Below are 47,839 nucleotides of genomic sequence, written 5' to 3'. Positions count from 1 at the left end.
CCATGATTCGAGAATTAAGAGCCTACTTAAAAGACTATAGCGATTAAGACAAGTCAGGACTTTCCTTTTTTAAAAGTTATAAATTTCGAATGATTTTCTTCGTGCATTTGGCATGAAAAAGCAGAAACCCTCTTGTAAAATGGAAGAAATTTTGATATGATAATAAATGTCGTGTAATCGGCAAATACTCATTTCAGATGAATTGTGAAGCCGTTGCCTATGGGTGGTTTTGCGAGTTGAAATCTGGGAGAGGAAAAAACAATAAAGGAGACATTACTCATGGCAGTAATTTCAATGAAACAACTTCTTGAGGCTGGTGTACACTTTGGTCACCAAACTCGTCGCTGGAACCCTAAGATGGCGAAGTATATCTTCACAGAACGTAACGGTATCCACGTTATCGACTTGCAACAAACTGTAAAATTTGCAGATCAAGCATACGACTTTATGCGTGACGCAGCTGCTAACGATGCAGTTATCTTGTTTGTTGGTACGAAAAAACAAGCTGCTGATGCTGTAAAAGAAGAAGCAGAACGTGCTGGTCAATACTATATCAACCACCGTTGGTTGGGTGGAACACTTACAAACTGGGAAACGATTCAAAAACGTGTTGCTCGTTTGAAAGAAATCAAACGTATGGAAGAAGACGGAATTTTTGATGTTCTTCCTAAAAAAGAAGTCGCTCTTCTTAACAAACAACGCGCTCGTCTTGAAAAATTCTTGGGTGGTATCGAAGAAATGCCACGTATTCCAGATGTGATGTATGTTGTGGATCCACATAAAGAACAAATCGCTGTTAAAGAAGCTAAGAAATTAGGTATTCCAGTTGTAGCGATGGTGGATACAAATACAGATCCAGATGACATTGATGTCATCATTCCAGCTAACGACGATGCTATTCGTGCTGTTAAGTTAATTACTGCGAAAATGGCTGATGCAATTATCGAAGGCCGTCAAGGTGAAGATAACGTTGAATCAGTAGAAGCAGAATTAGCTGCAACTGATTCACAAGCAGATTCTATCGAAGAAATCGTTGAAGTTGTCGAAGGCTCAAACGAATAATCAAGTAACGAACTTATGGGGCGGGGCCTAGCCCTCCCCTTTTTATTAAATAAAACCGTAATATCTTAATTGGAGGATCAAAATGGCAGAAATTACAGCTAAGCTTGTAAAAGAATTGCGTGAAAAATCTGGTGCTGGTGTCATGGACGCTAAAAAAGCACTTGTAGAAGTAGATGGCGATATCGAAAAAGCAATTGAATTGCTTCGTGAAAAAGGTATGGCAAAAGCTGCTAAAAAAGCAGACCGTGTTGCTGCTGAAGGATTGACTGGTGTCTATGTAAACGGCAATGTTGCCGCTATCGTTGAAGTGAACTCAGAAACAGACTTTGTAGCAAAAAATGCTCAATTCGTTGAATTGGTAAACGAAACAGCTAAAGTAATCGCAGAAGGCAAACCAGCTAACAACGAAGAAGCTCTTGCTTTGACAATGCCTTCAGGTGAAACACTTGAAGCTGCTTATGTTAGTGCAACTGCTACAATCGGAGAAAAAATCTCATTCCGTCGTTTTGCAGTTGTTGAAAAAGCAGATGATCAAGTATTTGGAGCTTACCAACACAATGGTGGACGTATCGGTGTTATCACAGTTCTTTCAGGCAGTGACGAAGATCTTGCAAAACACGTGGCAATGCACGTTGCCGCTATGAAACCTTCTGTTCTTTCATACAAAGAATTGAGTGAAGAATTTATCCATGATGAATTGGCTCAAATGAACCACAAAATTGATCAAGACAACGAAAGTCGTGCAATGGTTGGTAAACCAGCGCTTCCACACTACAAATTTGGTTCTAAACTTCAATTGACGGATGAAGTGATTGCACAAGCTGAAGAAGACATCAAAGCTGGTCTTGCAGCTGAAGGTAAACCAGAAAAAATCTGGGACAAAATTATTCCTGGTAAAATGGATCGCTTCATGCTGGACAATACAAAAGTTGACCAAGCTTACACATTACTTGCGCAAGTCTATATCATGGACGACAGCAAGACTGTTGAAGCATTTCTTGAAAGCCAAGGTGTGACAATTGCAAGCTTCACTCGTTTTGAAGTAGGTGACGGCATTGAAAAAGCTGCCAATGATTTTGAATCAGAAGTAGCTGCAACTATGGCTGCTGCACTTGGTCAAAACTAAGGCAATCAATAGTTAGTGTTTAAATCATAAATAAAAAGGTTAGAGAGCTGATATAACTCTCTAGCCTTTTCTAATAGTGTCTGCGATTATTTTACAATTTTTTTCGTGAATCCCTTGTGAGAAATCACAGAGTCTACAAATATTAAAACGATTAAAGAAATTAGTAGATAGGTAATTTCGGAGTAGGTAAAAGCGATTCGATATGTTTGTGTAAAGAGAATAGCACAGACACTTACAGCAATGATGGCTAAATCAATTGTCCATTTTGTTTTAGGTTTTATTGAAGACGGTTCAAATAAAAATGGAGCAAATAAGCAGATGACTAACGGGACGACTTGGACATCCACATAATCAGCAGAAATAACTGTAAAAAAGAATAAAGTTGAAACCAACCAAACCAGTACATGACGTGTATATTTGAACCAATCCATTTTCATTCATTTGGCCTCCTTTTATTATTATCGTCAAATTTTCATCTATATTATAACGCTTTAAAATTAAAAGGCAAGCGCTTACACTCTAATTATTCCTATTCTATAAGCTTTTTCACTTGCTTGAATAATCAGACTTTTCAGTTTTTCATTTAGGTCTTTTTCTTTCAAAAATAAGAGATTTTCGGTATAATATTAGTCAAAGATAGTCAATGTCAGTTGCTCATTTATGGAGCAAAAGAAAGAACTGGAAGAAAGGGTTGTCATGAGCCATAAGAATACGTCAGACAGTATTGAGGAATACATCAAAGCAATTTTAGCTCAAGCTGGGATTGCAGAGTTGAAGCGCAGTGAAATTGCGGATGTTTTTCAGGTTGTTCCAAGTCAGATAAATTATGTCATCAAGACACGTTTTACGGAAAGTCGTGGCTATGTTGTTGAAAGCAAGCGTGGTGGAGGCGGCTACATTCGGATTGGTCGGATTGAATTCTCTAATCATCATGAGCTGCTTTGTGATTTACTGCATAGCGTTGGCGAGCAAATCAGTCAACAGGTCTTTACAGATATCATTCAGTTATTGTTTGATGAAAAAATCATGACAGAACGAGAAGGGAATCTTCTTTTAGCGACGACAACAGACAGGGTATTGGGAGTAAATGCTGCACAGATTCGTGCGCAGATGTTAAAGAAAATTTTACAACAAGTTGATAGAAAAGGGAAAAACTAATATATGAAATATTCAAAAGCTTTGACAGAAAGTATTGAGTCGGCACAACTGTTAGCGAGTCATTTTGAAACGGATTATTTGGAGTCTTGGCATTTGTTGATTGCCATGGCGAATAATCCTTATAGTGTTGCGGGTTCAGTTTTAAATGATTATCCGCTTGAAATTGATGATTTTGAGAAAGCAGCCTTTCATATCACAGGAAAGATTTATCAACAAGAGGGAAGCTTTACCATTTGGCCGTTTTCTCATCGTATGAAAGTGTTGTTTTTGACAGCTGAGCGAATTGCAGAGGTTGTGCATGCTAAGAATCTTGGGACAGAGCATGTGTTGTTAGCTATGCTGTTTGACCGAGGAAGTTTGGCGGCACGTCTCCTTGAATTTACAGGCTTTAGCTATGAGGATAAAGAAGGCGTTTTGCGTATGACCGATCTTCGGAAAAACTTAGAGCATAAGGCTAGCTGGGGTAAAGAAGATATAAAGGCTATTCGCCACTTAAATAAAAATACTGCTGCAGCGAAACAAACGATGGTCAATATGATGGGGATGCCTCCTTCTACCAGTGGTGGACTAGAAGATTATACCCGTGATTTAACCGAAATGGCTCGTGCTGGTCTTTTAGAACCGGTCATTGGGCGGGATAAAGAGATTTCTCGCATGCTTCAGATTTTAAGTCGCAAGACGAAAAATAATCCAGTGTTGGTAGGAGATGCAGGAGTTGGGAAGACAGCATTAGCCCTTGGTTTGGCGCAACGTGTGGCAGCTGGTCAAGTTCCAAATGAGCTTGCAAAGATGAGAGTTCTGGAGCTGGATTTGATGAATGTGGTAGCTGGGACTCGTTTTCGCGGTGATTTTGAAGAGCGGATGAACAATATTATCAATGATATTGAAGCAGACGGGCATGTGATTCTCTTTATTGATGAGCTTCATACTATTATGGGTTCTGGCAGTGGGATTGATTCGACATTAGATGCAGCGAACATTCTCAAGCCAGCTTTGGCTAGAGGAACACTTAGAACGGTCGGCGCAACGACACAAGAAGAGTACCAGAAATATATTGAAAAAGATGCGGCTCTTTCACGGCGATTTGCCAAGGTTACTATTGAAGAGCCTACGGTAGCTGATAGTATTGCGATTTTACAGGGGCTCAAGAAAAGCTATGAAGAACACCACAAAGTGGTGATTACAGATTCAGCGATTGGGACAGCTGTTAAGTATGCTCATCGTTATCTAACAAGTAAACATCTACCTGACTCGGCGATCGATTTGCTAGATGAAGCTGCCGCAACGGTACAAAATAAAGGTCCGCAAAATCATGTAAAAACAGAATTGAGTGCAGCAGACGAGGCTTTAATGGCAGGCGATTGGAAAAAGGTTGGCACTTTGTTGGAAAAAGAAAGTCAGCCAATTGTCTACAAACTAAAGGTTAAAGACGAGGATATTTTGGTAACACTCAGCGGTTTATCGGGAATTCCTGTGCAAAAGTTGACGCAAACAGATGCGAAGAAATACCTCCATTTAGAAAAGGAACTGCACAAACGGGTCATTGGGCAAAATGAAGCAATTTCTGCTATCAGTCGAGCGATTCGGCGCAATCAATCCGGCATTCGCACCAGCAAACGTCCAATTGGCTCCTTTATGTTCTTGGGTCCAACTGGGGTTGGAAAAACTGAGCTGGCTAAGGCTTTAGCGGAAGTTCTTTTTGATGACGAAACAGCATTGATTCGTTTTGATATGAGTGAATATATGGAGAAATTTGCTGCCAGTCGACTTAATGGAGCGCCTCCAGGTTATGTCGGTTATGAAGAAGGGGGCGAATTAACTGAAAAAGTTCGCAATCGTCCGTACTCTGTACTCCTCTTTGATGAGGTAGAAAAAGCACATCCTGATATTTTCAATGTGCTTCTACAAGTCTTAGATGACGGGGTGCTGACCGACAGTAAGGGACGCAAGGTGGATTTTTCCAATACCATTATCATTATGACTAGCAATCTTGGTGCGACAAGTTTGCGGGATGATAAGACGGTCGGTTTTGGAGCGCGTGATGCCCGCTTTGATCATGAAAGCATGGAAAAACGGATGATGGAAGAACTCAAGAAAAGTTATCGTCCGGAATTTATCAATCGGATTGATGAAAAGGTTGTTTTCCATAGCCTGACTAGCGAAGACATGCAAGAAGTGGTAAAAATTATGGTGAAGCCACTCATTGTCAGTCTCGCTGAAAAAGGAATTGAACTGAAATTCCAACCTAGTGCTTTGAAACTTCTGGCTCAAGAGGGTTATGACCCTGAAATGGGAGCTCGTCCACTGCGCAGAACTCTACAAACTCAGGTAGAAGATCATTTATCCGAATTACTTTTAGCTGGTGAGTTACAGATGGGACAAAGTTTGAAAGTCGGTGTCAAAACTGGACAGCTGAAGTTTGAAGTGCTCTGAGTTTTTCCTTGAAACATTTAGGGATAGATAAGGACTTAAAAGATGAACATTCGTGAAATGACAGAAACGGATTATGATCAGGTTTATCAATTGTGGTTATCATGTGCAGGCATGGGATTGAATGATTTAGATGATTCAAAAGAGGGAATTGCTCGTTTTTTGCAGAGAAATCCTCAAACTTGTCTGGTGGCAGTAGAAAATCAAACGATTATCGGAGCGATTTTAGTTGGTTCGGACGGACGAAGAGCCTATAATCTATCATACAGCTGTTCATCCGAACTATCGCAGGAGAGGGATTGCTCGGCAGTTGGTTGAGACAGTTTTAACTGTCTTAGATGATTTGAAAATTCATAAGGTCGCCTTGGTTGTCTTTAAAAGAAATAAAGAGGGGAATCAGTTTTGGGAGAAATTAGGTTTCTCTGTTCGAGAAGATCTTATTTACCGCAATCAAGCGAGGACTGAAATGACTCGGATAGATACCTGGTAGAAATTACTCTTTAAATAAAAAGCACCAACCATTTGGGAATAATTTTCCAGATGATTGGTGTCTTTTAATGTTTAGACTTGTAGCAATTCTTCAATTTCCGCAAGGCTGTTGGCTTGGGAAATGGCACCGCGGAGTTTGGCCGCGCCAGCCGTTCCGCGGAGGTAATGAGGTGCTAAGCCACGAAATTCTCTAATGGCGATATGTTCGCCCTTGAGGTCAATTAGACGTTTCAAATGATCGTAAGCGACTTGCATTTTATCCTCAAAGCTGAGATCAGGCAGGATTTCTCCTGTTTCAAAATAGTGGTTAATCTGATGAAAAAGATACGGATTGCCCATAGCAGCGCGCCCAATCATGACAGCATCTGCCCCCACTTCTTCTATACGCTGTTGAGCATCTTGGACAGTACGAATATCGCCATTGGCAATAAAAGGAATCTTGGTTAAGGCTTGCGCAACATTGTGGAGGGTTTCAAGATCAGCGTGACCGGTATACATTTGTTCGCGTGTGCGTCCGTGCATAGCAAGAGCTGACACACCAGCAGCTTCAGCTGCCAGTGCATTTTCCACAGCTAGTGAGGCGTCCGACCAACCAGTGCGCATTTTTACAGTCAACGGAATATCTAGAACAGAACGAACTTTATTGATAATAGAATAGATTTTTTCTGGATCTTTGAGCCATTTTGCCCCAGCTTCGTTTTTAACAATTTTATTGACGGGACAGCCCATATTGATGTCCACAATATCTGTTTGGGTATTTTCTTGGATAAATTCGGCTGCGCGCGCCAAACTATCTTCGTCACTGCCAAACAACTGAATGGAAACGGGATGTTCTTCTTCGTCAATATGCAGCATGTGGAGTGTTTTTTCGTTGTTGTATTGAATGCCCTTGTCTGAAACCATTTCCATGACGACAAGACCTGCACCCAGCTCTTTTGCAATTGTCCGAAAAGCCGAATTGGTCACTCCTGCCATAGGAGCGAGAACAGTCCGGTTGGGAATTTTTACATCACCAATCAAAAAAGCGGTATTAAGATTTGTCACGAATGAGTTCCTCCAAGTCTTTCTCGTCAAAATGATACGTGCTTTGGCAGAATTGGCAAGTGATTTCAGCACCGTGGTCTTCATCTCGCATTTCTTCAAGATCTGACTTAGGTAGGCTTGAGAGGGCATTTAAAAACCGCTCTTTGCTGCAATCACATTGGAAGCGGAGCTTTTCTTCTGACAAGCGTTTGTAGGGATCGTTGCCATAGATAGCTGAAAGCAAGGCTTCAATATGGTTTTCAGATTCCAAAAGTGTTGAAATAGCAGGCATTTCTTGGATTCGTTTTTCAAAGCGGGTGATTTCTTCTTCTTTGGCACCTGGAAGGACTTGCAAGAGGAAGCCACCAGCAACCTTGACCTTGTCATTGGCATCTAGTAGAACATTCAACCCGACAGCTGACGGAGTTTGCTGGCTTTCTGTTAGATAGAATGCCAAATCTTCGCCAATTTCACCGGACACAAGCGGAGTCATAGAATGATAAGGATTTCCAGTTCCATAGTCTGTAATGACGAGGAATTCGCCATTTCCAACGAATGGTCCGACCAGCACTTCGCCAGTCGCGGTTTTTTTAATGTCTACGCCGGGATTTTGCACATAACCTTTGACAGTACCTTTTGTATCTGCAACGGTGATAATAGCACCGAGAGAGCTTGTCCCTAGCACTTTGACGGTGATTTTTGTATCTCCTTTTTCGTTTGCGGCAAGGATTTGACTGGCAATGAGCGTGCGACCTAGTGCTACAGTTGAGCTGGCCTGAGTGTGATGTTTTTCTTGAGCTGTCCGAACGGTTTCAGTACTGTCCAGTACATAAGCTCGGAAAGCTCCGTTTTCTGAAATAGTTTTAATAATCTTGTCCATACCTTTTATTGTAACATAAAAAAAGAAAAGGGAGCGGGACAAAAATCGGTATTTCGTAAGAAATTGATTTTGTTGTCCCACCCCGCATAGTTGACGAGGTTGTTGTCATTCTTTGCATAGCAAGGAATGACAACAACCAAGCATCTATTTCGTTTCGGTGAAAAAATAGTATATTATAAGAATTTAGGAAACTTTTGTCCTAAACTCTTGTTCCAGTCCATTAGTTTTCGTTTGTAGTCCGTTCATCCACTTCTTTTTGAGTTTCTTTTCCCTGATCTAGCAAAGCTTGGATAATCTTTTGGTCGCGTAGTTTAACAGAGTCGTTAATGGTTTCAGCGGATTGGATAACGGTCGCTTCAAGGAGAGCGCGTTTTTCCCGTCCTTTGTCAATGGCTTCGATAATACCTTGGTTTTGAGCGACTAAGCTTTCAGCCAACTTAGTGACAGATTCGACTGCAATTGTTGGATTTTGCGAGATTCTCTCCATTTGTGGAATGACTTCTTTGCTGGTTTCAGCCAGCATTTGAAGCGCTGCATTGTTGGCATTAGAAATGGCGTCCGCTACCTGACCAGATTTCATTGATTGTTGCAAAATGCCTAGTTGAGCAATAGAGAGCTTCATGGTCGGAATGGTATTGCGACGGAGCATTCCGAGCTTTTGGCGCATATCAGAAGACACCTTCACGAGATTACGCATTTGCGGGGTAGTGGCCCAAGCAACATACAGACGGCTGATGTATTCAGTGTGTTGCTGTTCCAATGTATTGACAACTTCAGTCAAGCGGGCCAATTCTTGTGATTTGGTTTGGTAATCTAGAGTGGCGGTATCTAATTGTGCCACTTTATTTTGAAGAGTCAAGGCACGCGCACTAGCTTCTCTTTGACTGGCTTCAATAAAGGATATGACACCGACTAGATTTTCAATGGATTTGGTATTGTCTTCGATCAACATCTCAGCAGAAACGATATTGCGTGCGAGTACATCTTCTTGCTTGACGACAGTAGCAGCCATTCCGTCCATTTTTTGCTCGATATTTTGTGAATCAAAATAGAACTCTTGCAAGGTATTCTTACTTTGTTTAAAGAGTTTTTCTAAGAAATTTGGCTTTTTATCTAGTTCTGCAATTTGAGCATCCTTGTACTTAGCAACAAAACCATTTAACTCTTTATTAGTGTTTTTTAGCAATTCATCGACTTGTGGGATTTGAAGTTTCTTTTGCTCGGCTAAAATACGGTTGACAGTGTTATTAACATCTTCGACCGCGGCTTGTCCAAAATCTAAAAGAGCATTTTGGTCGGAAATAAAGTTATCTACCAACTGAGGGGCTTTTGCTATGATAGCATTTTGTTGTTCAGGAGTTAATTTTTCCAAAAAAGTTAACTGCCCATTTGCTTGGGTTTTGGTTGATTCAATAATCTCGGTGGTTTTATCCGTTTTCGTAATGGCATTGTTAGCGATTTTGTCAATGTCGAAGTTAAATTCTTGGCTCATAAGGTCTCCTTTTGATGTTATAGTTCTGTGTTCGTCTCTTTTTTAGTTAAAATCCGCAAGCTGATATCAAAGTCTCGTAGGTCAGCTTCGTTGAGCTGACGGAGTGTTTCATCCAAGTCTAAATCAAACTGTTCAATAGCCACTTTGGCACTGGAGAGCCGTTCCTTGGCATTGTAAAAATCTTTCGGGGAAGTCTTGATTTTTAGGTAGCCCTCCAAAATATCCTCATAATGCTCCATTTGAGACTGATGGATCGCAGTTAATTCTTCCTTGTTGTTGCTTTCTGACTGAGAAATTTTCTTGAGAATAGCTTCATGGTCGGTTTGGATATTGTGAATGGTTTCGAGCAATTCTGGTGCTAATTCTTCAAGGCTTGACTTTGTACTCTCAGCATCTTGCGTGCGGAGGTTGTAAAGTTGAGCATGAATGTCTGCTGTTACGTCTTGCACTTTCCGTTGAATCCGCTGGTAAATCTCAGGTGAGATATGTTTTCTCAAGGTATCAGTCCGACCTTGGATATAGCTTAATTGAGGCAAGAGCTGTTCAGCCAACTGTTGGTATTTTTCATAAGCCCTTTCTTCCAGATAAGCATCTAATTGTTTGATTCGACTATCTGCGGTACCGATTTCCTCTTTCAAATCTTCAATTTGCTGACTGGCGTTAGGTCTTGTGATTTTTTTCGGCTGATGGGTTGCATAGTAGTAAATTCCGTAGCCTATCCCGACAGCAAAGAGGATCGGGATGAGGTACTGCATAATAATACCAACTGCGATAAAAATAAGCAGTATACCAATCCATCTTCTAGAACGTACATTTCTATAATCTCTTCTGGACATAAATTATCTAATCCCGTTTCTTCTGAAATTTCTAAGTCTATTTTAGCATAAAAAAGTATCAAAGACGGAACTGAACGATATTTTTAATAAAAAGTTTGGCTGAAAATAATCATGGACTGATAAGATTTTTCAAAAATTTCTTGACTTAGAGTGCACTCCAAGGTATATAATAAAAGTGTAAATGTTTTATCTTTTTGATGAATGTGGAGCATCATCTTTTTAATAGAGAAAGGAACAATAAGATGAAAGCAGCAGTTTTTGTGAAGCTGGGGAGAATGGAAGTATAGGAAGTTGCTCGTCCAGGTGCTGTTGTCGGACGAGTCGGTGTACCTCATACAGGGGACATCAATATCGGTGACTACTGGATGGTCAATTTGGCAATGGCTAGCGGACCGGCTTCTTGTACAACTTATGACAAAGAAATCTTGCTAAAAGCAGTTCTAGACGGTCAAATCAATCCTGGTAAAGTTTTCACTCAATCTTACAAATTGGAAGACATTGACCAAGCCTAACATGGCTGATAGAAAAACGATTAAAGCGATGATTGTGATGAATTAAGAGTTCCGAAAGAGGTTGGTAGAATCCGGCCTCTTTTATGATTGTGAATGTTAGTCCAATAGTTCTCAAATACCTTCATTTTTGATAAAATAAAAGAAAAGCAGTTAAAAAGGGAGAAAGTCATGTCTTTAACCAGTCAGATTATTACAGCTGAATTTCCAGATTTAGAAAAAGTAGAGCAATTGAATATAGAAGCCTTTCCTGAGGAGGAGCGTGCACCGCTATCAGAGCTGCTACGCTATGGAGATGGAGAATTTTCTCATTTCTTTGCCTTTTATGATGAGAATGAATTTGTCGGTTTTGCCTTTTCAGTCTACAATGACAAAGCCTTTTATGTTAGCTTTTTTGCGATCATGCCTCATTTACGCAGCCACGGTTATGGTGGCAAAATTATTGATAAGTTGGTGGATTTTTATCAAAGAACCATGGTTTTAGAGGTAGAACGCCTTGACGAGCCTTGTGATAATCTGGAACAGCGAAAAGCTCGTATGGATTTCTACCAGCGAAACGGCTTTCGCTCTTCGCATGCCTACTTAGAATACGACGGTTTAAGCTTTGAAATTCTTTATAAAGGACCGTTTTTTGATGAAGAAGCCTACCGTGATATTTTCAAAAAAATCCAAGAAGACGGTTATTTTGAATTTGAAATCAAGCATGGTCATGGAAGAGACTGGGAGTAGCTGAGAAATTCTAGCAGATATTTCTATTTTTCATTGAAAGTTATACATAAAAAAACGAGCTGTTTATTTTGCTCGTTTTTTTATGTAATGAAGTTTAATGGATTTCTGGGAAGAGTTTAGCCAATATTTTAGGTGTAATGCTTTGACCGGGACCTTCTGCACAATAAGTGTGCATATACATAGAAGGATTGAAATTGAGCTCAATGCAGGTACAGTTAGGATTGTTTTTGCTGGCTGGAAGTGTGCTATTCGGGATAATTAAATCCACGCCACAGACCCAAGCTCCCATAGCAGCTGCCATTTCTGCTGCTAGTTCCTTATAGGAGGTGTGCATGGTTTCAGTCACATCTACTGAGTCTCCACCAGTAGAAATATTAGAATTACGGCGAAGAAAAACTTGAATTCCTTGCGGTAGGACATCATCTGCTTTATAACCTTGCTGGGCTAGCATGAGCAGCTCAATCTCACCAAGCTCAATCATTTCCAGTGGAGAGCGATGGTCGCGCCCTCGTAGGGGATTGGTATTTTTAAAAGCTACCAGTTCTCGAATGGTGTGCCGACCGTCTCCTACAACATTGGCTGCTAAGCGCAGAAGCACCGCCTCACATTTTCCGCCTAGGACAAAGAAACGGTATTCGGTTCCTGCGATAAATTCCTCAACAAGGACAGAGCTGTCCTCTGAAAAGGCAATCTCCAATGCTTTTTGGTAACTGTCTCGATTGGTAGGTGCTTGAAAAATAGAAATTCCTAACCCGAAGTTGGTGGATTTGGGTTTGATAACAATCGGCTTATCTTTGATAAAGGGATAGTAAGCTATTCCTTCTTCCAGAGTGGAAAATTCAGCTCCAGCAGGAACGGGAAAACCAGCAGCAGATAACATTTTCTTAGTCACTGTTTTATTTGCCATCGCAAGAGGCACGATATAGTTGTCCTTTGAGGTCATATTGCCATTTTTGACATACTCGATATGATCTTTATGTTGAAGCTTTAAAAACTGGTCACTTTCGTCTAAGATTTCTACTTGCACTCCTTTTTGAATAGCGTCAAAGAGGAGCATTTGAGTGGAGAGTTCCATGTTCTCGTAGCCTTTCAGAGCGTATGGAGCAGTCCAGGCGTAGTTGTGATATGCTTTGGCTTTCTCCAAACCAAAGGCTTCTAAGGAATGATTGTGAATATAAGGCAATAGTTGGGCGGAAAGGGTTAGGCTGGGATTAGCAACTGCATTTTTCACATGATGAAGCAGGTCTTGATAATAGGAGCTTAATCCGAACTGGTGGATGACAGCTTGCATAGCTCTAAGGAGCAGATCGCTATCAGCTTCAACGGGCAGAAGAGTCAGAGGGTGGCTAAGAGCTATTTTTTCATTTAGAGCATGAGCTTGCTCTAGGATTTCATCAGGGTCTGCTACATCATCTAGCCAGAGCAAGGCAAGCAAAAAGAGATGAACCGTGTCCATGGTCTCCTGACTGATTCCTAGCACCTCAAAAGGATTGAGGTCAAAACAACGGAATTCCAAATAGGTAATTCCTTTTTCCAAGTAACGCCGATTTTCTTTTTGCCCACGGAAACGAACAGGCATGTAGCATTCTTTCTCGGCAATTAAATCGCCTTGTGCCACGTATTTCTCTATATCGCTTACATAAGACTCTAGTGAAGCATAGGAAATGTGAATCTTTTTATCGTTTACATATCCCAAATCACTGTTGCGGATAGAGCGTACAGGCTGAGAAATCTTTCTCGTCAAAAACCCTTCTTCAACAATTGGTGCTGCCCCGTATAAATAGGTCAGAAACCAGCGGAACCGTAAAAAGTTTCGAGCCAATTTAAGATAGAGGTCATTTTTAAAAAGCCGAATATTTTGGTAATCACTGACCTTGAAAAGAGCTTGAATCAAGTCTGTTCCTAATTCCACATTGTAGTGAATGCCTGAGATGGCTTGTAGCGTTTTTCCATATTTTTCTGCTAAACTTTCTCGATAATGACGCTCAAAATCGTTTTCTAAATGAGCAATTTGAATTTCTGCTGGTGACAATTTTGGGGGCATAGAGAGTGGCCAGATTGCTTCATTTTTTTGGATGGTGCGTCCAGCTACATCAGTAATGGCAGCGAGAAAACGCCTTGCTTCTTTTGTAGAAGTTGCAATCGGGGTGATGAGTTCTAATTGCTGCTCACTAAAATCGGTCTGAATCATCGGGTGAAAATTACGGCTTCCAAATGCTTGAGGATGAGGAGTTTGCGCTAATTTTCCGTCTTGATTGACGCGCAAGCCCTCCCTTTCCAACCCGAAAGTAGCTTGTAAAATAGGTGCATCTGCTGCTATTTTTTCTAACAAATGATTGATGTTCATGGTAAATCCCTGTTTGTTTTCTAATACTTTTAGTCTAGTATAAAAATGCTTAGAAGACAAATTTCTACTACGTTTTCCGAACCTTTTTTAAAAGAAAATGATCATATTTTTAGATAAGACACAGGTTTCACAAAGGCGGGATATTCAAACTTCGTCATTTACAAATAACAATGGCGGTTTTATCTTGAAAAAAGAAGAAATTTTTCTTATAATAAAGTATAAGATATAATTGCAGGTGAGACTCCTGCCATGTAGACAAGAAAGGACGAGCACTTAGCTCAGACAAGATTATGACATCAGTTGTTGTTGTAGGGACCCAGTGGGGAGATGAAGGAAAAGGAAAGATTACAGATTTCCTTTCAGCCAATGCCGAAGTCATTGCCCGTTATCAAGGCGGAGATAATGCGGGTCATACTATTGTAATTGGCGGTAAGAAGTACAAGCTGCACCTGATTCCATCAGGGATTTTCTTCCCAGAAAAAATCTCTGTGATTGGAAATGGAATGGTGGTCAATCCAAAATCTTTGGTACATGAATTGGCTTATTTGCACGAAGAAGGGGTTACGACGGATAATCTTCGGATTTCAGATCGTGCTCATGTTATCCTACCTTATCATATCGAGTTGGATCGCTTACAGGAAGAAGCCAAAGGCGATCACAAAATCGGAACGACTATTAAGGGGATTGGTCCAGCTTATATGGACAAAGCAGCTCGTGTGGGAATCCGCATTGCGGATTTGTTGGATAAAGATATTTTCAGAGAACGTTTGGAGCGCAACTTAGCTGAAAAAAATCGTCTCTTTGAAAAACTCTACGACAGCACAGCTATCCAATTTGATGATATTTTTGAAGAATACTACGCTTATGGTCAGCAGATTAAACAATACGTGACAGATACGTCGGTTATCTTGAACGACGCTCTTGATCAAGGTAAACGTGTCCTTTTTGAAGGGGCACAGGGAGTTATGCTAGATATTGACCAAGGCACCTATCCATTTGTTACCTCTTCCAATCCTGTCGCAGGTGGCGTAACGATTGGTTCCGGTGTGGGTCCAAGCAAGATTGACAAGGTTGTCGGAGTTTGTAAAGCCTACACCAGTCGTGTTGGTGACGGACCATTCCCGACAGAACTATTTGATGAAGTAGGCAACCACATTCGTGAAGTTGGCCATGAATATGGAACGACAACAGGACGTCCTCGCCGTGTTGGTTGGTTTGATTCGGTTGTTATGCGCCACAGCCGACGTGTATCTGGTATTACTAACCTTTCTCTCAATTCGATTGATGTTTTGACGGGACTTGATACGGTTAAAATCTGTGTCGCTTACGACCTAGATGGTGAGCGCATTGATCATTATCCGGCTAGTCTGGAGCAGCTCAAACGGTGCAAGCCAATCTATGAAGAATTACCAGGTTGGTCAGAAGACATTACAGGTGTTCGCAGTTTAGAAGAGTTGCCAGAAAATGCCCGCAACTACGTCCGCCGTGTGAGTGAACTTGTCGGTGTCCGCATTTCCACTTTTTCTGTTGGTCCAGGTCGTGAACAGACGAATATCCTGGAAAGTGTTTGGTCAAGTTTGTAATAGAAGCAGACAAAGCGGGTTTCGGCTCGCTTTTTATTGACGCAATAAAAAAGTTTAAAGAATGATTCTCTTTTAAGTTAATTTTAAGCTAGCTGGGTTATACTAAAATCATCAGATGAAGACCTCCTAACTTTATTTGATAGAAATCCTAAACTTTTTCATAATAATCTCCTGAAAGTCACTGTAAAGTGGCTTTTTTTATATTTTCGGGTTTATAACATGATATAATAAATGGAGAACAAAGGAGATAAATGATGAACTTTACAGATTTGTCTAATAAAGAACAGGAAAAAATAATGATAAGTGAAATTATCAGGAATTTAAAAAAGCTAGGTGGCTATGCAACCAAACGAGAGTTGCTAGATGCTATTAAAAAGGGAGAAAATACGATAGATGATAATTTTTTTGAGGAAGAAAAAGTGTCTCAAAAAAGTGGAAAAATTTATAAACCTAGTGATTACACTTTTAATTTTTCTGCCAAAAGTTTGCTTATCACGGGCTATCTTTCTAAACCAAAGCAATCGACTTTTGAATTGACAGAATTAGGTAGAAAATTGAAACTGGATGAGCATTTTGCTAGCGATATTCAACAGAAAGCCATTCAATTTTGGAAAAATGAGAAGAAGTCAAAACAATTCTTCAAGTTATCCTTTGAAAAGGAACTTAAACATTCACTAGATGACTCAAAAGAAAATTGGAGAGTTGAGTTGACAAGGACTTTAAAATCTATGTCACCACAAAAATTTGAAACTTTTGCTCGTGGTCTAGTCAAGGAGATGGGTGTCAAACTAGATGAAAAAATTGGGGTTAGTTATACTAATGATGGTGGTTTAGATGGTTTTGGCTATATTACTAGTACAGATGACTTCAGAACCAATCGCGTAGCTATCCAAGCAAAGCGTTGGGAAAACAATGTTCCTTCTCCGGAGATTGATAAATTCCGCGGTGCAATGGATAAATACAATGCAGAATATGGTATTTTTATTACAACTTCTGATTTTTCAAGAAGTGCCATTGAAGCAGCTCGTCAAGGAACTAGAGTCATTACTTTAATTAATGGAGAAGATATTGCGGATCTAGTTGCCAAATATAAACTTCATGTCAGAGAAGTCACGACTTATGAATTAGGAGATTTTTATCATACAGAGGATTAGATGGTTAAAAGATGAACTATACAGTTGAAGAAAAAGAATTTTTTATGCGGGAGGCTTTGAAAGAAGCAAAAATTGCACTGGCTAACGATGAAATTCCAATAGGTTGTGTTATTGTCAAGGACGGAGAAATTATCGGTCGTGGGCATAATGCGCGTGAGGAGCTGCAGCGAGCTGTCATGCATGCTGAGGTGATGGCGATTGAAAAGGCAAACGCTCATGAAAAAAGCTGGCGCTTGTTAGACACGACTCTTTTTGTCACCATTGAGCCTTGTGTCATGTGTAGCGGTGCCATTGGTCTGGCTCGCATTCCGCAGGTTATCTACGGAGCAAAAAATCAAAAGTTTGGTGCTGCCGGTAGCCTCTACGATATTCTAACAGATGAACGGCTCAATCACCGAGTTGAGCTTGAAAGTGGGATTTTGAAAGCAGAATGTGCTCAGATGATGCAAGACTTTTTTAGGAAGAGGAGACAAAAATGAAGCATTTTGTTAAGAAGGCTATGGTTTTATCCAGATAGTAGCAGAGTTAATGTTATTATTGGTAGATTAGCAATTTTTCGCTCTGAATATCTATTCTTTTTTGAGAAAAAAGAAAATCGTGATTGGCATAAAAACAAATTTATGGTATAATACTTATCGGAGCAACAATTCTGCGTGAAGCGGGTCAGGGGAGGAATCCAGCAGCCCTAAGCGAGTGTGGATTGTGTGCTCTTTTTGTATATGAAGAAGTATGAACGATTGCTATTAACAGTATTTACAATTTTTATTTTCTAAAACATACCATTTTTCATCTTACTTATGCACAATCTCTTTTGATCGTAGAAGTTGTTTTGTTAGTTGGCGCCATTTTAGGAAGTTTAACACCTCACGATTATTTTTCAAAAAAATCATTCTCATTTCTGCTCATAATGAATAGTTCTTCATTTGGATTAGTTGGCATTAGCAACTTAGTAGGCTTGCCATCCATCATTGGGATTCTTATTTTAGCTTTTTCTGCTTACATAATGGGGAAATCCACGCCTAAACTAGATGCTATGTTAATGGCAAATCTACCGTCTGATGTCTTGGCTCAAAGCAATAACTTTCTCGGATTATTATTTACCTTTTCTCTGCCATTGGGAACGGTCCTCTTTTCAGTTCTCTCTGCCTACAATATCTACTTGTGCTGGTTTATTTTTGTTGTCTTTTCACTGTTGGCACTTTTGCTGTCTCTGCAAAATAATCGACTCAAAAAAGGAAACATTAGTTAAACTCTCGAACCTAAGATTAGGCTACTATTTATTTTCCTCTATTTTTTATTTTAGAAGTATTCTGTGGGTGATTATTTTTTGATTTACGCAAACGATTGCTTTAAAGGTTGGTATGAGATTGCGATTTTTGAAAGTTAATTATAAAAAAACAATTTGGAAACGTTTTATTCAAGAAAATTGCTTGATAAAAAAGTAGTAAAGCGGTATCATAGTAGAGAAGAAAAATTGGAGGACTATAATGACACATATTCAGTTTAATTACTCAAACGTGCTTGGAAAATTTGTTGCACCGCATGAAGTAGATTACATGCAAACACAAGTTTCTGCGGTAGATGAACTGTTGCGCAAAGGAACTGGTGCAGGAAGTGACTTCCGTGGCTGGCTTGACCTTCCAGAAAACTATGACAAAGAAGAATTCGCTCGCATTTTGAAAGCGGCAGAACAAATCAAATCAGACAGCGATGTTTTGGTCGTGATTGGGATTGGTGGGTCATACCTTGGAGCAAAAGCAGCGATTGATTTCTTGAGCAATCATTTTGCAAACTTGCAAACCAAAGAAGAACGCAAAGCTCCACAAATCCTTTATGCTGGAAATTCTATTTCATCTACTTACCTTGCAGACTTGGTAGAATACGTTTCAGATAAAGATTTCTCAGTTAATGTGATTTCTAAATCAGGGACAACGACAGAACCTGCTATTGCTTTCCGCGTCTTCAAAGAACTTTTGATTAAAAAATATGGTGAAGCTGAAGCTAACAAACGTATCTATGCGACAACTGACCGCCAAAAAGGTGCAGTTAAGGTGGAAGCAGATGCCAATGGTTGGGAAACATTTGTGGTGCCAGATGACATTGGCGGACGTTTCTCTGTATTGACAGCAGTAGGACTTTTACCAATTGCAGCATCAGGCGCAGACATCAAAGCCCTTATGGAAGGTGCTAATGCTGCTCGTAAGGACTACACTTCAGACAAGATTGCAGAAAACGAAGCTTATCAGTACGCAGCTCTTCGTAACATCCTTTATCGCAAAGGCTATGCGACTGAAATTTTGGTTAACTACGAACCATCTCTGCAATACTTCTCAGAATGGTGGAAACAATTAGCTGGTGAGTCAGAAGGAAAAGACCAAAAAGGTATTTATCCAACATCTGCTAATTTCTCAACAGACCTTCACTCTCTTGGACAATTTATCCAAGAAGGTGCGCGTATTATGTTTGAAACAGTTGTCCGTGTGGACAAACCACGCAAAAACGTAACGATTCCTGAATTGGCAGAAGACTTAGACGGACTTGGCTATCTTCAAGGAAAAGATGTTGACTTTGTTAACAAGAAAGCGACAGACGGTGTACTTCTGGCTCATACTGACGGTGACGTGCCAAATATGTATGTAACACTTCCTGAGCAAGATGCCTTTACTCTTGGCTATACTATTTACTTCTTTGAGTTGGCTATTGCTATTTCTGGCTACTTGAATGCTATTAACCCATTTGACCAACCAGGTGTAGAAGCTTACAAGAAAAATATGTTTGCTCTTCTTGGAAAACCAGGATTTGAAGAATTGAGCAAAGAATTGAACGCTCGTTTGTAATGTGTAAATAATGAAACGGCTTCTGAAAGGAAGTCGTTTTTTATATGCTTGAAACAAAGTTTAAGTGAAATTTTCACAAAAACAGAAGAAAAAGATAGAAAGAAAGCGCTTTATTGTGTATAATAAAAGCAGAACATACAATGGAGGCGTTTTATGTCACAAGAAACCTATATCATGGCGATTGACCAAGGGACAACCAGCTCACGGGCGATTATTTTCAATAAAAAGGGTGAGAAGGTTGCCACGAGTCAAAAAGAGTTTACTCAGATTTTTCCACAGGCGGGCTGGGTTGAGCACAATGCAAATGAGATTTGGAATTCTGTGCAGTCGGTCATTGCAAATGCTTTTATTGAAAGTGGCATCAAGCCCACAGAGATTGAAGCAATCGGCATTACCAATCAACGGGAGACAACGGTTGTGTGGGATAAAGAAACGGGCTTGCCCATTTACAATGCCATTGTCTGGCAGTCTCGGCAAACAGCTCCTTTAGCAGAAAAGCTCAAGCAAGATGGATATGTAGATTTCTTTCATCAAAAAACAGGTTTGATCATAGATGCTTATTTCTCTGCGACCAAGGTACGCTGGATTTTAGATCAGGTAGAGGGAGCGCAGGAACGTGCAGAGCGAGGAGAATTGCTCTTTGGTACGATTGATACCTGGTTAGTCTGGAAATTAACGGATGGTGCAGCTCATGTGACTGATTATTCAAATGCAGCGCGGACCATGCTATACAATATCAAAGAGCTCCAATGGGATGATGAGATTTTGTCCTTACTCAACATTCCTAAAGCGATGTTGCCAGAAGTTCGCTCGAATTCAGAAATTTACGGTAAAACAGCACCTTATCATTTTTATGGTGGAGAGGTACCAATTGCAGGAATGGCGGGCGATCAGCAGGCAGCTCTCTTTGGGCAATTAGCATTTGAGCCGGGAATGGTGAAGAATACTTATGGGACAGGCTCTTTCATCATTATGAATACTGGTCAGGAGTGCAATTTATCCAAAAATAATCTTTTGACGACCATTGGTTATGGGATAAATGGCAAAGTAACTTATGCTTTGGAAGGTTCGATTTTTATTGCGGGTAGTGCCATTCAGTGGCTTCGTGACGGTCTTCGTATGATTGCTAGCTCACCTGAGTCTGAGAGATATGCAAAAAAATCTACCAATGAAAATGAAGTATACCTTGTTCCAGCTTTTACAGGGCTTGGAGCGCCTTATTGGGATCCAGAAGCAAGAGGCTCCATTTTTGGCTTGACGCGTGGAACAAGTAAAGAAGACTTCATCAAGGCAACTCTGCAATCCATTGCTTATCAAGTGCGTGATATCATTGACACCATGCAAATGGACACAGGTACAGCTATCCAAGTTCTGAAGGTAGATGGTGGTGCTGCCATGAATGATTTCCTCATGCAGTTCCAAGCAGATATTCTGGGAATTGAGTTAGCGCGTGCGGCAAATTTGGAAACAACAGCTCTTGGGGCAGCTTTTCTGGCAGGTCTTGCGGTTGGTTATTGGAAAGACATGGAGGAGTTGAAAACATTAAATGCGGTCGGGGAAACATTCCAGCCAACTATGTCAGGGCTAGAGCGCCAAAAATTGTACAAAGGCTGGAAAGCAGCGGTTGCAGCCACACAATTTTTTGCAAAAGAATCTAAAAAATAGTTAAAAACCCAGCATTGTTCAGATTGATGAATGCATGTAATCATTTCGTAGCAAATGGAAAAGGGCGATTAGGGGCCAATCTTAGTCGCTCTTTTTTGGCTTTACGATTCCTTTAACAGACTAAGAGTGAATTACATGCGTTTTGTATCAGTTGGATAGAGTAAAATGGTGAATATGCCTGATCTTATTGGTTTTTTTGAAAATTATGGTATAATAGATATAATTTTGGTAGATGGAGTTGAGTTTTGAAGAAAAGCTATCGCGTCAAGAGCGAGAAAGATTTTAATGCGATTTTCAAAAGTGGGCAAAGTTTTGCCAATAGAAAATTCGTCATTTATAAATTAGAAAAGAAACAAAAACACTTTCGAGTAGGAATATCTGTCAGTAAAAAACTAGGAAATGCGGTCATGCGCAATAAGATTAAACGCCGTATTCGACACGTTTTGATAGCTCATCAAGCAGAGTTGGCAGCGCTTGATTTTGTCGTTATTGCACGCAAAGGTGTGGAAATTCTGACTTATCAAGAATTAGAGCAAAATTTGCTTCATGTACTAAAAATAGCAAAAATTTATCAGGAAGGTTTGAGTAGTGAAAAAGAAAAGTAAACTGGCGGGGCTTTTAGTTTTAGCTTCGCTCATCTTAACGGCGTGTGGGACGAGTGAGGTCACAGCGAGTTCGCCGGATTTATGGGAGAGATTTGTCTATTTCTTCGCCGTAACGATTCGTTTCCTGTCATTCAATGGGAGTACAGGAATTGGGATTATTCTTTTCACATTGATTATTCGGACAGTTCTTTTGCCTGTTTTCCAATTGCAGATCAATGCTTCTCGGAAAATGCAGGAAGCGCAGCCGTTAGTGAAAGAATTGCAGGCGAAGTATCCAGGACGCGACATGGAAAGTCGCAGTCGTTTGGCAGAAGAAACACAAAAGCTGTATAAGGAATTAGGAGTAAAGCCATCGGCATCATTTTGGCCCTTGCTCATTCAAATGCCTGTGTTGATTGCCTTGTATCATGCTTTGACGCGTGTTGAATTTCTTAAAGTAGGGCACTTTCTATGGCTGAATCTGGGTGCGACAGATCCCTATTATATTTTGCCAGTTTTAGCAGCTGTTTTCACCTTTTTGAGTACTTGGTTGAGCAATAAAGGAATGGCAGAGCGTAATGGCTTGATGACAGGAATGATGTTTGTCATGCCGCTATTTGTCTTCTTCTTTGCCATGAGTGTAGCAAGTGGGGTTGCTTTATATTGGAGCACATCGTATGCGTATCAGGTGTTCCAAACGCTTTTACTAAGCAATCCGTATAAAATCATTGCAGAAAGAGAAGCGAAAGCGACTGCTGAGCGGGAACGTGAAGAAAAGAAAAAACGTGCTTATCGTAAAGCACAAAAAAAGAGAAAGTAAGGAGGCACTTGTATGGTATTATTTACAGGAGCGAGTGTTGAAGAAGCCATTCAAAATGGCTTGCGCGAGTTAGATATTCCACGGATGAAAGCACATATCAAGGTGATTTCTCGTGAGAAAAAAGGATTTTTAGGATTATTTGGCAAGAAATTAGCCCAAGTTGATGTGGAATCTATTAACGAAACAACTGTAGTAAAAGCTAACCAAAAAGCTGTCAAAGGTGTTCCGGAAGCAATCAATGCTCAAAATGAGCCCGTTAAAAGTGTGAGTGAAGCAACTGTTGATTTAGGACATGTTGTTGCAGCCATTAAAAAAATCGAAGGAGAAGGCAAAGAAATCTCAGATGATGTCAAAGCTGAAATTTTGAAGCACGAAAAAGAAGCCAGCACGATTCTTGAAGAAACAGGCACAATTGACTTATTGAAAGATAGTGACATCGTAAATTTTCAAAAATCGGTCGCTCAAGAAGAAAAGACAACTGACAAGATTATTTCTTTTGACCAGGCTGTAGAAAAACGCTCGGAAGTCCAACCGATAGCTGAAGAGTCGGCTGATTTTGAAGATTTGGGCATTCAAGTGGAAGAGAATTATGATGTTGAAGAAGTTGTTGCGAGTGTGACGGGCTATGTGCAAAACATCGTGGACGAAATGGATGTTGAAGCTAGCATTGCAAGTGCTCATAATCGTCGAACCATCAATATGCAGATTGATACCAATGAGCCTGGTCGCATTATTGGCTATCACGGAAAAGTGCTGAAAGCTCTTCAATTGTTGGCACAGAATTATCTTTATAATCGCTATTCTAAGAGTTTTTACATTTCTATCAATGTCAATGATTATGTAGAACATCGAGCAGAAGTTCTACAAAGCTACGCTCAGAAGCTAGCTGATCGTGTGTTGGAATACCAACATAGTCAAAAAACCGACCCTATGTCTAACAATGAGCGGAAAATTATTCACCGAATTATTTCTAAAATGGACGGGCTTACCAGCTATTCAGAGGGTGACGAACCAAACCGTTATGTTGTTGTGGATATTGACAGTGAATAATAAACTAAGGACTGAGAAGAATTTCTTTTCAGTCTTTCTTTCCGTTTAGTCCACTAATTGACGTGCTTGAGATTGATAAGAAAGGAGCTTACATGTCTATTTTTCCAGCTATTGAAACTTACTTAGCATTACAAGGACATAAATATATTTCTCCTGATAAAGCGGGAGAATTGAGAGAAATGATGCTTGATTTCAAACAGAAAGGTCAGGCAGCACGCGCGGAATTTTCGGACTTGGTTAAGCAATTTCAAAGATTTTATCCAAAATTAACTCTGGAGCGTACCAGCGACTGGATGAATCAAGTTCAAATTTTGCGTCCCCATTTTTGGAACTATTTGTGTGGTTATGGCGATATCACAGAACCAATGTTTGCGCTGCGTTTATATGGGAAGCCAAGAGATTTTGGAGTATCGTTAGAAGTCAGCTTTATCGAGCGCAAGAAAGATGAAACCAGTCTGACGAAGCAAAATCGAGTTTTACAGGTGCCAATCGCAACTCCGGTTTATTACTTGGCTCAAATAAATGGTGTCAGTCAACGATTTGCTGGAATAGAAGAAAATCGACAGTATTTGAGCCAACAAGTAAAAACAGGGCAAGTTCGTAAAGTATTAGTGAAATACGATGTAGATTTAGCCCAAGCCACATCAATAAGGCAAGTTCTGGATGAGCTTCAGGCTGCTATGATAACACTCATTCCTTTTTATGAGGCAACCAGAGAATTGTAAGAGGTTTAAGCAACCTTTCTTTAGATTTACCAAAAACAATTCCGCACTGCTATTGACAAAAGGCGTAGAATCATATAGAATAGTAAAGTATGTTTAGTAACTGATCACATAGCCGGCTAAACGAATACAAGAATCTAAGAGGAGGTATTCAAAGTGAAACGTACTTATCAACCAAGTAAAATCCGTCGTGCGCGCAAACACGGTTTCCGTCATCGTATGGCAACTAAAAACGGTCGTCGTGTGCTTGCTAGCCGTCGTCGTAAAGGACGCAAAGTTTTGGCTGCATAATCCAAACGAATACAAGATGAAGAACCAACGGAAACTCGAGACCGCTGGTTTTTTTGTTGGATAACAACGAGACAAACTGCATTTACCACGAGATTTTGATATAATAGAAACTGATATAAAGAGGAATGAATGATGAACATATTTGACACACATACACACCTCAACGTGGACAATTTCGCAGGAAAAGAAGCTGAAGAAATTGCTTTCGCACGCGAGCTAGGTGTTACCAAGATGAATATTGTGGGTTTTGATACAGAAACCATTGAAAAGTCGCTAGTGCTGTCTCGTCAATATGACGAACTATACAGCACGATTGGTTGGCATCCAACTGAGGCAGGTTCTTACACGCAGGAAGTGGAGGATATGCTTGTCAGTCATTTGCATGATCCTAAGGTCATTGCTTTGGGTGAAATTGGATTGGATTATCATTGGATGACAGCACCGAAAGAGACGCAAGAGCGAGTTTTTCGACGGCAGATTCAATTGTCAAAAGATCTTGATTTGCCTTTTGTAGTGCACACTCGTGATGCCTTGGACGACACATATGAGATTATTAAAAGTGAAGGTGTAGGTCCATGTGGTGGTATTATGCACTCTTATTCAGGTTCTTTGGAAATGGCAGAGCGTTTTATCCAACTTGGTATGATGATTTCATTTTCGGGTGTGGTCACGTTTAAGAAGGCTGTAGATGTGCAGGAAGCTGCGCAAAATCTCCCTTTGGACAAAATCCTAGTTGAAACGGACGCACCTTACTTAGCTCCTGTTCCAAAACGTGGTCGTGAAAATCGGACGGCTTATACTCGCTATGTTGTAGACAAGATTGCAGAACTTCGTGGTTTGACTGTCGAAGAAGTTGCACAAGCGACCTATGAAAATGCACTGCGAATATTTAATTTGAAAGAAGATTGATGAAAGAAAAAATTTCTCAAGTCATTGTTGTAGAAGGTCGAGATGATACAGCCAATCTCAAGCGGTATTTTGACGTAGAAACTTACGAAACGAGAGGGTCTGCGATTTGCCAAGAAGATATAAAGCGCATCAAACGCCTTCATAATCTGCATGGAGTCATCGTTTTTACAGACCCAGATGTCAATGGTGAGCGGATTCGTAGGATGATTATGACAGCGATCCCTAGTGTTCAGCATGCTTTTTTAAGGCGTGATGAGGCTGCTCCTAAGTCTAAAAATAAAGGGGAATCATTAGGTATTGAGCATGCTTCATATGAAGATTTAAAAGCTGCTCTTTCGCAGGTGACTAAACATTTTGAAAAAAAGACTGATTTTGATATCACACGTTCAGATTTGATTCGCTTAGGATTTCTGGCAGGCAATGACAGCCGCAAACGTCGTGAATTTTTAGGAGAAGAACTCCGCATTGGCTATTCAAATGGAAAACAGTTGCTTAAACGACTAGAATTGTTTGGGATTGGATTGACAGATATTGAAAATGTGATGAAAGAGTACGAAAGGAATCGACATGGCAAATAGAAGCTATATTTATTTAAAAAACGGAGATGAGACACGTGTTTTAGCGGAGGGAATTTATACGATTCCTTATTTCTGGCAACTATTTTGGGGTGAAGAAGAGCTGCAAGCAGCTATTGATTTGTGGAAAAAAGTAGAAGAGCTTGAAAAAGAAGATAAAGAGAAAGCAGAAGAATTTTATCAAGAGCAGAATATGGGAGTTACTCTTTCCATTGAAAAATTCCAGCAAAATGCCCACCACAATCGGTCTTTTTTAGAGCAACATGCTCCACAGACTTTGCAATTGTACGATGACTTTGTTCGCTACATTACTGCAAATATCAAAGGGGGCGATACGCTAGGATTTGACGTTTTAGAAATTATTTCTATGGATGAGTTGTCTATTTCTTCTGACAAACTTTTAAAAAATGTCCGTGCTATTCAGCAAAATCGACCAGAAGATTTAGATTTTTCTTTAGCGGACGAGGATTTGCTTGGGGGAGCTATGGGCTTCCCAGATGCTTATGCTTCAAACATGCTACCAGAAAACAATATTCTAAATTCGGTTGCTTACCAAGATGAGTTGAAGAAACGTAAAAGTCAAAAAAACAAGCAAATGGCTGATGAGACTGAATCTACTTCAACAGAAACTAAACGCCGTATTCATCCAGCATTTTGGATTTTGCTTGTGCTGGGAATTATGCGAATTTTATATATTTTATTTAGCTAATAGATAGAAAAGAGATTTATGAGAATTGCGGATTATAGTGTGACGCGGGCTGTGCTTGAGCGTCATGGCTTTACTTTTAAAAAATCGTTCGGTCAGAATTTCTTGACTGATACCAATATTTTACAAAAAATTGTGGACACAGCTGAGATTGATGAGAATGTTAATGTTATCGAAATCGGACCAGGCATCGGGGCACTGACTGAGTTTTTGGCGGAAAATGCAGCCGAAGTCATGGCTTTTGAAATTGATGAGCGCTTGGTGCCGATTTTGGCAGATACTCTGCGGGATTTTGACAATGTGCGCGTGGTCAATGAAGATATTCTTAAGTCAGACTTGCAAGCCCGAATCAAGGAATTTGCTAATCCAAATCTTCCTATCAAAGTGGTGGCCAACCTACCCTACTACATTACCACTCCTATCCTCATGCACCTGATTGAGAGTGGCATTCCTTTTAGTGAATTTGTCGTGATGATGCAGCGAGAAGTGGCTGATCGCATATCGGCGCAGCCCAATAGTAAATCTTATGGCAGTTTGTCAATAGCGGTGCAGTATTATATGACTGCCAAGGTCGCTTTTATCGTACCACGAACAGTCTTTGTTCCTGCTCCAAATGTGGATTCGGCTATCCTCAAGATGGTCCGCAGAGACCAGCCGGCAGTTGAGGTCAATGATGAAGCTTTCTTCTTCAAAGTCTCAAAAGCTAGCTTTACTCACCGTCGGAAAACCCTCTGGAATAATCTGACCAGTTATTTTGGGAAGTCTAATGAAGTCAAAACAAAGCTAGAGTCCGCTTTGGACAATGCTGAGTTATCTCCAAGTGTACGAGGAGAAGCGCTTGATTTGCAAGAATTTGCGCGTTTAGCAGACAGCTTATATGACGAGGGATTCAGATGAGTTGAATAATATTGTAAACAAAAAGCCTCACTAAGTTCGTCTTAGTGAGGTTCTTTATAAGGAAAGGACGGGATTTGAACCCGCGCATGAATAAAATCCATTTGCCGGATTTCGAGTCCGGTGCCGTACCAAGCTGGGCCACCTTTCCAAAATTTAGAATAAGCAATTTTTGAATGGGCTCGATAGAAGCATTCAAAATAGGCTATTTCGTTTTAGGCGAGAAAGCAAAGCGCACATAACGTGAAGTGAAGTGCGATACAGTTGACAACTATCAAACGAAATAAAAATGCGGAAAAAGGGATTTGAACCCTCACGTCCGAATGGACACATGCGCCTGAAGCATGCGCGTCTGCCGTTCCGCCATTTCCGCTTGGTATCTATTATACCATATTAGAAACGTTTTTCATCATTTTTTTGCACTAAAAAGCAAAATACTGCTTTTTTTGTTATAATAAACTTATTAAGCGTTAAAGGAGTCCATTTGAAAGGAATAATCGTGAAAGCCTTAGCAGGTTTCTATTATGTAGAGTCAGAAGGCAAGGTTTATCAGACTAGAGCTAGAGGAAATTTCCGCAAGAAAGGACAAACTCCCTATGTGGGGGATGAGGTCGAATTTTCTGCTGAGAAAGATTCTGAAGGTTATATCTTAAAAATAGCAGAGCGAAAAAACAGTCTAGTGAGGCCGCCCATCGTTAATATCGATCAAGCTGTCGTGATAATGAGTGCCAAAGAGCCAGATTTTAATCCCAATCTTTTGGACCGTTATTTAGTTCTCTTGGAGCAGAAAGCTATCCACTCGATTATCTATATCAGTAAATTAGATTTGTTGGCGAACGACAAGGAGTTAGACGTTTTCCTTGATATTTATCGCTCTATCGGCTATGATACTGCCAAGACAATAACAGAACTTTTGCCGTTTTTAACAGCTAAGACGACTGTTTTCATGGGACAAACTGGGGTTGGCAAATCTACTCTGCTCAATAAAATGGTGCCAGATTTACAGTTGGAAACCGGAAAAATTTCAGAAAGTTTGGGTCGTGGTCGCCACACAACTAGAGTGGTTAGTTTTTACAATCTCAATGGGGGAAAAATTGCAGACACACCGGGATTTTCTTCGCTGGATTATGAAGTAGACAATGCAGAGGATTTAAATCGAGCATTTCCTGAAATTGCAAAAGTCAGTCATGGCTGCAAATTTCGGACCTGCACGCATACGCATGAACCGAATTGTGCAGTAAAACCTGCCGTTGAAAAGGAACAAATTGCAGCTTTTCGTTTCGAGAATTACTTGCAATTTCTGAGCGAAATTGAAAACCGTCGTGAAACCTATAAAAAAGTAGCTAAAAAGCAACCTAAGTGAGGAGGAAGTCAAATGAAACCTTATAAAATTGCACCGTCTATTTTAAGTGCAGACTATGCTAATTTTGAATCAGAATTGAAAAAATTAGAAGCCACAGGGGCAGATTACGCTCATATTGATATTATGGACGGACATTTTGTACCCAATATCAGCTTCGGTGCGGGTGTGGTAGCGAGCATGCGACCACATAGTAAGTTGGTGTTTGATTGTCATCTCATGGTCTCCAATCCAGAACACCATATTGAAGATTTTGCTCGTGCGGGTGCAGATATTATCAGTATCCATGCTGAAGCAACGCCGCATATTCACGGAGCTTTGCAAAAGATTCGGGCAGCTGGTGTCAAGGCAAGTGTTGTTATCAATCCGGGAACGCCCGTTGAAGCGGTGAAAAATGTTTTGAATTTGGTTGATCAAGTCTTGGTTATGACTGTTAATCCAGGCTTCGGTGGGCAAGCCTTTCTGCCAGAAACAATGGATAAAGTACGCGAATTAGTCGTTTTGAGAGAAGTGAACCAACTAGACTTTGATATTGAAGTAGATGGTGGTATTGATGATGAAACCATTGGCATTGCTAAAGAAGCTGGTGCTAATGTCTTTGTAGCGGGCAGTTACGTTTTCAAAGGAGATGTCGCTCATCAGGTTCAAACATTGAAAGAAGCATTGCATGACTAAAATTGCTCTTTTTGCTGGCGGGATGATAGATAGTTTTCAAGTGGATTTTGACATTTTTATCGGAGTGGACAGAGGAAGCCTGTTTCTCATTGAACAAGGCATTTGCCCAGATTTAGCGGTCGGTGATTTTGATTCTGTTTCGGAGGAAGAGTTGGCTTTGATTTGTTCTCAATCGAAAGAGGTACTTCAAGCACAACCTGAAAAAGATGATACGGATTTAGAGTTGGCTGTCAAAGCTGTTTTTGCACGTTCTCCACAGGCGCAAGTGACGATTTTTGGTGCTTTTGGCGGGCGCTTGGATCATACTTTGGCAAATATTTTCTTGCCGAGTAATCCAGAAATTACTCCTTATATGCAGCAAATTCGACTGTGCAATGCACAAAATCAGCTCTGCTATTGTCCTCAAGGGCGGCACGAGGTAAAGCCAGTAGCTGGTCTGAACTATTTAGCTTTTATGCCTGCGGACAATAGTCGGTTGAGCATTGAAGGCGCCAAATATCCTTTAAACGAATCCAATTATTTTTTTAAAAAAGTGTATGCTTCTAACGAATTTATAGATGAGCCCGTTTTTTTAGAGTGCCAATCGGGTTATGTTATTATCATTTATAGCAAAGACAGGAGTTAGTATGGAGTTTGTAATCATCTTCTTATTGCTGGGAATTCTTATTGTGACCTTTCTTTTGTGGCAAAAGAATCAGCAACAGACAGATCAAGCGAAGAAGATTTTTGAAGATCAAGCCGATCAATTATCTGATCAGTTGGATTACCGTTTTGAGCAGGAGCGGCAGCAACGCCTTCTAGCACAGCAACAGCTGGAATTGGCTCTGGGAGATCGTTTGGGAGAGGTGCGCACGGATTTACATCGAAATTTAACAGAAATGCGGTTAGAGATAAGCGAGAATCTAACCAAAAATCGTGATAAGACAGACGAACGAATGCGCCAGATTCAAGAGTCAAATGACCGTCGTTTAGAACAAATGCGCCAAACAGTGGAAGAAAAATTAGAGAAAACGCTGCAGACGCGGTTGCAAACCTCCTTTGAAACGGTTTCTAAACAGTTAGAGTCAGTCAATCGCGGTCTAGGTGAAATGCGAAATGTAGCGCGTGATGTGGGCACTCTAAATAAAGTGCTCTCCAATACCAAAACGCGTGGAATTTTAGGTGAATTGCAACTCGGTCAGATTATTGAAGATATTATGACGCCGAGCCAGTACGAACGCGAATTTGCGACAGTTGCAGGCTCTAGTGAACGCGTAGAGTACGCGATTAAATTACCGGGGCAAGTAGAAAAAGAATACATTTATTTGCCAATTGATTCCAAGTTTCCGCTTGCTGACTACTATCACTTGGAGGATGCTTACGAATCAGGAAATAAAGAAGAGATTGATTTGTACCGCAAGTCTTTGCTAGCGAGTGTCAAACGTTTTGCCAAGGACATCAATAAGAAATACTTAGCGCCTCCTGCAACAACAAACTTTGGCGTGATGTTTTTACCAACGGAAGGGCTTTATTCAGAAGTCGTTCGCAATCCGGAATTCTTTGATAGTTTGCGTCGAGACGAGCAGATTGTGGTTGCAGGACCATCTACGTTGTCTGCCCTACTCAATTCGCTTTCGGTCGGTTTTAAAACGCTCAACATTCAAAGAAGTGCAGATGACATCAGCAAGGTTTTGGGCAATGTCAAATCAGAATTTAATAAATTTGGTGGCATTTTGCTCAAGGCGCAAAAACATTTGCAACACGCTTCTGGCAATATTGATGAATTGCTGACGCGCAGAACCAATGCTATCGAGCGAACTTTGCGCCATATTGAAATTTCGGACAAGTCGGACTTAAATGGTCTGCTAGATTTCCAAGATGAAGAGGAAGAATATGAAGATTAACCAAATGAAAAAAGACGAGCTGTTTGAGGGATTTTATCTCATCAAATCCGCTGAACTACGTCAGACAAGGGCTGGAAAAAATTATTTGGCATTTACCTTTCAAGATGATACGGGAACGATTGAAGGAAAATTATGGGATGCTCAACCTCACAATGTAGAAGAATTTACTGCTGGAAAAGTCGTGCACATGCAAGGGCGCAGAGAAGTGTATAACAACACCCCTCAAGTCAATCAAATTACCTTGCGATTGCCTAAAGTTGGCGAGCCAAACAATCCAGCTGATTTTAAGGAAAAACCACCAGTTGATGTCCAAGAACTACGTGAATATCTGTCACAAATGATCTTCAAAATTGAAAACCCAGTTTGGCAGCGTGTGGTACGGGCTTTGTATGCTAAATACGATAAAGAATTTTACTCCTATCCAGCAGCGAAAACCAATCACCACGCTTTTGAGGCAGGACTTGCTTTTCATACTGCGACTATGGTGCGGCTGGCAAATGCTATTGGTGAGATTTACCCGCAATTAAATAAGAGTTTACTTTATGCAGGAATTATGCTCCATGATTTAGCAAAGGTGCTGGAATTGACAGGCCCAGAGCAAACAGAATACACTGTTCGAGGCAATCTCATCGGACACATCGCTTTGATTGATGAAGAAATAACAAAGGTGTTGGCAGAATTAAAAATTGACGACACTAGAGAAGATGTCATTATTCTCCGTCATGTTTTGCTAAGTCATCACGGTTTGTTGGAATACGGTAGTCCAGTGCGTCCGAAAATCATGGAAGCTGAAATTATCCACATGATTGATAATTTAGATGCGGAAATGATGATGATGACTTCGGCTCTAGCCTTGGTTGGCGAGGGTGAGCTGACCAATCGAATCTTTGCTATGGACAACCGCTCTTTCTATAAGCCTAATTTTGATAAGTAAAAAACGAAAAACGAATGTTATTGCAAAAATAATGTTCGTTTTTTGGACTGATTATGATATAATGAAGAAAATAAAATAAATTGGTGAAAAAATGAAATTAAGAAGAAGTGAACGCATGGTAGTTATTTCTAACTACCTAATCAATCATCCGTACGAATTAACAAGTCTCAATACATTTGCTGAGAAGTATGAGTCCGCAAAATCTTCCATTTCCGAAGATATTGTCATTATCAAACGTGCTTTTGAAGAAATGGAAATCGGGCATATCGAAACCATTACAGGAGCAGGAGGAGGCGTTATTTTTACTCCTTCTATCTCGGATAAAGAAGCTAGAGCAATGGTGGAAGACCTCCGCACGAAATTGTCTGAAAGCAATCGAATTTTACCCGGTGGCTACATTTACTTATCGGATTTGCTGAGTACGCCTTCTATTTTAAACAACATTGGACGCATTATTGCCAAGACGTTTCGAAATCAAAAAATTGATGCCGTAATGACTGTTGCCACAAAAGGAGTGCCGTTGGCAAATGCAGTGGCAAATGTGTTAAATGTTCCATTTGTCATTGTGCGCCGCGACTTGAAAATCACAGAGGGTTCAACGGTTAGTGTCAATTATGTGTCAGGTTCAAGTGGTGACCGTATTGAAAAGATGTTCTTGTCGAAACGCAGCCTGAAAGCTGGAAGCCGTGTGTTAATCGTAGATGATTTCTTAAAAGGCGGCGGGACAGTCAACGGCATGATTAGCCTTTTACGAGAATTTGATTCGGAATTGGCTGGTGTAGCAGTCTTTGCGGAAAATGCACAAACAGAACGCGAACATTTGGATTACAAATCATTGTTGAAAGTGACAGCTATTGATGTGAAGTCCAACAAAATCAGCGTAGAAGTTGGCAATATTTTTGACAAATAGATGAGGTGAAAATTTAAAAAATATATTGGATAAATTGGATCAAAGCTCCTTGGGGCTGAGAGTTTCGATTGTTACAGTTTTGGCACTCATTCTTGCTGCGGGATTATTTTTCGTTAAAAAGCAAGATGACGCGGCGCGTGCAGCTAGCGAAGCAGCTGCTACAGAAAGTCAAAATGCTGTGACGCCTCAAACAGATGCAGGGCAAACTTATCCTCAAACCTATCAAGCGCCAGCAACTTCAGCTACTACAGGACAGGCTGAGACCAATTCAGCTCAAACTCCAACGCCTAACGGAGCAGGTGTCTCAGCCACAAATACTACGGGACAATAGATGGGAACTCAGCAAGAAAACTATAAAAATATATTGACAAAGAAAGTGTCTTCGTGTTATACTAATAGACGGTACTTTTTACTTTTGGTCTCTCAAAAGTGTACAGAGACGTGCTGACAAATGTTGCAAAAGTACACACAGATGATAGCTGTCACCAAGTGTATCATCACCAAAATTAAAAAAACAGGAGAAATGTAGATGCCTACAATTAACCAATTGGTTCGCAAACCGCGTAAATCAAAAGTAGAAAAATCTAAATCACCAGCTTTAAACGTTGGTTATAATAGTCTTAAACGTGTACCTACTCGTGAAAACTCACCACAAAAACGTGGTGTTGCAACTCGTGTTGGTACTATGACACCTAAAAAACCTAACTCAGCTCTTCGTAAATTTGCTCGTGTACGCTTGAGCAACTTGATTGAAGTGACTGCTTATATCCCAGGTATCGGACATAACTTGCAAGAACACAGTGTTGTGCTTCTTCGTGGTGGACGTGTAAAAGACCTTCCAGGGGTACGTTACCATATCGTTCGTGGTGCACTTGATACTGCAGGTGTAACTGATCGTAAACAAGGCCGTTCTAAATACGGTACGAAAAAACCAAAAGCATAAGGAAAGGGGATAAAGATCAATGAGTCGTAAAAACCGTGCGCCTAAGCGCGAAGTATTGCCAGATCCGCTCTACAATTCAAAATTAGTGACACGTCTTATCAACCGCGTTATGCTTGATGGGAAACGTGGTACAGCAGCTTCAATCGTATATGGTGCTTTTGAACAAATCAAAGAAGCTACTGGAAATGATGCACTTGAAGTATTTGAAACAGCTATGGAAAATATCATGCCTGTACTTGAAGTACGTGCTCGCCGTGTTGGTGGTTCTAACTACCAAGTCCCAGTTGAAGTTCGTCCAGAACGTCGTACAACTCTTGGACTTCGTTGGTTGGTAACTATTTCACGTTCACGTGGAGAACACACTATGCAAGATCGCCTTGCAAAAGAAATCATGGATGCAGCTAACAATACTGGTGCAGCTGTTAAAAAACGTGAAGATACTCACCGTATGGCTGAAGCTAACCGTGCTTTTGCTCACTTCCGCTGGTAAGATTGCTTCTCTTTTTAGAGAATTGCAAAAGCTCTTTCAAAGGCTTAGTACTCTTACTAATTAGCATGAGTAATCAACAAGCGGGTAGGATTTGCCTACTCGCTTTTCTTAAAATATGTTATAATAAACTGTAAATAAAATAATAGGAGAAACAACCAAATGGCTCGCGAATTTTCACTTGAAAAAACTCGTAACATCGGTATCATGGCTCACGTCGATGCTGGTAAAACAACAACGACTGAACGTATTCTTTACTATACCGGTAAAATCCATAAAATTGGTGAAACACACGAAGGTGCTTCACAAATGGACTGGATGGAACAAGAACAAGAACGTGGTATTACTATTACATCTGCTGCAACAACAGCACAATGGAAAGATTACCGTGTCAACATTATTGACACACCAGGACACGTGGACTTCACAATTGAAGTACAACGTTCCCTTCGTGTATTGGACGGTGCAGTAACTGTCCTTGACTCACAATCAGGTGTTGAACCTCAAACAGAAACAGTTTGGCGTCAAGCAACTGAATATGGTGTTCCGCGTATCGTATTTGCTAACAAAATGGATAAAATCGGTGCAGACTTCCTTTACTCAGTAAGCACTCTTCACGATCGTCTTCAAGCAAATGCTCACCCAATTCAATTGCCGATTGGTGCAGAAGATGACTTCCGTGGTATCATTGACTTGGTTCGCATGAAAGCCGAAATCTATACAAATGACCTTGGAACAGATATTCTTGAAGAAGATATTCCAGCGGATTATCTTGAACAAGCCCAAGAATGGCGTGAAAAATTAGTAGAAGCAGTTGCTGAAACTGATGAAGACTTGATGATGAAATACCTTGAAGGTGAAGAAATTACTGAAGCAGAACTAAAAGCTGCCATCCGTAAAGCAACTATCAATGTTGAATTCTTCCCAGTTCTTGCTGGTTCTGCCTTCAAGAACAAAGGTGTTCAAATGATGCTTGATGCAGTTATTGACTACCTTCCAAGCCCACTTGACATTCCAGCTATCAAGGGTGTAAACCCAGATACTGAAGAAGAAGAAACTCGTCCTGCATCTGATGACGAACCATTTGCAGCACTTGCTTTCAAGATTATGACAGACCCATTTGTTGGTCGTTTGACTTTCTTCCGTGTGTACTCAGGTGTCTTGAACTCAGGTTCATACGTTTTGAATACTTCTAAAGGAAAACGTGAACGTATTGGACGTATCCTGCAAATGCACGCTAACCATCGGAATGAAATCGAAACAGTTTACTCTGGTGACATTGCTGCAGCTGTTGGTTTGAAAGATACTACAACTGGTGACTCATTGACAGATGAAAAGGCAAAAATTATCCTTGAATCTATCGAAGTTCCAGAACCAGTTATCCAATTGATGGTTGAACCTAAGTCAAAAGCTGACCAAGATAAGATGGGTATTGCCCTTCAAAAATTGGCTGAAGAAGACCCAACATTCCGCGTTGAAACTAACGTTGAAACTGGTGAAACAGTTATCTCTGGTATGGGTGAGCTTCACTTGGATGTCCTTGTAGACCGTATGCGTCGTGAGTTCAAAGTGGAAGCAAACGTAGGTGCTCCTCAAGTATCTTACCGTGAAACATTCCGTGCACAAACATCAGCACGTGGATTCTTCAAACGCCAATCAGGTGGTAAAGGTCAATTCGGTGATGTTTGGATTGAATTTACTCCAAATGAAGAAGGAAAAGGATTCGAGTTTGAAAATGCTATCGTTGGTGGTGTCGTTCCACGTGAATTCATCCCAGCTGTAGAAAAAGGTTTGATTGAGTCAATGGCAAATGGTGTTCTTGCTGGTTACCCAATCGTTGACGTGAAGGCAAAACTGTATGATGGTTCATACCACGATGTCGACTCATCTGAAACAGCCTTTAAAGTTGCTGCCTCTCTTGCTCTTAAAGAAGCTGCTAAGACTGCGCAACCAACCATTCTTGAACCAATGATGCTTGTTACAATTACTGTACCAGAAGAAAACCTCGGTGATGTTATGGGACACGTAACAGCTCGTCGTGGACGTGTTGATGGTATGGAAGCTCATGGTAACAGCCAAATCGTTCGTGCTTATGTTCCACTTGCTGAAATGTTCGGTTATGCAACAGTTCTTCGTTCAGCATCACAAGGACGCGGTACTTTCATGATGGTATTTGACCACTACGAAGATGTACCGAAGTCAGTACAAGAAGAAATCATTAAGAAAAACAAAGGTGAAGCTTAATCAAGTCAAGCCCATGCGTCCGCAGTTGCGGGCGTTTTTTATATAGTCAGAATTATAAGATGCAGTGGTTTGGAGAAGCTCTATTCACTTTAGTCAATGTAGAGTTTCCCATGCACAATTAATTAGGCACTTTAGTGCCAATTAATCACTGTTGAGTGGACTCTAATACGTTGATAAATCAACTTTTACAGCTCTACTCAACCGTACAGAGGTGGGACGATGAAATCAAGTTTTTACGAAACTACTGATTTCTGTCCCACTCTCTTTTTGCATATCTCCCACTTAGCTTCCGAAAATGAAAGAGAAATGAAAATCTTTGAAAGGAATGATATTCCTTGTTAATAATGCTGAAATCAGTTGCAATTTTAAGGGATAAAGTATATAATAGATATGTTGAAAGGTGATTTGTAGCAACTCAAGTTACTCTTTTCACATAAAAATTTTTTGATTTTCATAAGGAGGAAATCACGAATGGTAGTTAAAGTTGGTATTAACGGTTTCGGTCGTATCGGTCGTCTTGCATTCCGTCGTATCCAAAACGTAGAAGGTGTTGAAGTTACTCGTATCAACGATCTTACAGATCCAGTTATGCTTGCACATTTGTTGAAATATGACACAACTCAAGGTCGTTTCGACGGTACTGTGGAAGTTAAAGAAGGTGGATTCGAAGTTAACGGTAAATTCGTTAAAGTTTCTGCTGAACGTGACCCAGAACAAATCGACTGGGCTACTGACGGTGTAGAAATCGTTTTGGAAGCAACTGGCTTCTTTGCTAAGAAAGATGCAGCTGAAAAACACCTTAAAGGTGGAGCTAAGAAAGTTGTTATCACTGCTCCTGGCGGAAACGATGTTAAAACAATCGTATTTAACACTAACCACGATGTTCTTGATGGTACTGAAACAGTTATTTCAGGTGCTTCATGTACTACAAACTGCTTGGCTCCAATGGCTAAAGCACTTCAAGACAACTTCGGTATCGTTGAAGGTTTGATGACAACAATCCACGCTTACACTGGTGACCAAATGATTCTTGACGGTCCACATCGTAAAGGTGATCTTCGCCGTGCTCGTGCTGGTGCTGCAAACATCGTTCCTAACTCAACTGGTGCTGCTAAAGCTATCGGTCTTGTTATCCCAGAATTGAACGGTAAACTTGATGGTTCAGCCCAACGTGTTCCAACTCCAACTGGATCAGTTACTGAATTGGTTGCTGTTCTTGAAAAGAATGTAACTGTTGATGAAGTAAATGCAGCTATGAAAGCAGCAGCTAACGAATCATACGGTTACACAGAAGATCCAATCGTATCTTCAGATATCGTAGGTATGTCATTTGGTTCATTGTTTGATGCAACTCAAACTAAAGTTCTTGATGTTGACGGAAAACAATTGGTGAAAGTTGTATCTTGGTACGATAACGAAATGTCATACACTGCACAACTTGTACGTACTCTTGAATACTTTGCAAAAATTGCTAAATAATTCATCAGTATAGAAAAGGGAGGCTTGCCTCTCTTTTTTGTTGCCATTCTCTCTTGGTTCAGACTTGTGGAAGTTGGGAGCTGAATATGTATAAAAATTAAATTAGAATGTTGATAAAACTCCAGAGTTTCCACTCGTTTGGTCGTTATGACCAAGCTACAATAAAAACAACTTGACTTTACCCAAATCAAGTTGTTTTTTTACTATGTAAGGATTGTATTGCTAGATTTCTTCATCTGGTGTTAAAATCATTGGGATGATAATGGGCTCACGCTCTGTGTTTTCATATAAAAATGGTCTAAGAGCATTTACGATAGCACCATTGACTGACTGGATGCTAGCATCTTTATTTTTTAATGCAATACGAATCGCATTGAAAAGAATACGTTGGCTATGACGGATCAGTTCACCTGATTCACGCATATAGATAAAACCGCGACTAAGAATATCAGGACCAGCCAAAATCATTTTTGATTTAAAGTCAACGGTAGCTACTGCAAGGACAACGCCATCTTCGGAAAGGTCACGTCTGTCGCGAAGGACTGCAGCACCGATTTCTCCGATACGATTACCATCAACATAAATATCTTGGGCATTGAAACTTCCTGCAATACGAGCTGAATTGGCAGTTAAAGCAAGGACGTCTCCATTGCTCATGATAAAGATATTCTTTTTAGGGATACCTGTATCCATTGCAAGCCCGGCATGGACTTTTTGCATGCGGTATTCACCATGGACTGGCATGAAATACTTCGGTTTTATCAAGCGAAGCATGAGTTTTTGTTCTTGTTGCCCTCCGTGCCCAGAGGTATGGATATTATTGATTTTTCCATGGATAACATCAACGCCAGCTTCTGAAATGGTGTTGATGAGCTTATTGACACTGGTGGTATTTCCAGGGATAGGACTAGAAGAGAAAATCACTGTATCACCTGGTTGAAGCTGCACTTGACGATGTGTTCCATTCGCAATGCGTGAAAGAGCTGCCATTGGCTCTCCTTGACTTCCTGTACACATGATTAGAATTTCATTTGCAGGATAATCTTTAATTTCATTTGGTTCAATGAACGTCCCTTTTGGGGTTTTGATATAACCTAGTTCAATTCCGTTGACAATGGCTTTTTCCATTGAGCGTCCAAAAACAGCAATTTTTCGGCCAGTTTTAACCGCAGCATCCGCAGCTTGTTGAAGACGGAAGATATTTGAGGCAAAGGAGGCAAAAATAATCCGCCCGTGAATGCCTTCAATGATTTTCATGATAGATTGACCAACGACTTTTTCGGAATTTGTGAAAGTTGGAATTTCTGCATTGGTGGAATCAGAAAGAAGTGCTAGAACGCCATCTTCCCCAAGAGCTGCCATTCGATGTAAATCTGCTGGCTCGCCAACGGGGGTAAAGTCAAATTTGAAGTCACCCGTACAAACAATTTTCCCTTGAGGTGTGTGGATGACAATTCCCAAAGGCTCTGGGATAGAGTGAGTTGTGCGGAAGAAGGTTGCTTTTAAATTTTTAAATTGAAGTTCGGTATTTTGATTGATTTCGTAGAGTTTAGCGTCACGTAAAAGTCCGTGCTCTTCCAATTTACCACGAATCAGTGCAAGGGCAAGTGGTCCAGCATAAATGGGAACATTTGCTTGCTTGAGAAGGAAGGGAATCCCTCCGATGTGGTCTTCGTGACCGTGAGTAATCAACACTCCTTTGATACGGTCAATATTTTCTACGATATAAGAATAATCAGGAATGACATAATCAATCCCTAAGAGGTCGTCTTCAGGAAATTTAATCCCTGCATCAACGATGATAATCTCATCCTGGTATTCAATCCCGTAGGTATTTTTTCCGATTTCTCCTAAACCACCAATGGCAAATACACCGACTTCTTCGGGTTTTAAAGTATATGACATGGTTTAGAGCTCCGTAATTGTAAAGTTGCCTGATTCTTTTTCGTATTCTAAATGTTTGTCAGACAAAAGTGTAATCAATTCAACATTATAAGGTGTTTTTTCTTCGACGAGTTTCCGGGCTTTGATGCGTCCTTCTAGTTCGTCTTTGGCGTCAATATCCAAGTAGAGAGAATGCGTGTTTTCCCGACGTGGATTGCGTTCTTTTGTTTCTTGATAAAAAACTTTGTAAATCATTTCAATTCCTTTCTCATTCATGATCAATCTACCAGAAAATAGCCACCTTATTTTCAAGGGCGGTCTCCATCTATTTGATTTTCTGGGTAATAAATTGATTTTGATACGTTACAATTATAATCATTATATCATAAAAAGGTTATTTAGTAAAAGAAAGAAGTGAGAAAAACTAGGAAAACGATTTTCAAAAGGTCTTGTTTTTTTGGAAATCATATTGAGGAAATCCGTATTTTTTGTAGTATAATAGAAAGTAGATTATCACAAAGGAAAGATAAGAATGAAAGTTTTAGCTTTTGACACATCCAGCAAAGCCCTAGCAATTGCGATTTTAGAAGATGATAAGTTGCTTGCTGAGATGACGATAAATATTAAGAAAAATCATAGCGTTACATTGATGCCGGCTATTGATTTTTTAATGGAAAGTTTGGATTTGAAACCAAGTGACTTAGGTCGCATTGTAGTTGCAGAAGGTCCTGGTAGTTATACAGGTTTGCGAATTGCTGTGGCAACGGCCAAAACGTTAGCACATACGCTTAAAATAGATTTGGTGGGAGTTTCTAGCTTGCGGATTATGGTGTCAGAGGACATTGACGGCTTGGTCATTCCTCTCATGGATGCTAGACGCAACAATGTCTATGCTGGTTTTTATGAAAATGGCAGAGCAACTCAGCCGGAAGCTCATTTATCTTTTGAAGAAGTGTTAGAAAAAGCCAAGTCTGCTTCTCAGGTAACTTTTGTAGGAGAAGTGGAAAATTTTGCGGAGCAGATTCAATCCGCTTTGCCATCAGCTCTTATCAAAGCAACCTTGCCAAGCGCTGTGCTCCTTGCTAAAATCGGCCTACAATTACCAGCTTGTTCTGTTCATGATTTCGTACCGAATTATCTCAAGCGAGTGGAAGCAGAAGAGAATTGGCTCAAAAATCATCAAGAAACGAACGATTCTTACATCAAGCGATTATGATTGAGATTAAAAAAGATGAAAAAAAGCAGGTTGCTGATTTGGCGGAGCAGATTTATCAAGTATTAAAAGATGTTTATGCAGCCAGTCCTTGGAATATAGAGCAGATTGAGAAAGATTTACAAAATCCTTTGTCAGTTTATGTTTTGGCCTTGGAAGCTCAAAATTTAATCGGCTTTCTGGCTTTTCAAGAGTCGGATTTTGAAGCGGAAGTTTTACAAATTGCGGTTAAGAAAGCCTATCAAGGACAAAAAATTGCGACCGCTTTGTTTGAACATCTGCCAATTGACAAAGAGATTTTTCTCGAAGTGAGAGAATCCAACAAAGCAGCTCTGCTATTTTACCAAAAAGAGAAATTTATAGAAATCGCTCGGCGTAAGAATTACTATCATGAGCCAGTGGAAAATGCGATTGTAATGAAAAGGGAAAACAATGAATGACAGATATATTTTAGCTTTTGAGACCTCCTGCGATGAGACTAGCGTAGCGGTTTTAAAGAATGACGCTGAACTCTTATCCAATGTTATTGCCAGCCAGATTGAGAGCCATAAACGTTTTGGTGGCGTGGTACCGGAAGTGGCTAGCCGTCATCATGTGGAAGTTATCACAGCTTGCATTGAGGAGGCTCTTGCGGAGGCTGGTATTACAGAAAAAGAAGTGACTGCAGTAGCAGTCACTTATGGACCGGGGCTAGTTGGTGCTCTTTTGGTCGGATTGGCAGCTGCCAAGTCTTTTGCGTGGGCACATCATTTACCGCTTATTCCTGTCAATCATATGGCAGGTCATCTGATGGCGGCTCAGAGTGTTGAGAAATTAGAATACCCTCTTTTAGCATTATTAGTCAGTGGAGGGCATACGGAATTGGTTTATGTTAGCGAAGCTGGTGATTATCAGATTGTCGGAGAAACACGCGATGATGCAGTTGGAGAAGCTTATGATAAAGTTGGTCGTGTGATGGGATTGACTTATCCAGCTGGGCGTGAGATAGATGAATTGGCCCATAAAGGACAAGATATTTATGATTTTCCGAGAGCGATGATTAAAGAGGATAATTTAGAATTTTCTTTCTCTGGGTTGAAGTCTGCCTTTATCAACCTCTGTCACAATGCGGAGCAAAGGGGTGAAAGTTTGTCGAAAGAAAATTTGGCTGCTAGTTTTCAAGCTGCTGTTTTAGATATTCTCATGGCAAAAACAAAAAAAGCTTTGGAGAAATATCCTGTTAAGACCTTAGTCGTTGCGGGCGGTGTTGCTGCTAATCAAGGTTTACGTGAACGTTTAGCAGCTGAAATGACAGATATCAAGGTAATCATACCGCCTTTGCGTCTCTGTGGGGACAATGCAGGAATGATTGCTTATGCGAGCGTCAGTGAGTGGAATAAAGGGAAGCTTGCAACATTTAGCTTGAATGCTAAGCCAAGTCTGGCATTTGACACAATGGAAGAATAAATATGATTGGAAAAAGTTTTAAGGATGGGGCTAAGGCAGCGATGCCAACGGCTCTTGGGTATATTAGTATTGGACTAGCTTGTGGAATTATTGGTGCCTCTTATGTCAGTCCTCTTGAAATGGCACTCATGAGCAGTTTAGTCTATGCAGGAAGTGCTCAGTTTGCTATGCTAGCACTTCTTGCGATTTACGCACCGGTAACAGCTATTGCTCTGACAGTTTTTTTAATCAATTTGCGGTTGTTTTTGCTGAGCCTTCATACATCAACCTTTTTTCGGCATGCCAGTCTATTGCAAAATATCGGTATCGGAATACTCTTGACAGATGAAACATACGGCGTTTTACTAAGTGAGCGTGTCCATACAAAGGATATTTCGCTTCAGTGGATGTATGGCAATAATATTACGAGCTATCTTGCTTGGATTGTTGGCTCTGTGGTCGGAACGACATTAGGAAGTCTTTTGCCCAATCCAGAAGTGTTTGGACTGGACTTTGCGCTGGTAGGCATGTTTATTGGGATTTTTTCTTCCCAATTTTTAGTGATGTTACATAAAACAAAATTTCAAAAACTAGTAGTGATTTTGTCTGTGGTAGCTTTATCGTTCTATGTTTTAAGCATGCTTGTTTCTTCGTCTTTAGCTGTTTTAATGTCGACCTTATTAGGTTGTGCTGCGGGAGTAATGCTAGATGATAAATAATTATATATTTGTCGCCATTCTTCTCTCAGCCTTGGTGACGTGGCTAGCGCGGGTGACTCCTTTTATCTTGGTAAAATATCGTGGCTTACCTAAAGTTGTAGAACGATTTTTACAGTATTTACCAGTCTCTATTATTTTTGCATTGATTTTATCCAGCCTTACAAATGGGAAGATAGGGCAGTTGCCAACCTTTAAATGGCTAGATTTAATAGCTGTCTTTCCAACAATTTATATTGCTTTTCGCTATCGTAACTTAGTAGTGACCGTGATTTTTGGTGTGATATTGGTAGCTATTCTGCGATTTATCTTTTAACTTTATAGAAATAACTCTGTCTTAGGAAATCACTAAAGCGGAGTTTTAGTTAAAAATGACCGTTTAAGACCTAAAACAGACCATTCAGAATTTTAATGAGTTTTTTATTTAGATTGGGTACAATGAGAGTTTGTTGTAAAGTAGATTTGCGGTTACTATTTTCATTTCCAAAGGTTTTTTCCGAGTCTGCCAAAAGCAGTATTGAGACTTACTTCGCAAACTCTATCTATAACCTCAAGTCAGTGCTTTGAGCAATTATCTACTTCGTTAAGAATTTTGGATATCAAAAAGTAAGGCAGGGATGAGATTTTCCCTGCCTTTTACAAGCTATTGTTTTCCCAACAAAGGTAGTGATTGGAAAAGCACTTTTGATTTTAATCAATTAGAGTTCCTTGGAACAATTGATTAGGAATAGGTGCCACCCATCACAGCTGTCTGTTAGTTTTCTTTTTTGTCTAATTTCTTGCCTAACTCAATAATGTATTGCTTCATATCGTCTTTGACTTGAGGATGTTTGAGGGCATAGTCAATAGATGTTTTCATAAAGCCAAATTTGTCGCCGACATCATAACGGTCACCTGTGAACTCACGAGCGAATACTCTTTGTGTTTTGTTGAGAGTATCAATAGCATCTGTCAGCTGGATTTCATTTCCGGCACCTGGCTTTTGTGTTTCCAAGATGGAGAAGATTTCAGGTGTTAGTAGGTAGCGTCCGATAATGGCGAGATCACTTGGTGCGTCTTCTGGTTTTGGCTTTTCAACAAAAGTTTCAACGCTGTAGAGCCCATTTACTCCTTCACCTTGTGGATCAATAACACCGTAAGAAGAAACTTCGTCGTGTGGCACTTTCATAACAGCAATAGTTGAAGCGTGTGTTTCTTCGTAATCGTTCATCAATTGCTTGGTAAGTGGTACTGCTTTGTCATTTGTAATGTCCATTAGGTCATCACCTAGCATGACAACGAAAGATTCATTCCCAACGAAAGCTTTGGCTTGTAAAACAGCATCTCCAAGCCCACGTGGATGGCTTTGACGAATGAAATGAAGACCGATACCAGTCGTTTCATCTACGAGTTTTAAAAGATCAGATTTACCTTTTTCTTTGAGGTTGTACTCCAATTCAAAATTTGAATCAAAGTGGTCTTCAATGGAGCGTTTGGATTTACCTGTTACAACCAGAATGTCTTTGATACCGGATTTTAACGCTTCTTCAACAATAAATTGAATAGTTGGTTTGTCAACAATAGGCAGCATTTCTTTGGCGAGCGCTTTGGTTGCTGGCAAGAAACGAGTTCCGAGTCCAGCAGCAGGGATAACAGCTTTTCTTACTTGAGTCATATGCCCCTCCTTTTTTGTAGTAGCTAATTACGACCATTCGTTTTCAGCTTTGAATTCATTATTCATTATATCATAAATGGCGTCTTTTATGTTAAGGCTTTCATAAATCACATGATAGATCGCTTGAGTAATTGGCATATAGACACCCAGTTCTTGTGCGAGTTCGTAAGCAGCTTTGGTGGTGGAAATGCCTTCAATAACCATGCCCATGTTGGCTTCGATATCTTCTAACTTTTCACCGCGACCAAGAGCGTCACCAGCGCGCCAATTGCGTGAGTGAACGGAGGTTCCTGTGACAATTAAATCTCCCACTCCGGATAAACCGCTATATGTTAAAGGACTGGCACCGAGTTTGACACCGAGACGGGTGATTTCTGCTAAGCCACGCGTGATAATAGCGGCTTTTGCATTGTCACCATAGCCAAGACCGTGAAGAGCCCCTGCTCCGACCGCAATGATGTTTTTGAGTGCACCCGCTGTTTCCACACCGATGACATCTGTATTGGTGTAGAGACGGAAGTAGTGATTGCTGAAAAGGTTTTGGACGTATTTAGCTGTTTCTAAGTCTTTTGAAGCTGCTGTGATGAGAGTAATGTCGCGAACGATAGTCTCCTCAGCGTGGCTGGGACCAGAGACAACGACGATTTCGCTACGGAATTGTTCAGGCAATTCTTCCTCTAAAATCATGGAAAGTCGTTTGTGAGTGTCGGGCTCCAGACCTTTTGAAGCATGCATCACTTTAACTGGATGATTCAGCACCTCGGCTACTTGTTTGGCTACAAGACGTGTGACCTTGGTTGGAACGACGAAAAGGATAGCATCCACGCCATCAAGGGTTTCTTTTAAGTCGTAATACGCTGTGATCTTTTCATCAAGAACAATATCTTTAAAATACCGTTTGTTAGTGTGGTGCTCGTTGATTTCAGTAATTTGTTCGGCAATATTGCCCCAAATACGAACTTCATGTCCGTTGTCATTTAATACTTGTGCCAAGGCAGTCCCCCATGAACCAGGGCCTAAAACAGCAACTGTTTGTTTTTCCATGTTCTTCTCCTTATAGAGTTTTCTAATTTCATTTTACCATAGAAAGCGATAAATTTCTTGTTTAGTAGTAGCTTGTTTTTATAAGTTATTATTTTATAAGAATAAAGGCTGATTAAAGTGCATAAAAAGAGTGTAATGAGGCAGGAGTTGTGGCTAGTATAAAAACTATTTATCACGACCTTTAAAAAAAATCAATTGGACGGCAGGTAGAGGAAGTGGTAAGATTGTGTATATCAATGAGGAGGGAATCGTATGAGCAGACCGATTGTTGGAGTGACCGCTAATCTTTGTCCTGTCGATAAGGAAGGTAAAAATATCCATTCGTCCGTTTCTAGTAAATTTGCTGAGAGTATCAGAATTGCTGGTGGATTGCCTATGATTATCCCTGTTGGTGACAAAAGTTTGGTGAGGGATTATATTGAAAGTATTGATAAATTGATTTTGTCTGGCGGACAACATGTGCACCCCACTTTTTACGGAGAAAAGCAGACGATTGAGAGTGATGATTACAATATGGTGCGAGACGAATTTGAGCTGGCTCTGTTAGCAGAAACTATTCGACAAGAAAAACCAATTATGGCAATTTGCCGAGGCTTGCAGTTGGTCAATGTTGCTTTTGATGGAACGCTCAATCAGCATATTGACAACCATTGGCAGGGCTTACCTTTTAGAACTTCTCATTCTATTCAAACTGAGAAAGGCAGCATTGTTGAAGAATTGTTCGGTCGTGCTAGTCAGATTAACTCTGTCCACCGACAAAGTATTAAAGATTTGGCACCGAATTTTCGCGCAACAGCTTTTGATCCTAGGGATGAAACCATTGAAGCGATTGAGTCGCTAGATGATAGTCGGATCATTGGGCTTCAATGGCACCCAGAGTTTTTAGTCAATGAAGAAAAAGGGAATCTAGAACTTTTTTAGTATCTTTTGCAGAAATTGTAAATTTGAAATACGGCTTAAGCTTCATTTAAGAAAATCGTTTTATAATAATATTATCAAATGAAGACCTCCTAACTTTATTTGATGAAATCCTAAAACTTTTTCATAATAATCTCCCTATAAGGATCACCAAAGAGGTGGTCTTTTTTCTACCATTTGTCAAGCAATTCAATGTTTT

General features: G+C 40.3%; 46 protein-coding genes, 2 tRNA genes, 1 other RNA gene and 3 pseudogenes. 40 read left to right on the top strand and 12 right to left on the bottom strand.

Annotated features, from left to right (window positions below; translation table 11 throughout):
- Nucleotides 1–279: 279 nt before the first annotated feature.
- The gene (rpsB, locus tag HMPREF2574_RS07785; protein WP_003026510.1) at nucleotides 280–1,062 is read left to right on the top strand and encodes a 30S ribosomal protein S2; all 783 of its coding nucleotides are present in this window, start codon (nucleotides 280–282) and stop codon (nucleotides 1,060–1,062) included.
- A gap of 82 nt (nucleotides 1,063–1,144) precedes the next feature.
- Nucleotides 1,145–2,188, top strand: a complete 1,044-nt coding sequence (gene tsf / locus HMPREF2574_RS07780) for a translation elongation factor Ts (protein ID WP_003026508.1) — start codon at nucleotides 1,145–1,147, stop codon at nucleotides 2,186–2,188.
- A gap of 86 nt (nucleotides 2,189–2,274) precedes the next feature.
- Here the strand turns inward: tsf and HMPREF2574_RS07775 are convergent, their stop codons facing one another.
- Nucleotides 2,275–2,625 carry a hypothetical protein gene (locus tag HMPREF2574_RS07775; RefSeq protein ID WP_070242103.1) on the bottom strand — a complete coding sequence of 117 codons (351 nt, stop codon included), beginning with the start codon at nucleotides 2,623–2,625 and terminating at the stop codon, nucleotides 2,275–2,277.
- Between the two features lie 259 nt (nucleotides 2,626–2,884).
- Here HMPREF2574_RS07775 and HMPREF2574_RS07770 point away from each other — a divergent pair, with 259 nt between their 5' ends.
- From HMPREF2574_RS07770 to HMPREF2574_RS07760, 3 genes and pseudogenes are all read left to right on the top strand, one after another.
- On the top strand, nucleotides 2,885–3,346 hold the full coding sequence (locus HMPREF2574_RS07770) for a CtsR family transcriptional regulator (protein ID WP_042754057.1): 462 nt from the start codon (nucleotides 2,885–2,887) through the stop codon (nucleotides 3,344–3,346).
- Between the two features lie 3 nt (nucleotides 3,347–3,349).
- A complete protein-coding gene (locus HMPREF2574_RS07765) occupies nucleotides 3,350–5,779 on the top strand; it encodes an ATP-dependent Clp protease ATP-binding subunit (RefSeq protein WP_070242100.1) in 2,430 nt (809 codons plus the stop codon).
- A gap of 42 nt (nucleotides 5,780–5,821) precedes the next feature.
- Nucleotides 5,822–6,266: pseudogene (locus tag HMPREF2574_RS07760) on the top strand (GNAT family N-acetyltransferase).
- Between the two features lie 71 nt (nucleotides 6,267–6,337).
- Here the strand turns inward: HMPREF2574_RS07760 and dusB are convergent.
- From dusB to HMPREF2574_RS07740, 4 genes are all read right to left on the bottom strand, one after another.
- Nucleotides 6,338–7,309, bottom strand: coding sequence for a tRNA dihydrouridine synthase DusB (dusB, locus tag HMPREF2574_RS07755; protein ID WP_024052339.1), 972 nt, complete (start codon nucleotides 7,307–7,309; stop codon nucleotides 6,338–6,340).
- On the bottom strand, nucleotides 7,296–8,168 hold the full coding sequence (hslO, locus tag HMPREF2574_RS07750) for an Hsp33 family molecular chaperone HslO (protein WP_024052338.1): 873 nt from the start codon (nucleotides 8,166–8,168) through the stop codon (nucleotides 7,296–7,298). Before hslO ends, dusB begins: the two co-directional genes overlap by 14 nt.
- A gap of 220 nt (nucleotides 8,169–8,388) precedes the next feature.
- Complete coding sequence (locus HMPREF2574_RS07745; protein WP_024052337.1) at nucleotides 8,389–9,660, bottom strand: toxic anion resistance protein; 1,272 nt, start codon at nucleotides 9,658–9,660, stop codon at nucleotides 8,389–8,391.
- Nucleotides 9,661–9,677: 17 nt separating this feature from the next.
- Entirely contained in the window at nucleotides 9,678–10,496 is an 819-nt protein-coding gene (locus tag HMPREF2574_RS07740) for a coiled-coil domain-containing protein (RefSeq protein ID WP_024052336.1), read from the bottom strand.
- A 287-nt stretch (nucleotides 10,497–10,783) separates the two neighbouring features.
- Here HMPREF2574_RS07740 and HMPREF2574_RS11065 point away from each other — a divergent pair.
- Nucleotides 10,784–11,054, top strand: a pseudogene (locus HMPREF2574_RS11065) (alcohol dehydrogenase); the annotation flags it as partial.
- A gap of 122 nt (nucleotides 11,055–11,176) precedes the next feature.
- Nucleotides 11,177–11,734 (top strand): GNAT family N-acetyltransferase, encoded by a 558-nt coding sequence (locus tag HMPREF2574_RS07730; protein ID WP_024052334.1) that lies wholly within the window; start codon nucleotides 11,177–11,179, stop codon nucleotides 11,732–11,734.
- 94 nt (nucleotides 11,735–11,828) lie between these two features.
- Here the strand turns inward: HMPREF2574_RS07730 and gshAB are convergent, their stop codons facing one another.
- A complete protein-coding gene (gshAB, locus tag HMPREF2574_RS07725; protein ID WP_070812395.1) occupies nucleotides 11,829–14,081 on the bottom strand; it encodes a bifunctional glutamate--cysteine ligase GshA/glutathione synthetase GshB in 2,253 nt (750 codons plus the stop codon).
- Nucleotides 14,082–14,371: 290 nt separating this feature from the next.
- On the opposite strand from gshAB, the gene HMPREF2574_RS07720 reads away from it, so the two are divergent.
- The 16 genes and pseudogenes from HMPREF2574_RS07720 to rsmA all read left to right on the top strand — a co-directional run bounded on the left by HMPREF2574_RS07720 (nucleotide 14,372) and on the right by rsmA (nucleotide 27,874).
- Nucleotides 14,372–15,664: an adenylosuccinate synthase gene (locus tag HMPREF2574_RS07720; RefSeq protein ID WP_024052332.1), complete on the top strand. Its 1,293-nt coding sequence runs from the start codon at nucleotides 14,372–14,374 to the stop codon at nucleotides 15,662–15,664.
- Between the two features lie 254 nt (nucleotides 15,665–15,918).
- Nucleotides 15,919–16,818, top strand: a complete 900-nt coding sequence (locus HMPREF2574_RS07715; protein ID WP_083313004.1) for a restriction endonuclease — start codon at nucleotides 15,919–15,921, stop codon at nucleotides 16,816–16,818.
- A gap of 11 nt (nucleotides 16,819–16,829) precedes the next feature.
- Entirely contained in the window at nucleotides 16,830–17,297 is a 468-nt protein-coding gene (gene tadA, locus HMPREF2574_RS07710; RefSeq protein ID WP_024052330.1) for a tRNA adenosine(34) deaminase TadA, read from the top strand.
- 148 nt (nucleotides 17,298–17,445) lie between these two features.
- Nucleotides 17,446–17,541, top strand: an RNA gene (gene ffs / locus HMPREF2574_RS07705) — signal recognition particle sRNA small type.
- Between the two features lie 16 nt (nucleotides 17,542–17,557).
- Nucleotides 17,558–18,067 (top strand): annotated as a pseudogene (locus HMPREF2574_RS07700) (transporter); the annotation flags it as partial.
- A gap of 238 nt (nucleotides 18,068–18,305) precedes the next feature.
- Entirely contained in the window at nucleotides 18,306–19,655 is a 1,350-nt protein-coding gene (locus HMPREF2574_RS07695) for a glucose-6-phosphate isomerase (protein WP_070584585.1), read from the top strand.
- Between the two features lie 153 nt (nucleotides 19,656–19,808).
- Nucleotides 19,809–21,320, top strand: coding sequence for a glycerol kinase GlpK (glpK, locus tag HMPREF2574_RS07690; protein WP_070242092.1), 1,512 nt, complete (start codon nucleotides 19,809–19,811; stop codon nucleotides 21,318–21,320).
- Nucleotides 21,321–21,565: 245 nt separating this feature from the next.
- On the top strand, nucleotides 21,566–21,925 hold the full coding sequence (gene rnpA / locus HMPREF2574_RS07685; RefSeq protein ID WP_003030605.1) for a ribonuclease P protein component: 360 nt from the start codon (nucleotides 21,566–21,568) through the stop codon (nucleotides 21,923–21,925).
- On the top strand, nucleotides 21,909–22,724 hold the full coding sequence (locus HMPREF2574_RS07680; RefSeq protein WP_024052327.1) for a YidC/Oxa1 family membrane protein insertase: 816 nt from the start codon (nucleotides 21,909–21,911) through the stop codon (nucleotides 22,722–22,724). The genes rnpA and HMPREF2574_RS07680 overlap by 17 nt, the downstream gene beginning before the upstream one ends.
- Before the next feature lie 12 nt (nucleotides 22,725–22,736).
- A complete protein-coding gene (jag, locus tag HMPREF2574_RS07675; RefSeq protein ID WP_070812393.1) occupies nucleotides 22,737–23,774 on the top strand; it encodes an RNA-binding cell elongation regulator Jag/EloR in 1,038 nt (345 codons plus the stop codon).
- Between the two features lie 92 nt (nucleotides 23,775–23,866).
- Complete coding sequence (locus HMPREF2574_RS07670) at nucleotides 23,867–24,499, top strand: hypothetical protein (protein WP_024052325.1); 633 nt, start codon at nucleotides 23,867–23,869, stop codon at nucleotides 24,497–24,499.
- A gap of 153 nt (nucleotides 24,500–24,652) precedes the next feature.
- A complete protein-coding gene (gene rpmH / locus HMPREF2574_RS07665) occupies nucleotides 24,653–24,787 on the top strand; it encodes a 50S ribosomal protein L34 (RefSeq protein ID WP_003026476.1) in 135 nt (44 codons plus the stop codon).
- Nucleotides 24,788–24,916: 129 nt separating this feature from the next.
- Nucleotides 24,917–25,696: a TatD family hydrolase gene (locus tag HMPREF2574_RS07660; RefSeq protein ID WP_024052324.1), complete on the top strand. Its 780-nt coding sequence runs from the start codon at nucleotides 24,917–24,919 to the stop codon at nucleotides 25,694–25,696.
- Entirely contained in the window at nucleotides 25,696–26,274 is a 579-nt protein-coding gene (gene rnmV / locus HMPREF2574_RS07655; RefSeq protein WP_024052323.1) for a ribonuclease M5, read from the top strand. Before HMPREF2574_RS07660 ends, rnmV begins: the two co-directional genes overlap by 1 nt.
- A complete protein-coding gene (locus tag HMPREF2574_RS07650) occupies nucleotides 26,264–26,980 on the top strand; it encodes a hypothetical protein (RefSeq protein WP_024052322.1) in 717 nt (238 codons plus the stop codon). The genes rnmV and HMPREF2574_RS07650 overlap by 11 nt, the downstream gene beginning before the upstream one ends.
- Before the next feature lie 18 nt (nucleotides 26,981–26,998).
- Nucleotides 26,999–27,874: a 16S rRNA (adenine(1518)-N(6)/adenine(1519)-N(6))-dimethyltransferase RsmA gene (rsmA, locus tag HMPREF2574_RS07645; protein ID WP_024052321.1), complete on the top strand. Its 876-nt coding sequence runs from the start codon at nucleotides 26,999–27,001 to the stop codon at nucleotides 27,872–27,874.
- 59 nt (nucleotides 27,875–27,933) lie between these two features.
- Here rsmA and HMPREF2574_RS07640 read toward each other — a convergent pair.
- Together HMPREF2574_RS07640 and HMPREF2574_RS07635 are read right to left on the bottom strand one after the other, a co-directional pair.
- Nucleotides 27,934–28,022, bottom strand: a tRNA-Ser gene (locus tag HMPREF2574_RS07640).
- 139 nt (nucleotides 28,023–28,161) lie between these two features.
- Nucleotides 28,162–28,244: transfer RNA gene (locus HMPREF2574_RS07635), tRNA-Leu, on the bottom strand.
- A gap of 111 nt (nucleotides 28,245–28,355) precedes the next feature.
- Between HMPREF2574_RS07635 and rsgA the strand changes: the two genes are divergently transcribed.
- The 11 genes from rsgA to gap all read left to right on the top strand — a co-directional run bounded on the left by rsgA (nucleotide 28,356) and on the right by gap (nucleotide 38,786).
- Nucleotides 28,356–29,234 (top strand): ribosome small subunit-dependent GTPase A, encoded by an 879-nt coding sequence (gene rsgA, locus HMPREF2574_RS07630; protein WP_042754055.1) that lies wholly within the window; start codon nucleotides 28,356–28,358, stop codon nucleotides 29,232–29,234.
- 12 nt (nucleotides 29,235–29,246) lie between these two features.
- The gene (gene rpe / locus HMPREF2574_RS07625) at nucleotides 29,247–29,906 is read left to right on the top strand and encodes a ribulose-phosphate 3-epimerase (RefSeq protein WP_024052319.1); all 660 of its coding nucleotides are present in this window, start codon (nucleotides 29,247–29,249) and stop codon (nucleotides 29,904–29,906) included.
- Nucleotides 29,899–30,531 carry a thiamine diphosphokinase gene (locus HMPREF2574_RS07620; protein ID WP_070584576.1) on the top strand — a complete coding sequence of 211 codons (633 nt, stop codon included), beginning with the start codon at nucleotides 29,899–29,901 and terminating at the stop codon, nucleotides 30,529–30,531. Before rpe ends, HMPREF2574_RS07620 begins: the two co-directional genes overlap by 8 nt.
- Before the next feature lies 1 nt (nucleotide 30,532).
- Nucleotides 30,533–31,789, top strand: a complete 1,257-nt coding sequence (locus HMPREF2574_RS07615; protein ID WP_024052318.1) for a DNA recombination protein RmuC — start codon at nucleotides 30,533–30,535, stop codon at nucleotides 31,787–31,789.
- Entirely contained in the window at nucleotides 31,779–32,723 is a 945-nt protein-coding gene (locus HMPREF2574_RS07610) for a 3'-5' exoribonuclease YhaM family protein (RefSeq protein WP_070584572.1), read from the top strand. The genes HMPREF2574_RS07615 and HMPREF2574_RS07610 overlap by 11 nt, the downstream gene beginning before the upstream one ends.
- Before the next feature lie 91 nt (nucleotides 32,724–32,814).
- Nucleotides 32,815–33,633, top strand: a complete 819-nt coding sequence (purR, locus tag HMPREF2574_RS07605; protein ID WP_003026455.1) for a pur operon repressor — start codon at nucleotides 32,815–32,817, stop codon at nucleotides 33,631–33,633.
- A 25-nt stretch (nucleotides 33,634–33,658) separates the two neighbouring features.
- Complete coding sequence (locus HMPREF2574_RS07600; protein ID WP_206151519.1) at nucleotides 33,659–33,964, top strand: hypothetical protein; 306 nt, start codon at nucleotides 33,659–33,661, stop codon at nucleotides 33,962–33,964.
- Between the two features lie 198 nt (nucleotides 33,965–34,162).
- A complete protein-coding gene (rpsL, locus tag HMPREF2574_RS07595; RefSeq protein ID WP_003026451.1) occupies nucleotides 34,163–34,576 on the top strand; it encodes a 30S ribosomal protein S12 in 414 nt (137 codons plus the stop codon).
- A gap of 19 nt (nucleotides 34,577–34,595) precedes the next feature.
- A complete protein-coding gene (gene rpsG, locus HMPREF2574_RS07590; protein ID WP_003026449.1) occupies nucleotides 34,596–35,066 on the top strand; it encodes a 30S ribosomal protein S7 in 471 nt (156 codons plus the stop codon).
- A gap of 159 nt (nucleotides 35,067–35,225) precedes the next feature.
- Complete coding sequence (gene fusA, locus HMPREF2574_RS07585; RefSeq protein WP_003026447.1) at nucleotides 35,226–37,307, top strand: elongation factor G; 2,082 nt, start codon at nucleotides 35,226–35,228, stop codon at nucleotides 37,305–37,307.
- Between the two features lie 471 nt (nucleotides 37,308–37,778).
- Nucleotides 37,779–38,786, top strand: a complete 1,008-nt coding sequence (gene gap / locus HMPREF2574_RS07580) for a type I glyceraldehyde-3-phosphate dehydrogenase (RefSeq protein ID WP_003026445.1) — start codon at nucleotides 37,779–37,781, stop codon at nucleotides 38,784–38,786.
- A gap of 222 nt (nucleotides 38,787–39,008) precedes the next feature.
- On the opposite strand, the gene rnjA is transcribed toward gap, so the two are convergent.
- Nucleotides 39,009–40,691 carry a ribonuclease J1 gene (gene rnjA, locus HMPREF2574_RS07575; RefSeq protein ID WP_003026442.1) on the bottom strand — a complete coding sequence of 561 codons (1,683 nt, stop codon included), beginning with the start codon at nucleotides 40,689–40,691 and terminating at the stop codon, nucleotides 39,009–39,011.
- Between the two features lie 3 nt (nucleotides 40,692–40,694).
- The gene (locus HMPREF2574_RS07570; RefSeq protein ID WP_020999859.1) at nucleotides 40,695–40,925 is read right to left on the bottom strand and encodes a DNA-directed RNA polymerase subunit epsilon; all 231 of its coding nucleotides are present in this window, start codon (nucleotides 40,923–40,925) and stop codon (nucleotides 40,695–40,697) included.
- 277 nt (nucleotides 40,926–41,202) lie between these two features.
- Here HMPREF2574_RS07570 and tsaB point away from each other — a divergent pair, with 277 nt between their 5' ends.
- From tsaB to HMPREF2574_RS07545, 5 genes are read left to right on the top strand one after another with little or no spacing between them, the layout of a single operon-like run.
- Complete coding sequence (tsaB, locus tag HMPREF2574_RS07565; RefSeq protein WP_070812392.1) at nucleotides 41,203–41,886, top strand: tRNA (adenosine(37)-N6)-threonylcarbamoyltransferase complex dimerization subunit type 1 TsaB; 684 nt, start codon at nucleotides 41,203–41,205, stop codon at nucleotides 41,884–41,886.
- On the top strand, nucleotides 41,883–42,323 hold the full coding sequence (rimI, locus tag HMPREF2574_RS07560) for a ribosomal protein S18-alanine N-acetyltransferase (RefSeq protein ID WP_024052312.1): 441 nt from the start codon (nucleotides 41,883–41,885) through the stop codon (nucleotides 42,321–42,323). Before tsaB ends, rimI begins: the two co-directional genes overlap by 4 nt.
- Nucleotides 42,316–43,329, top strand: coding sequence for a tRNA (adenosine(37)-N6)-threonylcarbamoyltransferase complex transferase subunit TsaD (gene tsaD, locus HMPREF2574_RS07555; RefSeq protein WP_024052311.1), 1,014 nt, complete (start codon nucleotides 42,316–42,318; stop codon nucleotides 43,327–43,329). The genes rimI and tsaD overlap by 8 nt, the downstream gene beginning before the upstream one ends.
- Before the next feature lie 2 nt (nucleotides 43,330–43,331).
- Nucleotides 43,332–44,027, top strand: coding sequence for an AzlC family ABC transporter permease (locus HMPREF2574_RS07550; protein WP_070812391.1), 696 nt, complete (start codon nucleotides 43,332–43,334; stop codon nucleotides 44,025–44,027).
- Nucleotides 44,017–44,340 carry an AzlD domain-containing protein gene (locus tag HMPREF2574_RS07545; RefSeq protein ID WP_003028637.1) on the top strand — a complete coding sequence of 108 codons (324 nt, stop codon included), beginning with the start codon at nucleotides 44,017–44,019 and terminating at the stop codon, nucleotides 44,338–44,340. The genes HMPREF2574_RS07550 and HMPREF2574_RS07545 overlap by 11 nt, the downstream gene beginning before the upstream one ends.
- A gap of 438 nt (nucleotides 44,341–44,778) precedes the next feature.
- Here the strand turns inward: HMPREF2574_RS07545 and galU are convergent, their stop codons facing one another.
- Together galU and HMPREF2574_RS07535 are read right to left on the bottom strand one after the other, a co-directional pair.
- On the bottom strand, nucleotides 44,779–45,678 hold the full coding sequence (galU, locus tag HMPREF2574_RS07540) for a UTP--glucose-1-phosphate uridylyltransferase GalU (protein ID WP_024052308.1): 900 nt from the start codon (nucleotides 45,676–45,678) through the stop codon (nucleotides 44,779–44,781).
- A gap of 27 nt (nucleotides 45,679–45,705) precedes the next feature.
- Complete coding sequence (locus tag HMPREF2574_RS07535; protein WP_024052307.1) at nucleotides 45,706–46,722, bottom strand: NAD(P)H-dependent glycerol-3-phosphate dehydrogenase; 1,017 nt, start codon at nucleotides 46,720–46,722, stop codon at nucleotides 45,706–45,708.
- Between the two features lie 252 nt (nucleotides 46,723–46,974).
- Between HMPREF2574_RS07535 and HMPREF2574_RS07530 the strand changes: the two genes are divergently transcribed.
- The gene (locus tag HMPREF2574_RS07530) at nucleotides 46,975–47,643 is read left to right on the top strand and encodes a gamma-glutamyl-gamma-aminobutyrate hydrolase family protein (protein ID WP_024052306.1); all 669 of its coding nucleotides are present in this window, start codon (nucleotides 46,975–46,977) and stop codon (nucleotides 47,641–47,643) included.
- Nucleotides 47,644–47,839 lie beyond the last annotated feature (196 nt).

This window comes from Streptococcus sp. HMSC034E12 (assembly GCF_001835915.1).
GTDB lineage: Bacteria > Bacillota > Bacilli > Lactobacillales > Streptococcaceae > Streptococcus > Streptococcus vaginalis.
Note: the sequence above shows the minus strand (reverse complement) of the source record. Positions and strands in the feature narration are given on the sequence as shown.

Excerpts from the sequence above, each read along its gene's own strand:
- rpsB (WP_003026510.1), top strand. The coding sequence starts at position 280 with ATGGCAGTAATTTCAATGAAACAACTTCTTGAGGCTGGTGTACACTTT.
- tsf (WP_003026508.1), top strand. The coding sequence starts at position 1,145 with ATGGCAGAAATTACAGCTAAGCTTGTAAAAGAATTGCGTGAAAAATCT.
- HMPREF2574_RS07775 (WP_070242103.1), bottom strand. The coding sequence starts at position 2,625 with ATGAAAATGGATTGGTTCAAATATACACGTCATGTACTGGTTTGGTTG.
- HMPREF2574_RS07770 (WP_042754057.1), top strand. The coding sequence starts at position 2,885 with ATGAGCCATAAGAATACGTCAGACAGTATTGAGGAATACATCAAAGCA.
- HMPREF2574_RS07765 (WP_070242100.1), top strand. The coding sequence starts at position 3,350 with ATGAAATATTCAAAAGCTTTGACAGAAAGTATTGAGTCGGCACAACTG.
- hslO (WP_024052338.1), bottom strand. The coding sequence starts at position 8,168 with ATGGACAAGATTATTAAAACTATTTCAGAAAACGGAGCTTTCCGAGCT.
- HMPREF2574_RS07745 (WP_024052337.1), bottom strand. The coding sequence starts at position 9,660 with ATGAGCCAAGAATTTAACTTCGACATTGACAAAATCGCTAACAATGCC.
- HMPREF2574_RS07740 (WP_024052336.1), bottom strand. The coding sequence starts at position 10,496 with ATGTCCAGAAGAGATTATAGAAATGTACGTTCTAGAAGATGGATTGGT.
- HMPREF2574_RS07730 (WP_024052334.1), top strand. The coding sequence starts at position 11,177 with ATGTCTTTAACCAGTCAGATTATTACAGCTGAATTTCCAGATTTAGAA.
- gshAB (WP_070812395.1), bottom strand. The coding sequence starts at position 14,081 with ATGAACATCAATCATTTGTTAGAAAAAATAGCAGCAGATGCACCTATT.
- HMPREF2574_RS07720 (WP_024052332.1), top strand. The coding sequence starts at position 14,372 with ATGACATCAGTTGTTGTTGTAGGGACCCAGTGGGGAGATGAAGGAAAA.
- HMPREF2574_RS07715 (WP_083313004.1), top strand. The coding sequence starts at position 15,919 with ATGAACTTTACAGATTTGTCTAATAAAGAACAGGAAAAAATAATGATA.
- tadA (WP_024052330.1), top strand. The coding sequence starts at position 16,830 with ATGAACTATACAGTTGAAGAAAAAGAATTTTTTATGCGGGAGGCTTTG.
- HMPREF2574_RS07695 (WP_070584585.1), top strand. The coding sequence starts at position 18,306 with ATGACACATATTCAGTTTAATTACTCAAACGTGCTTGGAAAATTTGTT.
- glpK (WP_070242092.1), top strand. The coding sequence starts at position 19,809 with ATGTCACAAGAAACCTATATCATGGCGATTGACCAAGGGACAACCAGC.
- jag (WP_070812393.1), top strand. The coding sequence starts at position 22,737 with ATGGTATTATTTACAGGAGCGAGTGTTGAAGAAGCCATTCAAAATGGC.
- HMPREF2574_RS07670 (WP_024052325.1), top strand. The coding sequence starts at position 23,867 with ATGTCTATTTTTCCAGCTATTGAAACTTACTTAGCATTACAAGGACAT.
- HMPREF2574_RS07660 (WP_024052324.1), top strand. The coding sequence starts at position 24,917 with ATGATGAACATATTTGACACACATACACACCTCAACGTGGACAATTTC.
- rnmV (WP_024052323.1), top strand. The coding sequence starts at position 25,696 with ATGAAAGAAAAAATTTCTCAAGTCATTGTTGTAGAAGGTCGAGATGAT.
- HMPREF2574_RS07650 (WP_024052322.1), top strand. The coding sequence starts at position 26,264 with ATGGCAAATAGAAGCTATATTTATTTAAAAAACGGAGATGAGACACGT.
- rsmA (WP_024052321.1), top strand. The coding sequence starts at position 26,999 with ATGAGAATTGCGGATTATAGTGTGACGCGGGCTGTGCTTGAGCGTCAT.
- rpe (WP_024052319.1), top strand. The coding sequence starts at position 29,247 with ATGAAACCTTATAAAATTGCACCGTCTATTTTAAGTGCAGACTATGCT.
- HMPREF2574_RS07620 (WP_070584576.1), top strand. The coding sequence starts at position 29,899 with ATGACTAAAATTGCTCTTTTTGCTGGCGGGATGATAGATAGTTTTCAA.
- HMPREF2574_RS07615 (WP_024052318.1), top strand. The coding sequence starts at position 30,533 with ATGGAGTTTGTAATCATCTTCTTATTGCTGGGAATTCTTATTGTGACC.
- HMPREF2574_RS07610 (WP_070584572.1), top strand. The coding sequence starts at position 31,779 with ATGAAGATTAACCAAATGAAAAAAGACGAGCTGTTTGAGGGATTTTAT.
- purR (WP_003026455.1), top strand. The coding sequence starts at position 32,815 with ATGAAATTAAGAAGAAGTGAACGCATGGTAGTTATTTCTAACTACCTA.
- rpsL (WP_003026451.1), top strand. The coding sequence starts at position 34,163 with ATGCCTACAATTAACCAATTGGTTCGCAAACCGCGTAAATCAAAAGTA.
- rpsG (WP_003026449.1), top strand. The coding sequence starts at position 34,596 with ATGAGTCGTAAAAACCGTGCGCCTAAGCGCGAAGTATTGCCAGATCCG.
- fusA (WP_003026447.1), top strand. The coding sequence starts at position 35,226 with ATGGCTCGCGAATTTTCACTTGAAAAAACTCGTAACATCGGTATCATG.
- gap (WP_003026445.1), top strand. The coding sequence starts at position 37,779 with ATGGTAGTTAAAGTTGGTATTAACGGTTTCGGTCGTATCGGTCGTCTT.
- rnjA (WP_003026442.1), bottom strand. The coding sequence starts at position 40,691 with ATGTCATATACTTTAAAACCCGAAGAAGTCGGTGTATTTGCCATTGGT.
- HMPREF2574_RS07570 (WP_020999859.1), bottom strand. The coding sequence starts at position 40,925 with ATGATTTACAAAGTTTTTTATCAAGAAACAAAAGAACGCAATCCACGT.
- tsaB (WP_070812392.1), top strand. The coding sequence starts at position 41,203 with ATGAAAGTTTTAGCTTTTGACACATCCAGCAAAGCCCTAGCAATTGCG.
- rimI (WP_024052312.1), top strand. The coding sequence starts at position 41,883 with ATGATTGAGATTAAAAAAGATGAAAAAAAGCAGGTTGCTGATTTGGCG.
- tsaD (WP_024052311.1), top strand. The coding sequence starts at position 42,316 with ATGAATGACAGATATATTTTAGCTTTTGAGACCTCCTGCGATGAGACT.
- HMPREF2574_RS07550 (WP_070812391.1), top strand. The coding sequence starts at position 43,332 with ATGATTGGAAAAAGTTTTAAGGATGGGGCTAAGGCAGCGATGCCAACG.
- HMPREF2574_RS07545 (WP_003028637.1), top strand. The coding sequence starts at position 44,017 with ATGATAAATAATTATATATTTGTCGCCATTCTTCTCTCAGCCTTGGTG.
- galU (WP_024052308.1), bottom strand. The coding sequence starts at position 45,678 with ATGACTCAAGTAAGAAAAGCTGTTATCCCTGCTGCTGGACTCGGAACT.
- HMPREF2574_RS07535 (WP_024052307.1), bottom strand. The coding sequence starts at position 46,722 with ATGGAAAAACAAACAGTTGCTGTTTTAGGCCCTGGTTCATGGGGGACT.
- HMPREF2574_RS07530 (WP_024052306.1), top strand. The coding sequence starts at position 46,975 with ATGAGCAGACCGATTGTTGGAGTGACCGCTAATCTTTGTCCTGTCGAT.